This is a genomic window from Aeromonas sp. 19NY04SH05-1, assembly GCF_040581895.1.
Lineage (GTDB): Bacteria > Pseudomonadota > Gammaproteobacteria > Enterobacterales > Aeromonadaceae > Aeromonas > Aeromonas enteropelogenes.
Map to the genome: position 1 here is coordinate 2928347 of NZ_CP095328.1, position 57540 is coordinate 2985886.

50 protein-coding genes (1 of these 50 running past the window's edge) are annotated in these 57540 nt (G+C 61.2%); 39 read left to right on the top strand and 11 right to left on the bottom strand.

The genetic code is table 11. From position 1 onward, the window contains the following. Positions 1-271 precede the first annotated feature (271 nt). The gene (locus MRK42_RS13380; RefSeq protein ID WP_124240153.1) at positions 272-448 is read left to right on the top strand and encodes a hypothetical protein; all 177 of its coding nucleotides are present in this window, start codon (positions 272-274) and stop codon (positions 446-448) included. A 397-nt stretch (positions 449-845) separates the two neighbouring features. Continuing rightward, positions 846-2300, top strand: a complete 1455-nt coding sequence (locus MRK42_RS13385; protein WP_354688285.1) for a SulP family inorganic anion transporter — start codon at positions 846-848, stop codon at positions 2298-2300. Positions 2301-2377: 77 nt separating this feature from the next. Here the strand turns inward: MRK42_RS13385 and icd are convergent, their stop codons facing one another. Then, the gene (gene icd / locus MRK42_RS13390) at positions 2378-3631 is read right to left on the bottom strand and encodes an NADP-dependent isocitrate dehydrogenase (RefSeq protein ID WP_354688286.1); all 1254 of its coding nucleotides are present in this window, start codon (positions 3629-3631) and stop codon (positions 2378-2380) included. A gap of 166 nt (positions 3632-3797) precedes the next feature. Next, positions 3798-4673 (bottom strand): AraC family transcriptional regulator, encoded by an 876-nt coding sequence (locus tag MRK42_RS13395; RefSeq protein ID WP_042028557.1) that lies wholly within the window; start codon positions 4671-4673, stop codon positions 3798-3800. A 129-nt stretch (positions 4674-4802) separates the two neighbouring features. On the opposite strand from MRK42_RS13395, the gene manA reads away from it, so the two are divergent. The 3 genes from manA to MRK42_RS13410 all read left to right on the top strand — a co-directional run bounded on the left by manA (position 4803) and on the right by MRK42_RS13410 (position 10277). Next, positions 4803-6014 (top strand): mannose-6-phosphate isomerase, class I, encoded by a 1212-nt coding sequence (gene manA / locus MRK42_RS13400; RefSeq protein WP_342010796.1) that lies wholly within the window; start codon positions 4803-4805, stop codon positions 6012-6014. Between the two features lie 808 nt (positions 6015-6822). Beyond that, positions 6823-9501, top strand: coding sequence for a GH92 family glycosyl hydrolase (locus tag MRK42_RS13405; protein ID WP_354688287.1), 2679 nt, complete (start codon positions 6823-6825; stop codon positions 9499-9501). 269 nt (positions 9502-9770) lie between these two features. Next, positions 9771-10277, top strand: coding sequence for a hypothetical protein (locus MRK42_RS13410; protein ID WP_354688288.1), 507 nt, complete (start codon positions 9771-9773; stop codon positions 10275-10277). A 93-nt stretch (positions 10278-10370) separates the two neighbouring features. On the opposite strand, the gene MRK42_RS13415 is transcribed toward MRK42_RS13410, so the two are convergent. After that, on the bottom strand, positions 10371-10520 hold the full coding sequence (locus MRK42_RS13415; RefSeq protein ID WP_167335316.1) for a hypothetical protein: 150 nt from the start codon (positions 10518-10520) through the stop codon (positions 10371-10373). Positions 10521-11040: 520 nt separating this feature from the next. Here MRK42_RS13415 and MRK42_RS13420 point away from each other — a divergent pair. The 7 genes from MRK42_RS13420 (at position 11041) to tauD (ending at position 19100) form a co-directional block, all read left to right on the top strand. Beyond that, positions 11041-12933 (top strand): PTS fructose transporter subunit EIIC, encoded by a 1893-nt coding sequence (locus MRK42_RS13420; protein ID WP_354688289.1) that lies wholly within the window; start codon positions 11041-11043, stop codon positions 12931-12933. Positions 12934-13173: 240 nt separating this feature from the next. Beyond that, positions 13174-13926, top strand: coding sequence for a DNA/RNA non-specific endonuclease (locus MRK42_RS13425; RefSeq protein ID WP_354688290.1), 753 nt, complete (start codon positions 13174-13176; stop codon positions 13924-13926). Positions 13927-14179: 253 nt separating this feature from the next. Then, positions 14180-15283 carry an ElyC/SanA/YdcF family protein gene (locus tag MRK42_RS13430; RefSeq protein ID WP_354688291.1) on the top strand — a complete coding sequence of 368 codons (1104 nt, stop codon included), beginning with the start codon at positions 14180-14182 and terminating at the stop codon, positions 15281-15283. Positions 15284-15650: 367 nt separating this feature from the next. Continuing rightward, positions 15651-16625 carry a taurine ABC transporter substrate-binding protein gene (gene tauA, locus MRK42_RS13435; RefSeq protein ID WP_354688292.1) on the top strand — a complete coding sequence of 325 codons (975 nt, stop codon included), beginning with the start codon at positions 15651-15653 and terminating at the stop codon, positions 16623-16625. Positions 16626-16648: 23 nt separating this feature from the next. Further along, complete coding sequence (gene tauB / locus MRK42_RS13440) at positions 16649-17416, top strand: taurine ABC transporter ATP-binding subunit (protein ID WP_354688293.1); 768 nt, start codon at positions 16649-16651, stop codon at positions 17414-17416. Continuing rightward, positions 17413-18252 (top strand): taurine ABC transporter permease TauC, encoded by an 840-nt coding sequence (gene tauC / locus MRK42_RS13445; RefSeq protein WP_354688294.1) that lies wholly within the window; start codon positions 17413-17415, stop codon positions 18250-18252. Before tauB ends, tauC begins: the two co-directional genes overlap by 4 nt. Beyond that, positions 18249-19100 carry a taurine dioxygenase gene (gene tauD, locus MRK42_RS13450; protein ID WP_354688295.1) on the top strand — a complete coding sequence of 284 codons (852 nt, stop codon included), beginning with the start codon at positions 18249-18251 and terminating at the stop codon, positions 19098-19100. The genes tauC and tauD overlap by 4 nt, the downstream gene beginning before the upstream one ends. Positions 19101-19162: 62 nt before the next feature. Here tauD and MRK42_RS13455 read toward each other — a convergent pair whose 3' ends face one another. Further along, entirely contained in the window at positions 19163-19531 is a 369-nt protein-coding gene (locus tag MRK42_RS13455) for a DUF805 domain-containing protein (protein WP_354688296.1), read from the bottom strand. A gap of 153 nt (positions 19532-19684) precedes the next feature. Next, positions 19685-20020, bottom strand: a complete 336-nt coding sequence (locus MRK42_RS13460; RefSeq protein WP_223378293.1) for a DUF3634 family protein — start codon at positions 20018-20020, stop codon at positions 19685-19687. 170 nt (positions 20021-20190) lie between these two features. On the opposite strand from MRK42_RS13460, the gene fliB reads away from it, so the two are divergent. Next, on the top strand, positions 20191-21381 hold the full coding sequence (fliB, locus tag MRK42_RS13465) for a flagellin lysine-N-methylase (protein WP_354688297.1): 1191 nt from the start codon (positions 20191-20193) through the stop codon (positions 21379-21381). A gap of 38 nt (positions 21382-21419) precedes the next feature. Here fliB and MRK42_RS13470 read toward each other — a convergent pair whose 3' ends face one another. Both MRK42_RS13470 and MRK42_RS13475 read right to left on the bottom strand, forming a co-directional pair. Next, positions 21420-22394, bottom strand: a complete 975-nt coding sequence (locus MRK42_RS13470) for a nucleoside hydrolase (RefSeq protein WP_354689053.1) — start codon at positions 22392-22394, stop codon at positions 21420-21422. A gap of 218 nt (positions 22395-22612) precedes the next feature. Beyond that, entirely contained in the window at positions 22613-22906 is a 294-nt protein-coding gene (locus MRK42_RS13475) for a hypothetical protein (RefSeq protein WP_026457877.1), read from the bottom strand. A 212-nt stretch (positions 22907-23118) separates the two neighbouring features. Here MRK42_RS13475 and MRK42_RS13480 point away from each other — a divergent pair, with 212 nt between their 5' ends. The 16 genes from MRK42_RS13480 to MRK42_RS13555 all read left to right on the top strand — a co-directional run bounded on the left by MRK42_RS13480 (position 23119) and on the right by MRK42_RS13555 (position 38935). Continuing rightward, positions 23119-24561, top strand: a complete 1443-nt coding sequence (locus tag MRK42_RS13480; RefSeq protein WP_354688298.1) for a coniferyl aldehyde dehydrogenase — start codon at positions 23119-23121, stop codon at positions 24559-24561. A gap of 14 nt (positions 24562-24575) precedes the next feature. Then, positions 24576-25166 (top strand): TetR/AcrR family transcriptional regulator, encoded by a 591-nt coding sequence (locus MRK42_RS13485; RefSeq protein WP_354688299.1) that lies wholly within the window; start codon positions 24576-24578, stop codon positions 25164-25166. Continuing rightward, positions 25147-25665 (top strand): hypothetical protein, encoded by a 519-nt coding sequence (locus MRK42_RS13490; protein ID WP_354688300.1) that lies wholly within the window; start codon positions 25147-25149, stop codon positions 25663-25665. The genes MRK42_RS13485 and MRK42_RS13490 overlap by 20 nt, the downstream gene beginning before the upstream one ends. A gap of 17 nt (positions 25666-25682) precedes the next feature. Beyond that, complete coding sequence (locus MRK42_RS13495) at positions 25683-26867, top strand: iron-containing alcohol dehydrogenase (protein WP_354688301.1); 1185 nt, start codon at positions 25683-25685, stop codon at positions 26865-26867. 144 nt (positions 26868-27011) lie between these two features. Continuing rightward, a complete protein-coding gene (locus MRK42_RS13500; RefSeq protein ID WP_026457815.1) occupies positions 27012-27272 on the top strand; it encodes a GNAT family N-acetyltransferase in 261 nt (86 codons plus the stop codon). After that, positions 27259-27849, top strand: a complete 591-nt coding sequence (locus MRK42_RS13505; RefSeq protein WP_354688302.1) for a nucleotidyltransferase family protein — start codon at positions 27259-27261, stop codon at positions 27847-27849. The genes MRK42_RS13500 and MRK42_RS13505 overlap by 14 nt, the downstream gene beginning before the upstream one ends. A gap of 70 nt (positions 27850-27919) precedes the next feature. Further along, complete coding sequence (locus MRK42_RS13510) at positions 27920-29743, top strand: SulP family inorganic anion transporter (RefSeq protein ID WP_354688303.1); 1824 nt, start codon at positions 27920-27922, stop codon at positions 29741-29743. Between the two features lie 122 nt (positions 29744-29865). Continuing rightward, positions 29866-31212 (top strand): MATE family efflux transporter, encoded by a 1347-nt coding sequence (locus tag MRK42_RS13515; RefSeq protein ID WP_354688304.1) that lies wholly within the window; start codon positions 29866-29868, stop codon positions 31210-31212. Between the two features lie 11 nt (positions 31213-31223). Then, positions 31224-31835, top strand: a complete 612-nt coding sequence (locus MRK42_RS13520; RefSeq protein WP_201981318.1) for a hypothetical protein — start codon at positions 31224-31226, stop codon at positions 31833-31835. Between the two features lie 266 nt (positions 31836-32101). Continuing rightward, the gene (locus MRK42_RS13525; RefSeq protein ID WP_026457390.1) at positions 32102-32320 is read left to right on the top strand and encodes a DUF465 domain-containing protein; all 219 of its coding nucleotides are present in this window, start codon (positions 32102-32104) and stop codon (positions 32318-32320) included. A gap of 162 nt (positions 32321-32482) precedes the next feature. Beyond that, positions 32483-33676 (top strand): extracellular solute-binding protein, encoded by a 1194-nt coding sequence (locus MRK42_RS13530; protein ID WP_354688305.1) that lies wholly within the window; start codon positions 32483-32485, stop codon positions 33674-33676. After that, positions 33673-35811, top strand: coding sequence for a diguanylate cyclase (locus MRK42_RS13535; RefSeq protein WP_223378311.1), 2139 nt, complete (start codon positions 33673-33675; stop codon positions 35809-35811). Before MRK42_RS13530 ends, MRK42_RS13535 begins: the two co-directional genes overlap by 4 nt. A gap of 127 nt (positions 35812-35938) precedes the next feature. After that, complete coding sequence (locus MRK42_RS13540; protein ID WP_354688306.1) at positions 35939-36598, top strand: YceH family protein; 660 nt, start codon at positions 35939-35941, stop codon at positions 36596-36598. A gap of 81 nt (positions 36599-36679) precedes the next feature. Then, positions 36680-37243, top strand: coding sequence for a HutD family protein (locus tag MRK42_RS13545; RefSeq protein ID WP_354688307.1), 564 nt, complete (start codon positions 36680-36682; stop codon positions 37241-37243). Between the two features lie 100 nt (positions 37244-37343). After that, positions 37344-37799, top strand: a complete 456-nt coding sequence (locus MRK42_RS13550; protein ID WP_342010775.1) for a PD-(D/E)XK nuclease superfamily protein — start codon at positions 37344-37346, stop codon at positions 37797-37799. A 188-nt stretch (positions 37800-37987) separates the two neighbouring features. Beyond that, positions 37988-38935 carry an IS30-like element ISAs2 family transposase gene (locus MRK42_RS13555; RefSeq protein ID WP_019706001.1) on the top strand — a complete coding sequence of 316 codons (948 nt, stop codon included), beginning with the start codon at positions 37988-37990 and terminating at the stop codon, positions 38933-38935. A 104-nt stretch (positions 38936-39039) separates the two neighbouring features. Here MRK42_RS13555 and azu read toward each other — a convergent pair whose 3' ends face one another. Continuing rightward, positions 39040-39480: an azurin gene (gene azu, locus MRK42_RS13560; RefSeq protein ID WP_026457528.1), complete on the bottom strand. Its 441-nt coding sequence runs from the start codon at positions 39478-39480 to the stop codon at positions 39040-39042. Between the two features lie 292 nt (positions 39481-39772). Here azu and MRK42_RS13565 point away from each other — a divergent pair, with 292 nt between their 5' ends. The 10 genes from MRK42_RS13565 (at position 39773) to MRK42_RS13610 (ending at position 55239) form a co-directional block, all read left to right on the top strand. Continuing rightward, on the top strand, positions 39773-40819 hold the full coding sequence (locus MRK42_RS13565) for an FAD:protein FMN transferase (protein ID WP_354688308.1): 1047 nt from the start codon (positions 39773-39775) through the stop codon (positions 40817-40819). Between the two features lie 154 nt (positions 40820-40973). After that, entirely contained in the window at positions 40974-42620 is a 1647-nt protein-coding gene (locus MRK42_RS13570; RefSeq protein ID WP_342010773.1) for a tetratricopeptide repeat protein, read from the top strand. 49 nt (positions 42621-42669) lie between these two features. Continuing rightward, positions 42670-43632 (top strand): ion channel, encoded by a 963-nt coding sequence (locus MRK42_RS13575; RefSeq protein WP_061475751.1) that lies wholly within the window; start codon positions 42670-42672, stop codon positions 43630-43632. A 111-nt stretch (positions 43633-43743) separates the two neighbouring features. After that, positions 43744-44550: an exodeoxyribonuclease III gene (gene xthA / locus MRK42_RS13580; protein ID WP_342010772.1), complete on the top strand. Its 807-nt coding sequence runs from the start codon at positions 43744-43746 to the stop codon at positions 44548-44550. A gap of 315 nt (positions 44551-44865) precedes the next feature. After that, complete coding sequence (locus MRK42_RS13585) at positions 44866-46065, top strand: efflux RND transporter periplasmic adaptor subunit (protein WP_042028515.1); 1200 nt, start codon at positions 44866-44868, stop codon at positions 46063-46065. 9 nt (positions 46066-46074) lie between these two features. After that, positions 46075-49185 (top strand): multidrug efflux RND transporter permease subunit, encoded by a 3111-nt coding sequence (locus tag MRK42_RS13590; RefSeq protein ID WP_354688309.1) that lies wholly within the window; start codon positions 46075-46077, stop codon positions 49183-49185. Positions 49186-49329: 144 nt separating this feature from the next. Next, positions 49330-49839: a hypothetical protein gene (locus tag MRK42_RS13595; protein ID WP_354688310.1), complete on the top strand. Its 510-nt coding sequence runs from the start codon at positions 49330-49332 to the stop codon at positions 49837-49839. A 265-nt stretch (positions 49840-50104) separates the two neighbouring features. Continuing rightward, complete coding sequence (locus tag MRK42_RS13600) at positions 50105-51619, top strand: efflux RND transporter periplasmic adaptor subunit (protein WP_354688311.1); 1515 nt, start codon at positions 50105-50107, stop codon at positions 51617-51619. Positions 51620-51692: 73 nt separating this feature from the next. Then, positions 51693-54842, top strand: coding sequence for an efflux RND transporter permease subunit (locus MRK42_RS13605; RefSeq protein ID WP_354688312.1), 3150 nt, complete (start codon positions 51693-51695; stop codon positions 54840-54842). Between the two features lie 34 nt (positions 54843-54876). Then, positions 54877-55239: a copper-binding protein gene (locus MRK42_RS13610; RefSeq protein WP_354688313.1), complete on the top strand. Its 363-nt coding sequence runs from the start codon at positions 54877-54879 to the stop codon at positions 55237-55239. Positions 55240-55313: 74 nt separating this feature from the next. Here the strand turns inward: MRK42_RS13610 and MRK42_RS13615 are convergent, their stop codons facing one another. The 3 genes in view from MRK42_RS13615 to MRK42_RS13625 are tightly spaced (at most 59 nt apart) and all read right to left on the bottom strand, a layout consistent with a single transcriptional unit that may run on beyond the window. Then, on the bottom strand, positions 55314-56231 hold the full coding sequence (locus MRK42_RS13615; protein WP_124240803.1) for an iron-siderophore ABC transporter substrate-binding protein: 918 nt from the start codon (positions 56229-56231) through the stop codon (positions 55314-55316). 59 nt (positions 56232-56290) lie between these two features. Next, a complete protein-coding gene (locus MRK42_RS13620) occupies positions 56291-57094 on the bottom strand; it encodes an ABC transporter ATP-binding protein (protein WP_354688314.1) in 804 nt (267 codons plus the stop codon). Further along, positions 57094-57540, bottom strand: partial view of an iron ABC transporter permease gene (locus MRK42_RS13625; RefSeq protein ID WP_342016818.1) — the 3' portion only. 591 nt of this gene lie beyond the right edge of the window; the window shows 447 of its 1038 coding nt (coding positions 592-1038); its start codon lies beyond the right edge, outside the window; the stop codon is at positions 57094-57096. Before MRK42_RS13625 ends, MRK42_RS13620 begins: the two co-directional genes overlap by 1 nt.

Here is a 57540-nt window from a genome sequence, read left to right on the forward strand (position 1 = left end):
CCTTTCATCTTCCCGTGAAGAGTCATGGACCATTGCTTATAACCCAATTGAACCCAAAACCTGCGTTTCTGCTCATTTTGTGATAAAGTGGTGACCCTTTTTCAGGCATAGCCCTGTTGCGCCGGGTTTCTCTTCGTATGAAAACAATGCCCCAGACAGGCAAACGCAACAGCTGTGGTGTGGCAGGAGCAGCCACGCAGCGTCAGCGCGGGACGAGCGACTGGCCACACAACACGGGTTTCAATCGTCAATTTGATAAGGAGATCGTGCAATGAAGCAATATCAAAGCTGGTTGGGACAATACCTGATGAGCCGTCGTGACGGTGACCATGCCATGGCTTCCGAGCTGGCCAGCTCCATCTGCGAGTTCTGGCAGCAGCAAGGAGATGAGGCCGAGCTGGACAAGTGGCAGCAGATCTACCAGCACCATCTGGAAAGAACCACTTAATCATCCGATTCCTTGCCTTGCAGCACCCGAGCTGCAAGGCTTTCTTTTGTTTACCCTTTCCAGCTCCCCTCTTTATCTCCGTTTTGTTGCCAATCGCGGCAACCTGATGTCGATGTCACCCCTGTGCCATCAGTTCGCACCAGACGAAAGAAGCCTCAGCTCTAGCCCTTGCACAGCGCACGCATACAGCCATGAAACTCTCTTTCGCCTCTCCTGCGGCATGTCGCCTCAACGGTTCAACTACCCAAGCACGATAGAAATGAGCGGTACGCCGCCACATCACCCCACTTCCGCCTTGCCCCTCCCCCTCCCCTTTGTTAGAGTCGCGCGCCGCGCGGCGACCGCGCCCACAAGAACAATGAGCGCCCAGGGCGCCAGCAACGAGCGAGAACAATCCATGCGTGAGCGCATCAGACAAGAGTGGTTTGGCAACGTCAGGGGGGATCTGCTGTCGGGCACGGTCGTGGCCCTGGCCCTGATCCCGGAGGCCATCGCCTTCTCCATCATCGCCGGCGTCGATCCCAAGGTGGGGCTCTACGCCTCCTTCTGCATCGCCGTCATCATCGCCTTCACCGGCGGTCGCCCGGCCATGATCTCCGCCGCCACCGGCGCCATGGCCCTGCTGATGGTGACCCTGGTGCGCGAGCACGGCCTGCAATACCTGATGGCCGCCACCCTGCTCACCGGCCTGCTGCAGATCCTGGCCGGCTACCTGCGCCTCGGCGCCCTGATGCGCTTCGTCTCGCGCTCGGTGGTGACCGGCTTTGTCAACGCCCTGGCCATCCTCATCTTCATGGCCCAGTTGCCGGAGCTGACCAACGTCAGCTGGCAGGTCTACGCCATGACCGCGGCCGGGCTTGGCATCATCTACCTGTTCCCACGCCTGCCGCGCATCGGCAGCCTGTTCCCCTCGCCGCTGCTGTGCATCGTGCTGCTCACCGCAGTGAGTGTCGGCCTCGGCCTCGAGGTGCGCACGGTCGGCGACATGGGCGCCCTGCCGGACACCCTGCCGGTCTTCATGTGGCCCGACGTGCCCCTCAATCTCGAGACCCTGGCCATCATCTTCCCCTACTCCGCAGCTCTGGCCGTGGTGGGACTGCTCGAATCCCTGATGACCGCCGCCATCGTCGACGACATGACCGGCACCCGCAGCGATCGCCATCGCGAGTGCAAGGGCCAGGGGCTGGCCAACATCGCCGCCGGCCTGATGGGCGGCATGGCGGGCTGCGCCATGATTGGCCAGTCGGTCATCAACGTGAAATCCGGTGGCCGCGGCCGCCTCTCCACCCTGGTGGCGGGGGCTCTGCTCATCGTCATGGTGGTATTCCTGGATGAGTGGATCCGCCAGGTCCCCATGGCGGCCCTGGTGGCGGTAATGATCATGGTATCCATCGGCACCTTCTCCTGGGGATCCTTGCTGCGCATGCACAAGACGCCGCTGGCCACCAACCTGGTGATGCTGAGCACGGTGGCCGTGGTGGTGGTGACCCACAACCTGGCCCTCGGGGTACTGACCGGCGTACTGCTGGCCTGCCTCTTCTTCGCTCACAAGGTGGCGCGTACCCTGCTGGTACACAGCGACAGCGAGCGTTACGGCGCCACCCGCACCTACCGGGTGCACGGCCAGGTCTTCTTCGCCAGCACCGAGCAGTTCTGCGCCGGTTTTGACACCGGCGAATCCCTCGAGCGGGTGGTGATCGATTTAAGTGACGCCCATTTCTGGGATCTCAGCGCCGCCGAAGCCCTGGCCAAAGTACACCGCCGCTTCGAGGCGGCCGGTACAGAGGTGCAGCTGACGGGAGTGAGCGACGCCAGCGCTGCCCTGCTCGGTCGCTTCGCCCCGGCGACCTGACCGCGCGCCTCTTCAGGCGCCACACGCCCATAAAAAAGGCCAGCCCCATGGGGCTGGCCTTTTGCATCTGTACAGACTTACATCTGGTCGATCATGTCCTGAGCAAACTGGGAGCAGGAGCGCAGGGTAGCGCCTTCCATCAGACGCTCGAAGTCATAGGTGACGGTCTTGTTGGCGATGGCCGCTTCCATCCCCTTGACGATGAGGTCAGCTGCCTCGGTCCAGCCCAAGTGGCGCAGCATCATCTCGGCAGAGAGGATCAGCGAGCCCGGGTTGACCTTGTCCTGACCGGCGTACTTGGGCGCGGTGCCGTGGGTTGCTTCGAACAGGGCCACACCGTCGCCGATGTTGGCGCCCGGGGCAATACCGATACCGCCGACCTGGGCCGCCAGGGCGTCGGAGATGTAGTCACCGTTGAGGTTCATACAGGCGATGACGTCATACTCGGCCGGACGCAGCAGGATCTGCTGCAGGAAGGCATCGGCGATGACGTCCTTGACGACGATGGTCTTGCCGGTCTTGGGGTTCTTGAAGGAGCACCAGGGGCCGCCGTCGATGAGCTGGGCGTCGTACTCTTTCTGGGCCAGGGCGTAGCCCCAATCCTTGAAGGCGCCTTCGGTGAACTTCATGATGTTGCCCTTGTGCACCAGGGTCACGGAGTCACGGTCGTTGTCGATGGCGTACTCGATGGCGGCACGAACCAGACGCTCGGTACCGGCCTTGGACATGGGCTTGATGCCGATGCCGCAGGACTCGGGGAAGCGAATCTTCTTCACGCCCATCTCGTTTTGCAGGAAGGCGATCACCTTCTTGGCTTCGTCGCTGTCGGCCTTCCACTCGATGCCGGCGTAGATGTCTTCGGCGTTCTCGCGGAAGATCACCATGTCGGTCAGATCCGGGCGTTTGACCGGGCTCGGAGTGCCTTCGTAGTAGCGTACCGGACGCAGGCAGACGTAGAGATCCAGCTCCTGGCGCAGGGCCACGTTGAGGGAGCGAATACCGCCGCCGACCGGGGTGGTCAGCGGGCCCTTGATGGCCACGCAGTATTCACGAATGAAATCCAGGGTTTCGGCCGGCAGCCAGGCACCTTCGCCATAGACGTGAGTCGATTTCTCGCCGGTATAGATCTCCATCCAGGCGATCTTGCGCTCGCCTTTGTAGGCTTTCTCGACCGCGGCATTCACCACATTCAACATGGCCGGGGTCACGTCCACACCGATACCATCCCCTTCGATAAACGGAATGATGGGATTGTGGGGAACCTGCAGCTTGCCGTTGGCATCGACTGTGATTTTCTGGCCCTGGGTCGGGATAACTACTTTGCTTTCCATCGGCATCTCCTAACTTCCGTTTGTTATCAATCTGATCGTTGCGCGCGGCCATCTTAGCCCATTCATTTTCATAATAAAATGGCGATCACCCATGTCAGACCAAAGAGGTAGCCCCCGGGCGATCCGGGTCACAATCCCGCCCCGGCCGCGGCTCTGGCGCCAGTCGCTATCCTTCGGCCTCGCAGGCCAATGTCTGGGGCTGGCTCAGAGCGCGGTATTGGGACGGCGTCAATCCCGTCTTCTGCTTGAACACCCGGCAGAAGTAATTTACATCGGTGTAACCACAACGGCTGGCCACCTCCTCCAAGCGGAAGCGGTACTTTTTCAGCATGAATTTTGCTCGGTCGATGCGCACCCAGCTGATGTAATCGGCCAGGCGCATATGGCCCTGCTCACGAAACAGGTGGGAAAGATGGCTGGCGGAGACATTGAAGCGGTGAGCGATGGAGTCGCGGGTAATGGGGCGGTGAAAATTTTCCTGGATATAAATGCAGATGCCGTGGAACAGATCCGCCCCCCGCGGCCTGTCAACGGCGGACTCCGCCAGCAACTGACGCGTACTGGTGAGCAGCGCCTGCAGCAGCAGATCGTCAGTGGGCGCACGACCGGGATCCTCGGCCAGCACATTGAGCGCTCCCAGAATATGCTCCGTCACATGACCCGCCCGGGCCATGATGCTGTGTTTTTGCACGTCAAAGAAATCGGGCTCTTCCCGGCGTTTGCTCACCAGGCTGAACCCTATCTGGCGCTTGCCAAACAGCAGGCTCAATACGGAGCAGTCGGTGGTCCAGAGCGGCTTGTTCCAGCCGTTGGGAGGGATATAGAGCGCCTGCCCGGGCTGCACACCAATCTCCTTGCTGCCAGCCTCCCTGTCCCACACCTGGTTAAGGTACTCGCCGCTGAACACCAGCTCGAGGCGGGGAAAGTTGACCTGATAGCTGAAGCTTGGGGGCAGACCCTGTTCACTGGCGAACCAGATTTGGTCGAACGGAACCTGTTCACCGAGGGCACCATCAAGCAACTGGCTGAAAATGAGTGACATGCTGATCCTGATCAAGAGAGAGGCAAGCGGTTGCGGCGCACGCAATGGCCCATGTTATAGTCCGGCTCGGACTATCAATGCCACCCTTTTCTTCACCCGCTCCTCTTCATCTTAAAATGAGGCATTCTTATGAGCAGTAGCGTCTTGCCCTCCTTTCTGTTGATGCAAAACCCGATTCAAGGCTACGACTGGGGCAGTCATGACTCCCTCACCACCCTGTTCGGGATCCCCAATCCGGAGGGCAAACCCCAGGCCGAGCTGTGGATGGGGGCACACCCCAACGGCTGCTCCGAGATCACCTGCGGCGATCAGGTACAAAAGCTCTCCACCCTGATCGATAGCGCCCCGGCCGCCGTGCTGGGTGAGGCAACCCTCGCTCGCTTTGGCAGCCTGCCATTCCTGTTCAAGGTGCTGTGCGCCGAGAAGGCTCTCTCCATCCAGGTGCACCCGAGCAAGGCGCAGGCTGAAGCCGGTTTTGCCAGGGAAGAGGCCGCCGGTATCTCGCCCAAGGCAGCCAATCGCAACTACAAGGATCCCAACCACAAGCCGGAACTGGTGTTCGCGCTCACCCCGTATCAGGCGATGAACGGCTTTCGCTCCATTCCCGCCATCCTGGCGCTGTTCGAGCGAGTCAAGCTGGCGGCTATCGCCGATCTGACCGGGGCCCTTGCCGCCGCTCACGCAGCCAATCAGGGCGAAGCCGGGTTGCAACACTTCTTCCAGCAGTTGTTGATGCTGGAAGGGGTACGCAAAGAGGCGGCGCTGATCGATCTGCTGGCTTACGCCAATGAGCATCAGGACGAGGAGACCTTTGCCCTGATCACCTCCCTCGCCGCCCAGTATCCGGGGGATGTGGGGCTCTTCTCGCCGCTGCTGCTCAACGTGGTGACCCTCCAGCCCGGTCAGGCGATGTTCCTCGATGCCTGCACCCCCCACGCCTATGTGCGCGGTACCGGCCTTGAGATCATGGCCAACTCCGACAACGTGCTGCGCGCCGGCCTCACCCCCAAATACATCGATGTCGCCGAGCTCCTGGATTGCACCCGCTGCCTGCCCAAGCCGGATGACCAGATCCTGCTGGCCCCCCGCCGCGAGGGTGCGGTACAGCACTTCGAGGTGCCGGTACCGGACTTTACCTTCAGCGTCTATCCGGCGGGTGAGCATGCGCTCACCACCGCCAGCGCCGAGATCCTGTTTGCCATCGACGGCCCCGTCATCCTCAAGCGCGGTGATGACACCCTGCGTCTCGAGAAGGGGCAATCCGCCTTTATCCCCGCCGCCACCGGCAGTTATCAACTGCTGGCCGAGGGCCGGGTCGCCCGAGCAGGCAACCGCTATTAAGGCGCGAACCGGCGAGTTCAAGAGCCGATACACGCACAAGGGCCATCATGGATGGCCCTTGCTGTTGTTCTCTGCGTTACTGTTCACCTGACTTAACTGATACGCCCTCGCCCCATCAACCACACAGGAAGGGTTATCTTTCAACCCATGTTTAGATACTGGCGGGACTATTTTCTGGATCAACCAGCAGCCATTAACTGTCAGCGTCTTGAACCGGGATATCGCCGTTTCTGCCAAGCGACATCTAATGATGATCCTATCCATGGCTGCGACGTAAAATAATACGTTAGTTAATAACAGACAGTTCCCGTTAATCCATATTTTTCCAGCTGCGTCTTTATAAGATTTGGCTCACGTTTTCGACTTCAACGTATCGACAGCATGCGACATTTAATTATTTCCAATCAGAATAAAACCCCATCCAATATAACGCTCAGAAAAAACTCATGAATTAATGAACCTATCTATTAAAAATCAAGATAGAACAATGCGTTATATTGAAAAAAATGATAAAAACACCAATGTGGAGATTTCACACGAAAGGAGGGGATGTATAGTTTTCACAATGCAATTTTATGAAAAAACCTCTCTATCCATTTGTCGCATTAAAACCAATATTTGTAGTTATTATCATAATAATGACTGGAGGCGATAATCAAAGACATAGATTACACCTTTATTTGTTTTAAATAGAGTGTGATCCTACTCGCAACCAAATACTATCTGACTCCTATACCCTGCATCTGAAAAAAGTTTTCAGCCCCTCTATTTTCCATCACACACCAATCACAATATAACGGAGTTTATTATGAAACAGGCTCCTCTCCTGCTCGCTTGTACGACCCTCGCCGGGCTGATGGTCATTGCCGGATGCGAGGAGGACACGCAAGATCCTGTCAGCCCTCCCGACGCGGGTGTCACCCGCTACGTCAATCCATTAATCGGTACGGGTAATCTCGGCAATACCTATCCTGGCGCAACCACCCCTCACGGCATGATCCAGCTCTCCCCGAATAATGGGGCTGTTGGCTGGGAATATACGTCCGGCTATTACTATCACGACAGACGCATCGCCGGTTTCTCTCATACCCATCTCTCTGGGGCGGGCGCCACCGACTTGAACGATATTCTGGTGATGCCCATCAACTCGCGCTCCGATTACAAGATAGAGAAGGGGGGCAATCTCGAAGCATCCCGTTATCGCCACAAGGATCAACAGGCGACGGCGGGCTACTACAAGATGGATCTGCTCGATTACGGCATCAAGGCCGAATTGACTGCAGGCGATCGCGTCGGTGTCCATCGTTATACCTTCCCTCGCGATGAAAGATCCGAAATTGTGATTAACCTGGGTGTCAGTTTTATCGACGGCACGTCAGAAACAGAGATGAAGTGGGACAAGGAGAATAACCGCATCGAAGGCTATCGCTTCTCTTATGGCTGGGCCCCCAGCCAGAAAGAGTTCTTCGTGATGGAGTTCAATCAGCCAATCAAAAACATCCGCTTTGCCTACTACGACAAAGAACGGGATCGCTATATCGACGCGAGGCAAAGCACCACGGAAATGGCCAACGAGGCGATCGACAATTATCAGCCTGCCCGCGCCTATGTGGAATTTGATACCTCGACGACGGGCTTGACCGTTGAGGCCAAGGTGGCCCTCTCCAGCGTCGAAATAGGCAAGGAGGGCAAATCAGGCGCCTCGCTCAACATGACCAAAGTGGCAGGCATGACATTTGATGATGTCCGGCAAGCCGCCACCCGGAAATGGGAAAACGAGCTGGGAAAAATCCGGGTTAGCGGTGATGAAGAGTACAAACAGACCTTCTACACGGCGCTCTATCATGCCTACCTAGGCCAGACTATCTACTCCGATTTGGATGGTCGCTACCGCCAGGTGCATCAGGGAAGCGGCGCAAATCCCGATGGCAACACCCAAGACGGAAAGCTGACCGAGACGCTGAAAGAGTCAGTTCGTACCGCCGATGCCAACAGAGACGGTAAAGCCGACTTTACCCGCTATGACACCTTCTCCCTCTGGGACACCTATCGCGCCGTGCAACCTCTCTCCTCCATCCTGGAACCGGATCGTCTCGCGGATGTCGTCCTCTCCATGCTCTCCTATGCAGAAGAGGAGTGGATCGACGATGAGGGCAACATGCGTAAAGGGCGCTTGCCAGAATGGACTCTCAAAGGCAATGAGACCGGCATGATGATGGGCATGCATTCGACCCCTGTCATCCATGACGTTTTATCCAAGGGCTCCCTTGATAAACGCATGATTGACCTTGGTTTTAATGATGCAGAGCGCCAGCAGATCAAGGAACGCCTCGTGAATGCCATGGTGACCGATGCGCGCGCCTCGACCAGCCAGGGAGTAGCGTGGATCAAGGAGTACGAAGAGCAGGGTTATGTACCGGCCCAGCTTCACGATCAACCCCCCTCTGACCCCTGGGCGGCCCATTCTCCCTTCAAAGACTCCTGGACTGCATCCTATTCGCTGGAGTACTCCATGAACGACTGGGCCATCGCCCAATCCGTCAAGACCGTATTTGGTGAAGACGATCCTCGCTATCAAGAGTTCGCGGATCGCTCGAACAACTGGCAAGCGCAATTTGACTTTGGTGGCCAATACAAAGGCTGGTTCAAGGCCCGCGATTATGCTGGCAACTTTATTGACACCAACTGGGTAGATCCGAAAACGGGACGGGAAGCCGGCAAAAACTGGCGTCCGGAGATGTTCAACTGGGCATTTACCGAGTCCAACGGCTGGCAATATTCGTTCAGCGTCCAGCACGATATTTCAGGCCTGATCGACCTGATGACCCGCTTCGACCAGAAGCAGGACCCTTCGGCGAAACGTGGCGACTTGTTTGTCAGGCGGCTGGACGAATACTGGACCACCTACCCGGATCGCAACGCCGCGGACAACCAGTTCCCCATCTTCAATACGGGCAATGTGGGTCAGCATGTACAGGGCAACGAGCCGGATATCCACGTGCCCTATCTCTACAACTACGTTGGTCAACCCTGGAAAACCCAGGCCGTCATCGTCGACACAACCAACGTTTGTTACAAAAACACCCCTGACGGTATTTGTGGCAACGATGATTTCGGCACGCTGTCAGCCTGGTTCGTGTTTCGTGCGCTGGGTTTCTTCCCGGTCAATGCATCGTCCGGCATCTACGAAATAGGGACGCCCATGTTCGAAACGGCGTCCATTGATGTAGGCAATGGCAAGAGATTCACAGTCAAGGCGCAAAATGTCAGCCGCGACAATATCTTTATTCAGTCGGCACGACTCAATGGCAGCGAATTCACGCGCACCTACCTGACCCATGACGACATCATGAATGGCGGTGAGCTTGAATTTGTGATGGGAGATACCCCCAACAAGGAGTGGGGAGCCCAACCCGAAGATCTGCCACCGGCACAAGGCATCGGCACCTTCTTGCACGAAAGCGATATGCCCGAGGGATCCCGTTAATACGGTTTTAAGGGGGGAAGAATCCCCCCTTCTGGCGATAAATCGCTTCCATATCATATTTGGGGAGGGCCAATCTGCTGGTCCTTCCCATGTCGCACGCGCACAAAACAGTTATCGTCGGTTCATTTCTTGATACACCGCAACTCTTTATGATTTCGCGCTTTAACCCATTGTGTCATTGGGTATGATTCCCGTCTGGCTATCACGCATTTTTGCCATATCCATGGGCCTCGCTCGTCCGTTACCTGCGCACGTTCAGGAAGAACATCATGAAACGCTATTCCGGGTTATCACTTTTACTCTTGGCACTATCGAGTGGCCCAGGTTACGCCGCCTGTGACAATGCAGCCGCGGTCAAGCTGGCCAAGGCTTTTTGGAGTGAACACAGGGATTTCTATTACGCAGAACCGGCAAAGGTGAAAGCGCTGCTGACCCCAGCATTTTTTGCCGTGCTGAGCGAGGAAGCCAAGTGTAATGGCGAAGGGGAAGTGTGCGCTATCGATGCCGATCCCTGGATCAGTGCGCAAGATGGCGAGGTCACCGGACCCATCACCTTCCGCCTGGCTGGCCAGCAGGATGGCATCGTCTCGGTCAGCATGGATTACCGCTTTATGTTCTCGGAGACCCGGCAAGAGCCACGAGCCGTCACTTTTCAATTTAAAACTGCCGGCGATCGCCGCTGTTTTCTGCTGGATGACTTTATCAGCCCGGGCGAGGGTTCACTGAAACAACGCCTGCAGCAGTGGCAGGCACAAAACGGTGCCGGGCCGCAATAATTAACCCCCACGGCCCGCTGGGCGGTGGGGGTTGGGTTATTCTGGCGATCCTTTCGCTATGTCAGAAAAACGGACTGCGACCATCAGAGCGGGCTAATACTCGGCCTCTTCAGAGTGAGGCTCAGAGGAGCGGATGCGCTCCAGTTCATCGACCCGGGCTTGCCACTTGTCGTGGGCCTGTTTCAGACCCTGCAGCTCCAGCTCCTGACGCATGGTGTCGATCTCTTGGTCTAGTTTTTCCATCAGAATGTCTCCTTCATTCATAGAGTTACACACTGGCTGACGGCACTTGGCCAACCTGCTCTCCCCTATTCTGACATCCGGAATCGCGCAACTGCCCAACGAAATAAACGATTGATTGTGGCAAAACCAATCTAAAATTTTGTTTTATTTTCCACATGAGCCCACTTAGCCCATTCACGGCTGCCGCCGATTTCTGTCTATCCGCTCACATTTTGCTCGCGCCTTGGCCATCACACAATTCTCCATCCCGTGTCTTTATCCCAATTGAATCATTGCTCAGCAGTTGCTTCCCCATCTATAGGATCCGTCTTCAACTATCTGTTTTTAAATGCAATTAATTAAAATAAATGAACATCAATCGGCGCAATAAAAGTGCGAGCAGGGTCACAGGGTGGGGCATGGCGCACAAAAATCCAGTGAACGGCACATTTGTCCGATTTCGGCAGGGCGGCAAGGGGAGAACAATATTCGGGACAACTGACCCCACCTCATGACGCTCGGGAAGAGCAAGGAGAGTGAAATGTTACCCACCATGACTAATGACGGACTCATCTGCCTGGCATTGCGGGCTACCAGCAAGGAGGCCCTGTTTGACGAGATGGCCGAGCTGCTGGTGCGCGATGGCGCCGTGTCGGATCGGCAGCAATTTATCAGCGATCTCTGGGCCCGGGAGCAGCTGGATTGCACCGGCTTCGAGCAGGGTGTGGCCCTGCCCCATGCCAAGAGCGGCGCGGTGCGCCGTCCGGCCATTGCCATCGGGATCAGCCAGCAGGGGATCGAATACGGCTCCGAAGATGGCCAGCCCGCCCAGCTGTTTTTCATGATCGCCTCCCCAGAGGGCGGGGCCAACCACCATATCGAGGTGTTGGCCGAGCTCTCCACCCGCCTGCTGGCGCCGGGTTTTATCGAGCAGATGAAGGCAGCCACCAAAGTCGATGAGGTGCTGTCGCTGCTCTCGGCAGGATCCTGCGCGGCGCAACCCGCCAAGGCGGCCCTCCCCACCGAAGAAGAAGAACCTGCCAGGGAGCGCGGCTTCAAAGAGCGGCTCGCGACCCTGAAACAGCACCTGCTGTTTGGTACCTCCCACATGATCCCCTTTATCGTGGCGGGGGGCGTGCTGCTGTCCCTCTCCGTGATGATGAGCGGTAAAGGGGCCGTGCCAGAGACAGGTTTTCTCAAGGACATGGCGACCATGGGGATCGCCGGACTCACTCTCTTTACTGCCGTGCTCGGTGGCTATATCGCCTATTCGCTGGCCGACAAACCGGGCCTGGCCCCCGGCATGATCGGCTCCTGGGTGGCGGTACAGCACTATCAGACCGGTTTTCTTGGGGCCATTCTGGTGGGCTTTATCGCCGGCTTCGTGGTCAACCAGCTCAAGCGGATCAAGCTGCCTGACTCCATGAGTTCCCTCGGCTCCATCTTTATCTATCCGCTGATCGGCACCTTCCTGGTATGCGGCATCGTCATGTGGGTAATTGGTGCACCGATTGCCGCCATGATGGAGTCGATGAACCAGTGGCTCTCCGGCATGGCGGGCTCCGGCAAGGTGATGCTGGGCACCATTTTGGGGGGCATGACCGCCTTTGACATGGGCGGCCCGGTCAACAAAGTAGCGACCCTGTTCGCCCAGACCCAGGTCGATACCCAGCCCTGGCTGATGGGCGGCGTCGGCATCGCCATCTGCGTGCCGCCACTCGGCATGGCGCTGGCCACCCTGATGTCCCCAAAAAGATACAAGAAAGAGGAGCGTGAATCGGGCAAGGCAGCCGCCATCATGGGAATGATCGGCATCAGCGAGGGGGCCATTCCGTTCGCCGCCGCCGATCCGGTGCGTGTCATTCCGGCCATCGTCGCGGGGGGCATAGTCGGCAACGTCACCGGCTTCATGATGAGCAGCATCAACCATGCCCCCTGGGGTGGCTGGATCGTACTGCCGGTGGTCGAGGGCAAGATAGGCTATATCGTCGGAACCCTGCTCGGTGCCCTGACCACCGCCATCATAGTCAACCTGCTGAAAAAGCCGGTGACCGAGGAGGAAGAGGAAACGAGCACAGCAGATGACTACCAGGCCATCGAGGCGGAAGGTGAAGCGGACGTACTCGCCATCACCGCCTGCCCCTCCGGTGTGGCCCACACCTTCCTCGCCGCCAAGAGCCTGCAGAAGGCAGCCGCCAGGGCGGGGATCAAGCTCAAGGTGGAGACCCAGGGCGCCAACGGCATCATCAACCGCATCACCGCCAAAGATGTGGCCAACGCCCGCTGCGTCATCCTGGCCCACGACGTGGCCATCAAGTACCGCGAGCGCTTCAAGGATATCGAGGTGATCGACACCAAGATCCGGGAGGCGATCCACGACCCGGACGGGCTGCTGGCCCGCACCCGGGCAAGCACGGGGCAAGATGCGGCCTAATCCGCCGTGACATGCTTTGCCACCAGCAGCAGGGGCCCATTACGGGCCCCTGCTCTGTTAGCAGCGACCAACTTTTCATCATCTCATATGGCAAACCACTGATTTAAAACACATTAACTACCCTTCCCCCAAATCCCGGCGCGCCGTCACAAATCCGCTTCGTGTAAAAAAACAGCAATTGAATCGCTGGTCAGATCTCATGTCAAATGGCTCCGCCTACTAAACTGGAGCATCACAAAAATGATAAAAATCAATAAATTGGTTCTGGCTATCACCCTCACCCTCGGTGCCGCACCCGGCTTTGCCGCCGGCTTTGTCTGCGGCGATCACGTGCGCTTCGGCACCCCGGCCGGCTCGGATCAGGAGTTGTGCCGTCAGGGATACGCAGCGGGCTACAACTACGACTACAAGGTAGCGAACTGGGTCTCCTACCGGATGACGGTCGAGAGCGCTCAGGGCAAGGTCAAACGCAAGGATGCCTTTGCCGAAGACAAGGAGGTGCCGGTCGCCTTTCGCGCCACCCTGGCTGACTACAAGCGTTCCGGCTATGACCGTGGCCACCAGGCTCCGGCAGCCGACATGGCCGCCACCGAGGTGACCATGAAGCAGAGCTTCCTGTTGACCAACATGACGCCGCAACTGCCGGCCCTGAACCAGAAGGCGTGGCGCATTCTGGAAGAGAAGGTGCGTCACTGGGCCATCGCGCGCGAGGATGTGCAGGTGATCACCGGCCCCGTCTTCACCCACTCGGAAGAGTACATCGGCAACGGGGTGATGATCCCGAGCGCCTACTACAAGATAGTGATGGACCCGGCCAGGCTGCAGGCCATCGCCTTCATCATGCCGCAAGAGGATATCCCCACCAGCCAGATCGCCAACTACCGTGTCTCGGTGCGTGAGGTGGAAGAGCAGACCCAGCTCGACTTCTTCAGCGACATGCCCTACGAGCAGCAGGAGACGCTGGAGGCCAGGGTCTCCCCCATGTGGAACTGATTGCTGCCGATGCGCTCACGCAGGCCATGCCATCTGGCTGGCCTGCACTCCCGCCCTTCCCGGGGGCGGTTTCAATCCCCGGCCTTGCCGGCCTGTCTCACAGTTTGCTCTCCCCTTTCCTGTTATATTTCTCACTTTGCTTTTAATGCCAAGGTTTATTGATAACCCGATGAATTATCACGCATTTATAAGCAGCACACGGCATCTGATAGCAAATATGGCGCCTGATGGCGCCCACACAGAGGAATCACAGATGAAACAGACCCTGATTGCCCTGACGTTAGGCGGCTTGCTGGCCCTCTCCCCCCTCCCCCTGCTTGCGGCCGACAGTACGATGCAGATGGAGAGCGATCTCAATACCCTGGTCAGCAAACGCCAGGCGGTGGACATGCTGCTCGGCGAGGCGCTGCAGATCTACAAGTCCCCGGCCAAGATCTCCCACGCCGGCTTTACCGCCAAGATGCCGAGCAACATGGAGCTGGTGACCGAGCGGCTGCTGGCCGCCTACCAGCTGGAGCCCTATCGCACCGATCTGCTGATCTCGGCGGCCAATGCCCAGATTTACAACGGCAACCTGACCCGGGCCATCGCCCTGTTCGAACAGGCCCAAGCGGTGGCGCCCGATGATCTCGACATCAACTCCTATCTCGCCATCTGGCAACTGGTGAAGGGCAACAAGGAGGCATCGCGCACCTATCTGGCCAAGGTGGCCGATCGCAACGGCGGACGCGCCGCCGATCTGGAGGAAATCATCGCCCGGGTACAGCGGGTGACCACCACGCCGCTGCAGACCAAACTGACGGACGATCAGATCAAGGCGGCCAAAGAGGGCAAACGGGCCATCGTCACCCTGGGCTATGCCCTGAATCCGGACGGCAGCATGGACAAGATCCTGCTGGGCCGCTTGCAGACCACCCTGGAGCTGGCCAAGGCGGATCCGGATGCCCTCATCATCCTGACCGGCGGGGTGCCGCAGAATCGTCAGACCGAGGGCAAGCTGATGGCCGACTGGCTGGTGAAGCACGGCATCGACCGCAGCCGCCTCATTGAGGAGAACTACGCCACCAGCACGGTGGACAACGCCCTCTACAGCGCCTATGCCCTGGCCCGTCACCAGATTGACCAAGCCGTGCTGGTCAGCTCGGCGAGCCATGTGCGCCGTGGCCAGACCCTGCTCGAGATCGCCTGCGATCAGATTGGCCCGGCCGGGATCAAGGTGGTGAGTGTCAGCTACCCGGACAAGCCCCTCAAGGAGCTGGCCACCCCGAGCGAAAACGAGCTGCTTGGCATCTACCGCGACGCCCTGCGTACCTACGGCATGTGGAGCTACCGCTCCGCCCCCCTGCTGGAGCGCTGATCCCCCGGCTTCAAGCCGACCCCTCCATGATAGACAATAAAACCCGCCCCTTTGGCGGGTTTTATTATTGCCAAAAAGGGCTCTCTTTTTGCCGCTATCGCTCATTGAACCATCTCTTGTCTGATAAAGCGAAGTGGCCACTCCTCAATTTATCGGACGTTTTATCTCACGCAGGGAAATATATTCAGACGCTGTTTTCCGCTTGATAAATATCGACTTCGATGATTGAGATATATAAATAAACACATTGAATTACCGTTCTTTTTCTAAGAACCATTGCTCACCATAACAATATTTTCGTTCTTTCATTGTCAGTCAGATAAATGGGAAAACAGCTGTTCCACTCTCCTGATAACGGAATAGCATCATGACAAGGAAAGGATATTCTCTCTGGCTGGCGGCCCTCGCCATCATCAGCCTGCAGGCCAACGCCATCGAGGTAACAGTGGCCTACCAAACTTCCGCTGAACCGGCCAAGGTGGCCCAGGCCGACGGCACCTTTGCCCGCGCCAGCGGCGCCACGGTGAAATGGCTCAAGTTCGACAGCGGCGCCAGTGTGGTACGGGCGCTCGCCTCCGGCGACGTGCAGATCGGCAATATCGGCTCCAGCCCGCTGGCGGTGGCGGCAAGCCAAAACGTGCCCATCGAGGTGTTTCTGCTCGCCTCCCAGCTCGGCAGCTCGGAGGCGCTGGTGGTCAAACAGGATCTTCCCTCCCCCGCCGCCCTGGCCGGCAAGCGCATCGCCGTCCCCTTTACCTCCACCACCCACTACAGTCTGCTGGCGGCGCTCAGGCATTGGGGAGTGGATCCGGCCAGCCTGCAGATCATCAACCTGCAGCCGCCGGCCATCATCGCCGCTTGGCAGCGGGGCGACATCGATGGTGCCTATGCCTGGGCACCGGCCCTCAACGAGCTGAGCAAGGAGGGCAAGGTGCTGACCGACTCGGCTCAGGTGGGCAGGTGGGGGGCCCCCACCCTGGATGTGTGGGTGGTGCGAAAAGAGTTTGCCAAGGCCCATCCCGAGCTGGTGCAGGCCTTCGTCGACAGCACCCTGGCGGCCCAGCGCGACTACCTGGCCAACCCCGACGACTGGCTGGCAAAGCCGGACAACCTCGCCAAGCTGTCAACCTTGAGCGGCGTGCCCGAGGCAGACGTGCCCGGCCTGGTTCGCGGCAACACCTACCTGAGCGCCAGCCAGCAGAGTGCAGAGCTGGGCAAGCTGGTAAACCAGACCATCATCGACACCGCCCGCTTTCTCAAGGAGCAGGGCAAGGTGCGAAGCGCCGGCAGCGACTATCGCGATTACGTGACCGACCGCTTCGTCAAGGCACAACCCCACTGACCCTGCATCACAAGGAGGTAGCCATGCTGCAGCTCACTCACCTGTGCGCCGACTACGACGGGCGCAGAGTCCTCGACAACATCAACCTGACCCTGGATGCGGGGGAGCTGATGGTGGTGCTTGGCCCCTCCGGCTGCGGCAAGACCACCCTGCTCAATCTCATCGCCGGATTTCAGCCCCATCAGCAGGGGAAAATAACCCTGCACGGTAAACCGGTGACCGGCCCCGGCGCCGAGCGGGGGGTGGTCTTTCAGCACGAGGGGCTGCTGCCCTGGCGCAACGTGCTGGACAACGTGGCTTTCGGGCTGCAACTGGCCGGCGTGCCGCGCCGCGAGCGCGAAGCCAGGGCGCTGGCCATGCTGCGCAAGGTGGGGCTGGAAGAAGCCAGTCACGCATTCATCTGGCAGCTCTCCGGCGGCCAGCGCCAGCGGGTCGGCATCGCCCAGGCGCTGGCCAACCAACCACAACTGCTGCTGCTCGACGAGCCCTTCGGCGCCCTCGACGCCTTTACCCGCGAGCAGATGCAGACCCTGTTGCTGCGCCTGTGGCACGAGCAGCGCCGCCAGGTGCTGCTCATCACCCACGACATCGAGGAGGCGGTGTTCATGGCCACCGAACTGGTGCTGCTCTCCCCCTCACCGGGGCGGGTGATGGAGCGGCTGACCCTGGATTTTGGCCGCCGCTTCGCCGCCGGCGAGCCCTGCCGCAGCATCAAGTCGGATCCCGCCTTTATCGAGCGGCGCGAGTACGTGCTCGGCCGGGTCTTCGCCGAGCGGGAGGTGTTTGCATGAGCCTTGCCCTCTCCCGTTCCCTGAACCCGGCCCGCCATGCCCTGCGCCGCAGACTTCGCTGGCCGCTGCCGCGCCGGCTTGGGGTGAGCCTGCTTACCCTCGGCGCCCTGCTGACCCTCTGGTGGCTGGTAGCGCGCCTTGGCTGGATCAGCCCGCTGTTTCTGCCGCCCCCGGGCCAGGTGCTGCAGCAGCTGCTCACCATCGCAGGGCCGCAGGGCTTCATGGATGCCACCCTCTGGCAACACCTCGCCGCCAGTCTGCAGCGCATCCTCATCGCCCTCGTGGCCGCCACCCTGTGCGGCGTGATGGTGGGCATGGCCATGGGGCTCAACCCCACCCTGCGCGCCATGCTCGACCCGCTGATCGAGCTCTACCGACCGGTGCCACCGCTCGCCTACCTGCCGCTCATGGTGATCTGGTTTGGCATCGGCGAAACCGCCAAGGTGCTGCTTATCTATCTGGCCATCTTCGCGCCGATCGCCATGGCGACCCTGGCGGGAGTACAGGGCGCCAAACAGGTGCGAGCGCGGGCCGCCCGGGCGCTCGGCGCCAACCGCTGGCAGGTACTGTTGCACGTCACAGTGCCCGGTGCCCTGCCGGAGATCCTCACCGGGCTGCGCATCGGGCTCGGGGTCGGCTGGTCCACTCTGGTGGCGGCCGAGCTCATCGCCGCCACCCGCGGCGTGGGCTTCATGGTGCAATCCGCCGGCGAGTTTCTCGCCACCGACGTGGTGCTGGCGGGCATTCTGGTGATCGCCCTGATCGCCTTCATTCTGGAACTTGGTTTACGTGCGCTGCAGCGTCGCCTGACGCCGTGGCATGGAGAAGGACTATGAGCAATTCCCTGCGCATCACCCCCCTCGGCCCCCATATCGGTGCCGAGATAAGCGGTCTCACCCTGGCCGAGCCCCTGAGCGGGCAGCTGTTCGAACTGATCCAGCAAGCCCTGCTGACCCATCAGGTGCTGTTCTTTCGAGAGCAGCCCATTACCCCGCTATCACAGCGGGCGCTGGCCCACCGCTTCGGCGATCTGCATATTCACCCCGTGTACCCCCACGCGCCGGAGGCCGAGGAGATCATCGTGCTCGACACCCACCACGACAATCCGCCGGACAACGACAACTGGCACACCGACGTCACCTTCATCGAGACGCCGCCAGCACTGGCCATTCTGGCCGCCAAGCAGCTGCCGCCGGTGGGGGGCGATACCCTGTGGGCCAGCGGCATCGCCGCCTTCGAGGGGCTCTCCCCCCAGTTGCAACAACTGTTGGCAGGGCTGGAGGCCGAGCACGACTTCACCAAATCGTTTCCGGCCCATCGCCATAACGCCAGCCCGGCAGAATACCGGCGCTGGCAGGAGGCGGCGGCCCGTCACCCACCGCTGCGCCACCCTGTGGTCCGCACCCACCCCTTGAGCGGCCGGCAGGCGCTGTTCGTCAACGAGGGCTTCACCACCCGCCTGCCAAACTTGCCGACGCAAGAGAGCGAGGCGCTGCTCGCCTTCCTGTTTCGCCATATCGCCAGGCCTGAGTATCAGGTGCGCTGGCGCTGGCGGGAGAACGACATCGCTATCTGGGACAACCGGGTCACCCAGCATTACGCCAACGCCGACTATCTGCCGGCCCGGCGCATCATGCACAGGGCGACCGTGCTCGGTGACAAGCCTTTCTGGCGCGCCTCTTGACGCCCAACAACGCAAGAGGGAGGCATCGGCCTCCCTCATCTCATGACTAATGGCTACATTCCCTAGCTGATAAACCTCTGGGGCGCAGGCGCCTTGGGATCGTCCCCGAAGCGGTTGGGGCCGCTATTCCCCTGACAGACCAGGAAGTAGATCAGCACCAGGGTGCCCACCACGGGAATGAGGCCGATAAGCAACCACCAGCCGGTACGGTCAGTGTCGTGCAGGCGGCGGGCCGCCACCGCCAGGGCCGGCAGCAATACGGCCAGGGAGTAGATGCCGCTGAGCAGTTCGTTGCTGCCCAGCACCTTGTCCAGCGTCTTCATCAGCAGCACGGCCAGCAGGTTGAACAGCACGAACATCCAGTATTCGGTGCGGTGGGCCCGCCCGCTGAATACGGCATATTTTTTGAGTACGGCAAGATACCAGTTCATTGCGCCTCCAGGCTCAAGTGAAAACAGAATGCATAGGGCCAGAGCTTAACGAGTTCACAGGCGGGGTGCGAGCAAAAAGACCCGCCGCAACGCCTGCCTGCCTGCCTGCCTATCAGACCAGGCAGAGCGCTCTGGCAATCCTCTTTGGGGCCGCTATTTCTTGCGCGCCTGGGGGCCGGGCCGTCGCGCCACGGGCTGATGGTAATCGCCATAGGGGAAGACATTGCGAAAACGCTGGGCGACCGGCTCGGGAATGGATCGGGAAAACACCAGCCTCACTCTGTCGCCATCAAGCTGGCCGAGGATCCGTCCACGCACCGTCTCGTGACGCAGTATCTGCTTGATCTGCTCAAGAAACGCGGGAGGCACCTTGCCCTCCTTGACCACCACCTTGCCAGGTTGCAGCCGGATCTCGAACAGGGCGCCACGCCCCAGCTTCATCAACCACCAGATAAGGGCAAGTGCCACTCCCAAGGATAACCAGGCCATGTCGTTCCCTCCCAACGTCTTGATATCTGGCAGTATAACTACCAAGAGAGTGCCTTTTATGGGGCCGGGCTCACACCCCGGGGGTTGACGTTTTCCAATTGGCAAACAGGCACCCATCTTGCTTGCGGGTAGACCTTTTAATAAAACGACCAATCTTTGACGGAGACCTCATGACTGCGCACCAGTTCACCCCCAGGTTTTATGCTCAATTTCAATGTATTGGCGATCAGTGTGAAGACAATTGCTGCCATGGCTGGCACATCAACATCGACAAGAAGACTTACCGCCACTACCTCGCACACCCGGATCCGCTGATCCAGCACATCGCCGCAGATTCCCTGACCCAGATCAGACGCTCGAACGAGGAGTGGGCCAGCATCGACCTTGACGACACCGGGCACTGCCCCTTCCTGAGCGAGGGGCTGTGCCAGATCCACAAGCGGGCCGGGGCGCAGGATCTGAGCCTCACCTGCCAAAGCTACCCCAGGGTCTCGAACCGGCTGGGCAGCCATCACAAGCTGAGTCTGGCCCTCTCCTGCCCCGAGGCGTGCCGCCAGGTACTGCTCGACCCCGCCGCCATGGTGATGGAGGTCACCCCCTTCAATGGCTATTACAAGGAGCAGATCCTGCCGCCCCGGATCGAGCAGTTGCACAGCCATATTCTCGACGTGCTGCTGGCTAGCGGGATGAGAGTGGAGGAGAAACTCTGGGTCATTGGCCTGCTGATCCACCGGGATCCCACCCCCCTCCCCCATGACGCCTTTCTGGCCCAGATTGGGCAGCTGGTGGAGGCGGGGCAGCTCTCAGCCGCCTTTGCCCAGCTTCCCTTCATCAGCCAGGTACAGTGGTCAGCCCTGCATCACCTGACCTGCCTGCAGGTGGTGAATGCCGGGGCGAGAGCCGGACGGGGACTGGCCACCATGCAGCGATGTCTGGAGCAGATCCAGCGGCTGCTGAGCGGGGACTTCAATACCGGGCAGCTGGCTCAGCTACACGAAGTCTGGCACCATCAGGTCGCCCCGTTTCTGACGGCGCGCCCCCATATCCTGCACAACTATCTGGTCTATTACGTCTATCACCACAATTTTCCCTACCACCCGGAGCGCACCCCGCAGCAGTGCTATCAGCTGCTGATCGCCGACTACTTTCTGCTGCGCAGCTACCTCTGCCTGCTGGCCATGGAGAACAAGCTGAGCGAGCAGGATATCGTGGATCTCTTCTACAGCTACCACAGCCTGCGCCAGCACAATGGCGACTATGAAGCAGCCATCGCCAGGGTGCTGAGCGAGGGGGGCGAGCACAACGATGTCGCCCTCTACGCACTGCTGCAGACCTCGGTGGCGCCGGATAGCGCCATGTGAAGAGAGTGTGGCGGGTGAGTGGCCCGCCACACCAGGGGTTATGCGCCGCGCCCGGCGCCCCAGGCCACCAGGGTTTCGCGATAGAGGGCGAGCAGCGCCTCGTCCCGCACCGCCACCCCAACCCGCTGGGCAGGGCAAGTTGCCCACTCGTCATGGGGATGGGATTTGCCATCGAACTTTTGCAGGGTATGGCCGATGGCGGGGCCATGGGTGATGACCCGCACCGGCCCCTCGCGCAGGGTGAACAGAGTCGGGTCTATCACATAGGCGATGGCGGAGGGGTCGTGCACATGGCAACCATCCAGGCCGATGCGATCGGAGTAAAACCTGAGATAAAAGCGGCTCACCTCCCACAGGAAGCGGCCCGGCTCCCCCGCCTCGTCGCGCAGGGCATCGAGATAGGCGCTGCTGAAAAAGCTCTGCTGGGTCACGTCCAGCCCGATGATCACCAGGGGCCAGTTCGCGGTAAAGACCTGGTCGGCGGCATCGGGGTCATCGTGGATGTTGGCCTCGGCATAGGGGGTCACATTGCCGCGATGACCGTTGACGCCAAAGGCGCCCCCCATCACCACTACCTGCTTCACCAGTTTGGTGATCTCGGGGGCATGCTGCAGCGCCAGCGCCAGATTGGTGAGCGGCCCTATGGTCACGACCGTGATCTCGCCGGGCGCAGCCTTCACCGCCTCGACGATATATTGCCAGGCCGGACGGGGATCCGGGGCTATGGTGACCGCCCCCGCTTCCAAATCGCCAAAGCCGCTTGGGCCGTGCACCACGGTCGTGGGGCCGACCGGTTCGCGCAGCAGCGGCCCCGCCGCGCCCCTGGCCACATCCGCCTTCATGCCATATTTTTGCTTGAGCCAGAGGGCGTTGCGGGTGCCGTTGTCGATGGTGGCGTTGCCAAAGACGGTGGTGATGGCGAGCAGGTCGATGGCGGGGTGCGCCTCGGCAAACAGGATGGCCATGGCATCGTCGATGCCCGGATCGGTATCGAGAATAATCTTGTGAGTCAGGGTGTTGTCAGTCATGGGGCCTCCCTACAGCGACAAAGGGGAGAGTCTACCCGGCCTGCCGTAACCAATCCCGGCAGGGGATCACAGAACCCGTCACAACCGGGTCTGGCGATGAAGATGCAAGGGGCGCGGCTCCTTGCCGGCGCCGCGCCCCTTTTCTTTGCATTATCCGCATCTGCCACTCGTCGGGACAAGCCGCAAGCACAGACCCCTATGGCCTAGTGCTTGCGATGCCAGCGCGGAGAGGTGGCTTTCTCCCCCCAGGGGGTGACGCAGGGCAGCAGGGCTCCCTCTATCACCACATCACTGACCGCCAGCGCCTCGGCAATCTTCTGGTGCAGCACCCGCAGCACCTTGCCCTCGTGTTCGGCCAGGGAGTGGCCGGCGGCAAAATATTCCGGCTGATATTGCAGCGCCAGCTTCTGGGCAAATTCATAGGTGTTGAAACAGTCCGGCATCCGCTCGACCACATCTTCAAGCCGGGCCAACAAGCTGTTCAGTTCCCTGGTCATAATGCTCTCTCCGTGTAGATGAATAGTTGAAAACTACCCCTTATTGGATAAGCCACCAATCAACAAACCGCAAAAGTGTGGGGTGTAACACAGTTCTCTCTTGCCTCCAGCCCACAGTGACGAGGCCTCAGCATGCCAGCTTTACATCTGCGCAACAAATCGCTAGATTTAGACCGACCAATCAGTCGGTTGTTTTTCATACGGAGAAGATCATGGGCGCGGCACTGTTTCACCATCCTGAGGATACCCAGGCCATCAAACTCTCCCTGCCGGATCAGCTGGCCCGGCTTAAACAGGCCTATATGGCCCATCCCATGCCTACCCTGGCCGAGCGCAAGGCGCAATTGGACAAGCTGAAACAGGCCTTGCTGGCGCACAAACAGCCCCTGTGCAAGGCGCTGGCAGAGGATTACGGCCAGCGCAGTCACTACGACAGCCTGATCGCCGACGTACTGCCCTGCATCATGCAGATCAACTACACCCAAAAGCGCCTCAAACGCTGGATGCAACCCCACCGCCGCCACGCGGGCCTGCTGCTGGCTCCCGCCAGGGTGGAGGTGCACTTCCAGCCCCTCGGGGTGGTTGGCATCATAGTGCCATGGAATTTCCCGGTGATGCTGAGCCTCGGCCCTCTCATCACCGCCATCGCCGCCGGCAACCGTGCCATGCTCAAGCTCTCCGAGTTCACCCCCCACACCAATGCCGTACTGCGCACCCTGCTCACCAGCGTGTTTGACGACAATGAGCTGGTGATCATCGAAGGGGATGCCCAGATGGCGGCCGCCTTCAGCTCTCTGCCCTTCGATCACCTGCTGTTTACCGGCTCCACCCAGGTGGGCAAGCTGGTGATGGCCGCCGCCGCGCCCCAGCTCACCCCTCTCACCCTGGAGCTGGGCGGCAAGAGCCCCTGCCTGATCGCCCCCGACATGCCGGTGGCCACCGCGGTGGAGCGGATGATCTTCGGCAAGAGCCTCAATGCCGGGCAGATCTGCGTCGCCCCCGACTATGTGCTGCTGCCCCGCGCCGAGGTGGAGAACTTCATCGCCGCCTATCGCGCCCGCTTCGCCAGGCTCTATCCCAAGGGGTTGGCCAGCCCGGATTACGGCGCCATTATCAATGATCGCCAGTACCAGCGCCTGGTTGGCTGGCTGGAGGAAGCCGAACAGGCGGGCGCCCAGCTGCACCCCTGCGCCTCGCCCGCACGGGATGACAGCCGACGCTTGCTGGCCCCCCACCTGCTGACCGAGGTGCCGGAGCGCTGTCAGGTGATGCAGCAGGAGATCTTCGGCCCCCTGCTGCCGCTCATCCCCTACGACACCCTGGAGGAAGCCCTCGCCTACGTGGCCGAGCGGCCCCGCCCGCTGGCGCTCTACCTGATGAGCTTCGATCCCGAGCTGCAGGCCAAAGTGACCCGGGAGAGCCACTCCGGCGGCATGGCCATCAACGAGAGCCTGTTCCAGGTGGCGGCCGACGATGTGCCGTTTGGTGGCATCGGCGCCTCCGGCATGGGCCACTACCACGGTCACGAGGGATTCCTCACTTTCTCCAAGGCGAAAACCGTGCTGACCCGCGGCAAGTTCACCACCGGCTCCCTGATCCACCCGCCCTACAAGGGCTGGATCCAGAAGCTGATGCTGGCTTTCTTCCTGCGCTGATCGAGGAGTTCGCCATGACCGACAAGCGTCGCCAAATCCTGGACGCCGCCCTGGCCCTGTGCGCCGAGGATGGCCTGCAAGGGGCCGCCACCGCCCGCATCGCCAAGGCAGCCGGGGTGGCCAACGGCACCCTGTTCCACCATTTTCCGAGCAAGGAGGCGTTGATCCTGCAGCTCTATCAGGACGTCAAGCAGCGCATGGGGGCCGCCATCTGCGAGGCCGATCCCGCCCTCTCCCTGCGCGAGCAGACCCGCCACTACTGGCAGCTGGCCATGGCGTGGATGCTGGTGCACCCCAATGAACTCAAGTTCGTACTGGGCTTCTTTCACTCCCCCATGCTGGCCAGAGAGACCCGCAGCAAGGTGCTGAACGATGCCCTGCGTTTTCTGCCAGCCCTGCTGGCCCAGGGTCAGGCGAGCGGCGAGCTGATGCAGGCCCCCGCCCCCCTGATGCTGGAGGTGTGCCAGGGGCAGTTTCTGGCCTGCGCCTCCCTGTTCGTCGATCAACCCGAGCTCGGGCAGGATGCCCACTGGCAAGCCAGTGCCTTCTCCCTGTTCTGGTCCGCCATCTCAGGAGCCAACCTCGATGACACATCCAACCCTTGAATCCCTGGCCAACCGGGGCCGCCACCTCTGGATCACCCTCCTCTTGTGGGTGGTGGGGCGCACCCTCTGCCGCGCCGCCCGCGTCGATGAGGCGGTGCGCCGCGAACTCGCCCCCCTGCCGGACGGGCTGGCCATTCGCCTCGAGGTGGGTGGCCTCCCCTATGCCATGCAGCTCCACAAACAGGGCGGTCGCTGGCTGGCTGGACCGCCGGCGGCCCCTCACGCCAGCATCCACCCGCTGCGGGTGCGCTTCAAGCACCCCAATATCGCGTTTCGCGCCTTGAGTTTCCGGCTCGGGGTCAATCAGGCGTTCAGTGAAAACCGGCTGCTGGTGGAGGGGGACCTCACCTGTGCCATGCACCTGGTGCGGGGGCTTGAGCAGTTGCAGTCCCTGATCCTGCCCGCCTTCATCGCGCGGCCATTGCTGCGCCACTATCCGGCCCCGGCCAACAAGCTCGGCCGGGCCTGCAACATCTATCTGGGTCTGGTGACCGGCTGAGAACAAGGAGCCACTCAATGAGCCGCTATTACGATTTCTTCTGCCCGGTCAAGCTGATGGCCGGCGAACAGGCGCTGGAGCAGCTGGCCAGCGAACTGGCCAGCCTGGGGGCGCGCCGCCCTTTGCTGCTGACCGACAAGGGGGTCAATGGCACCGGCCTTGCCACCCTGCTGGCCAATGTACTGGCCGAGGGGGAGCTGCCGATCGCCGCCATCTGGGACGAGATCCCGGCCGACTCCTCCACCGCCGTGGTGAAACGGATCGCCAAACGCTACGCAGAGCTTGGCTGTGACAGCCTGGTGGCGCTGGGGGGCGGCTCGGTCATCGACACCGCCAAGGCGGTCAACATCCTCGCAAGCCTTGGGGGAGAACATCTGCTCGACTACGCGGGGGCAGGCTGCCTCACCCGCCCCCTCAAACCGCTGGCGGTGGTGCCCACCACGGCGGGGACCGGCTCCGAAGTGACACTGGTGGCGGTGATCAAGGATGAGGCGAGCGGGCGCAAGGTCCCCTTCACCTCCCCCTTCCTGTTGCCGCAGCTGGCGGTGCTCGATCCGCGCCTCACCCAGGGGCTGCCCCTCAACATCACCGCCGCCACCGCCATGGATGCCATGACCCACGCCATCGAGGCCTTTATCGGCACCGCCAAGAATCCGGTCAGCGATGCCCTGGCCCTGATGGCGGTGGAAAAGATTGCCGGTGCCCTGCCCCTCATCGTCAAGGATCCGCAAAACCGCCAACTGCGGCTGCAGCTGGCGGAAGGGTCGACCCTGGCGGGCATGGCATTTTCCAACTCCATGGTGGGGCTGGTCCATGCCCTCGGCCACAGCCTGGGGGCACGCTGCCATCTGCCCCATGGCCTGTGCATGAACCTCTTTCTGCCCACAGTGCTCGACTACAACCGCCCCGAGGTGGATGGCGAGCTGGCCCGTTTGCTGCTGCCGCTGGTGGGGGCAGAGCGCTTTGCCGCCACCCCCGCCCACCAGCGGGCCGAGGCAACCATCGCGGCCATTCGCGCCCTGCGCGATACCCTGTGGCAGGAGGTCAAGCTGCCTCGCACCCTGAATGAGGCAGGAGTGAGCGATCGCTCGCTGCTGACCGAGATCCGCGACCTGGCCATCAACGACGGTGCCATGCTGTTCAATCGCAAGGATGCCGATCGTGAGCAATTGCTCACCCTGCTGGAGCGGGCCTGGGCGTAACGAAAGCGCACATCGGGGAGCGCGGGTGCCGCGCTCCCCGGCAGGTGTTCTGCAGGATATTGGCCACGGGCCACGATGATCTGTTCTATACCTTGGCTAACCCTTATCCTGTCCAGGCAGCCCTTTAGCATCAGAGGTGACACCATGAACGAGATCATTCATCAGGCCAACCAGCAGCAGTTCATCTGTGTGGTAGACGGCAAGGAGTCACGGCTGCGCTACCGCCGCCTCGATGCCAAGACCATCGATGCCTACAGCACGTTCGTTCCGCCGGAGCTGCGGGTGCAGGGGATCGCCGATCAGCTGGCCCAGGCTTTCTATGACTGGACCCAGGCACAGGGGCTCACTATAGTGCCCACCTGCAGTTACATCGATGTCTGGTTACGCCGCCATGCCAACAGTTGAGCTTTCACCGTCTGTCAACGAACTCCATCTGCAAACCCGTACCGAAGCCCTGCTGCGGGCTGATCCCCTTCGCATGGCCTGCCTGGCGGCCGCCGCCGAGCTGGCACTGCCCGACTGGGCCATCGGCGCCGGCTTTATCCGCAACCTTATCTGGGATCACCTGCACCACAAGTCGACACCGACCCCGCTGAACGACATCGATCTCATCTATCTGGACAGGCGCGATCCGGCGGGGCTGGCCGAGCCGGATCACGAGGCCTGGCTGAGAGCAAGGGTGCCGGGCCTTCGCTGGGAAGCGCGCAACCAGACCCGCATGCACACACGCCAACGGGTCGAGCCCTTCACCAGCAGCCTGGAGGCCCTCGGCCACTGGGTCGAGGTGCCCACCTGCATCGGTGTGCGCCTGAACGGGAATGGTCAGTTCGAGTGGCTGGCCCCCTACGGCTTTGCCCACAACTGGTCGCTGCAAGTGAGCGCCAACCCCCACTGCCGCCAGGAGAGCCAGGTCTTCACCCAGCGCATTCAGGAAAAACGCTGGCAAACCATCTGGCCTGACCTTGTGATCAACTGGCCATAACCGGATTGCAATCTTTCGATAACCTTGGGCAGACTATGAAAAAGCTCCAAGTTACTCAATGGGTTAAATAATGCGCGATTTTTTCTCACTCGAACGCTGGCTACCGGGCCTCGCCGCACTGCTGCAATACCAGCGCGCCTGGCTGATGCCGGACCTTCGCGCCGGATTCTCGGTGGCCGCCGTGGCCCTGCCCGTGGCCATCGCCTATGCCGAACTCACCGGGGTCGGTGCCATCGTCGGCCTTTATTCCTGCATCCTGCCCATGATGGTCTATGCCCTGTTCGGTACCTCCCGCCAGCTGATTGTCGGCCCGGATGCCGCCACCTGCGCCGTCATCGCCGCCGTGGTGACACCGCTGGCGGCGGGGGATCCTACCCGCCACTGGCAGCTGGTGATGACCATGACCGCCATGACCGGCTTCTGGTGCCTCATCGCCAGCCGCTTCAAGCTGGGGGTGCTGGCGGACTTTCTCTCCCGCCCAATACTGATGGGGCTGCTCAACGGGGTGGCCATCACCATCATAGTGGGCCAGCTCTCCAAAATTTTCGGTTTCACCTTCGACGAACGCTACCTCATCGAGCGGATCGCCAGCGGCGCCAACTACATCACCCAGACCCATCTGCCGACCCTGGCCATGAGCCTGATCGCCTTGCTTACCCTGCTGCTGGCCAAGCGCTACAAACCTGCCTGGCCCTCCTCCATGGTGGCCATGGTGGTGACGGCGGCCCTGGTGTGGGCGCTGGATCTTGGCCAGTTCCATATCGCCACTCTGGGGAGCGTCGGCTCCGGCCTGCCCGCGTTCCAGATCCCGGAGTTTCCCCCCGGCCTGATGCGCGAACTGGTGCTGCCGGCGCTTAACCTCGCCATGGTGAGCTTCGTCTCCATGATGCTCACCGCCCGCAGCTTCGCCGCCAAGAACGGTTACGAAATCGACGCAGACAAGGAGTTCCGGGCGCTGGGCATGGCCAACCTGGCGGCCGCCGCCTCCCAGGGCTTTGCCATCAGCGGGGCCGATTCGCGCACTGCGGTCAACGACGCCAATGGCGGCAAGAGCCAGCTGGTCTCCATCATCGCCGCGGCCGTCATCGCCATCATCACCTTTTATCTGACCGGCCCGCTGCAATACATTCCCACCGCGGCGCTCGGGGTGGTGCTGGTGATGGCCTCCCTGTCGCTGACCGATTTTCGCGGCTTGTGGGCCCTGCGCCACTCCGATCGCTCGGCGTTTTGGCTGGCGCTGATCACCTTTATCAGCGTGCTGACCATGGGGGTTATTCCGGGGATCACCCTCGCGGTCTTGCTCGGGCTGTTCCAGTTCCTGCGCAACGTGATGCGCCCCACCGATCAGCTGCTCGGCATGGACGATGAAGGGGTGGTGCGCACCCTGGGGGACAACGAACAGGCCAAGGCCATTCCCGGCATCCTGGTCTATCGCTTCAACTCGCCCCTCACCTACTTCAATGCCCCCTACTTCAAACGGCGGGTGCTGGCACTGCTGGTGCAGGATCCCCAGAGTCCCCAGTGCCTGGTGATCGATGCGGTGGCCTGCTTCACCCATCAGGACATCAGCGTCATGAGCATGGTGGGGGAGCTGCACAAGGAGCTGAAACGGCGCGGTATCCACATGGTGATGGCGGGCCGCCACGGCCAGATGACCCACTGGCTCAAACAGGCCGGAGTACGAGTGGGGGATGAGGGGATCATCCTCTGCCCCGACATGTATCAGGCCCTGCGCATGACCCGCTGCTACCGCGAGCCGGTGTTCAAGGATGACGAGGTCACCGAGAGCACCACGGATGCCCTTCTCTCCCGCTGGCCCCAGGACGACGCGCTACCCGACTCGGCGCGCCTCACCCTGCCAAGCGAACAGGAAGCCGGCGCTACCCCGGCCTGAGCCACGGCCCCACGCAACCGACCGGGGCAGAGCCCCGGCCGGTGATTGCACCCGCCAGCCTCTTGGTGTTAAATGCCCGACCAGATGGCACCGTTCGCGTGCCACCAGCCGTTGGACACACCATGCAAACTCAATCCCACGCAGGTCCGGGTACGCTGTTCGCGCTCACCTGGCCGCTCTTTATCGATCTCGCCCTGCACTTTCTCACCGGCGCCCTCAATACCTTCATGGTGGGCCATGTCTCCTATCAAGGGGTGGCGGCGCTGGCGGTCGGCAACCAGGTATTCGATCTCGCCATCACCCTGTTCAGTTTCGTCAGCATCGGCACCAGCGTGGTGATCACCCAGTATCTGGGGGCTGGCGACAAGGAGAAGAGCCGGGTGGTGATCCACACCGCCATCGGTTTCAACCTGCTGATCGGTCTCATCGCCGCCATCGGGGTCATGGCCGGGGCCGGCACCATGCTGACGCTGATGAACCTGCCCGCTCATCTGATGAGTGACGCCACCCTCTACCTGCAGATCATCGGTCTGTGCCTGCTGCCGGAGGCAGCGGCGCTCTGTCTGGCCGCGACCCTGCGCGCTCACGGTCACACCCGTCAGGCGATGTACGTGACGCTTATCGTCAACCTCATCACCTTTGTCGGCAACCTGCTGCTGCTCTACGGCTGGTTCGGCCTGCCCCAACTCGGGGTGGCCGGGGTCGCCATCAGCACGGTGGCAGGACGTCTGGTAGGGGTGGTGCTGCTGGTGTGGCTGGTGGCCAAAAAGACCGGCATCCACCTCAAGGCGCGCGATATCGTGCACCCCAGCCGCGAGATGCTGGGCAAGGTGTTGCACATCGGCCTGCCCGCCGCCGGGGAGAACCTCTCCTGGATGCTGCAGTTCATGGTGGTGACCGCGTTTGTCGGCCTGCTCGGTGACAAGGCGCTGGCCACCCAGTCCTACTTCTTCCAGATCTGTCTGTTCATCCTGCTGTTCGGCCTCTCCATCGGCCTTGGCAACGAGATCATCATCGGCCACCTGGCGGGGGCCAGGCAGTTCGATCGCGCCTACCAGCAACTGATGAAAAGCCTCAAACTCGGCCTCATCGTCACCTGCATCATTGCGCTGGCCGCCGCCATCAACGGTCGCTCCATCATCTCGCTCTTCACCGATGATGCCGACATCATCACTCAGGTGGCGCAGCTGTTTTTGATCAGCCTCATCCTCGAACCCGGCCGCACCTTCAACCTGGTGGTGATCAACGCCCTGCGTGCTACCGGGGATGCCCGTTTCCCGCTCTACATGGCGCTCATCTCCATGTGGGGAATTGCCGTACCCCTTTCCTATTTCCTTGGTATCATGCTGGGCTATGGACTGGTCGGCATCTGGTTGGCCCTTGCCTGCGACGAGTGGGTACGCGGTCTGGCCATGTTCTGGCGCTGGCGCAGTCGCCGCTGGCAAAACAAAATTCTGGTTGAAACATAAGTGGAATCACAATGAAGAAGATAGGACTCTTGCTCGCTGCCCTGTTGCTCAGCCCGCTGACACTGGCGCAAACCGCCCCCGCCACCCCCAAGGCGGTGGCGCCCCAGACCTGGTATGTGGCCCCCATCGCCATCGATGAGACCAGCGAAGCCCAGAAGTCGCTGACCAAGGACTTCATGGCCCAGATGATCAAGACCATCAAGATCAACGAGTACCAGACCGGCAAGGCGGTGGGTAATACCAAGGATCCCAAGTGGCTGATCCGCACCAAGCTGATCCCGGCCAGCGACGCCCCGCTGGTGGGCAAGAAGCATCCGCAGGGCCTCACCTACGGCAAGGGTACCCCGACCCAGGAGATCGTCGGCGAACTCCTCATGAACGGTACTCTGGTGGCCCATATCGGCCAGGGCTGGCGCGAGCCCATCGTCCCCGGTACCCCGGTGGCGGAGAAGCTCTCCATCGCCAACTACCGTTATGCCATCGGCGATCAGGCCAAGGCACCGGATCTCGAGGAGCTGGCGGCCCAGATTGGTTTCGAGGCCGGCAAGGTGATCGCCCGTGGTGGCAAGCCGCTGCCCGAGAAGAGCAAGAAGAAAGAGCCAGCGGACAAGGCCAGGGAGTAAGCCTGCCAGCCGTCATTGAGGGGACCTTGGGGTCCCTTTTTGTTTGCCGCTGCGTTGGCCGACTTCTGTGAAGATGCGCACAAATTCGTCGCACCGCCATCATTGATGGTTTTATTATATTGTTTAAATTCAACTAGTTAAAAATGTTCCTCTGGCAGAACCCAACGAATGGCATCAAATTCGATCGGGATCACATTCCTCACCACGGCGAAGGGGTAGCTTGGATTCACAGGCACAATCAAACGAAACCAAGGAGGCTCCATTACATGTTCCCAGAGTACAGAGAACTCATCTCGAAACTGAAGAGCAGTGATGTCCATTTCCAGAAGATGTTTGACTTGCACAACGACCTGGATGAGGAGATAAGGAAGCTGGAAAAACACCATGCCAGCGATTACAGCTCCGAGGTGAAGGATCTGAAAAAACAGAAACTGAAACTGAAAGAGGAGATATACGAGATCCTCAAGCAACATCCACAGCAATAGATGCCTCAACGAATATCCGGATAAGCAATTTATCCCTCAGCCCGGCTTCCGCGCCGGGCTTTTTGCTATTTATGTCAATTAGCGGGACAATAGCGCTACCTGCCAAGGCGGTTATTTGTTAAATTTTTCCCTTGTGATTCAATGGCTAACGCCGACAATAATATGAATATGACATTCCCCTTCCATGTGCTGTTGCTGCTTGCTCTGTTCTGCTTCACCTCTCCCCTGCAGGCCCGCGGCCCCGCGCTGGAGCTATGGCACTCCCAACAGGCCGGCTACGTCATTGACGAGGTGATCGCCCGCTTCAACCGGGAACAGGATCAGCGGGTGAGCGTACTGCAGATAGAGCCCAGCAAGATCAAGGGGGATATCCTGCTGGCGGCCCAGTCCAGGGGGCTGCCGGATCTGATGCTGATCCCCTCCGATTTTCTCGGGCTTTACCGTCAGATGAAGCTCGCTCCCCTGCCGGCCGACTGGTTCTCCAACGAGCTGATGGCCGAGACGCTCTCCTATGTCACCCTCGATCGGCAGCGCTGGGGCATGCCCATGATGCAGGGCAACCACCTGATGCTGTTCTACAACAAAGAGCTGGTCTCCACCCCGGTGACCGAGTGGCAACAGTTTGCGCAGATCGCCCCCGACCTGACGGCCAGGGGCATAATGCCCATCAGCTGGCCCTATGAGGATATGTATTATCTTGCCGCCTTCCTGCGCACCTTCGGGGGCTCCCCGGTGACCGACGGACGCATCACCCTCGATACCCCTGCCATGGTGCTGGCGCTGGAGGCCTACCGTACCGTGGCCCGTCAGGGCTGGGTCGATCCCGATGGCGACTATGATGCGGCTCTCTCCCGCTTCAGCACGGGCAGAAGCGCCTATCTCATCAACGGGGACTGGGCCTTCAGCGATCTGACGAAAAACATGGGCGAGAGGCTGGGGGTGGCCCTGCTGCCCGCCTGGCAGACACGCCCCATGAGCTCCATGAGCGGCGCCTATGTGATTGGCGTTGCGGCATCCGCCATGGAGGATGAGGATCGCCGTCCCGTCATCCAGGCCCTGATGGCCTTTATCCAGCGCAGCGATACCCAGGATTTCATCTACCGCCGCGGCGCCCTGCTGCCGGTCAACCGAGATGCCTTTGCCGCCATCGGCCAGACCCCGGACCCCCGTGCCCGCGTGCTGCTTGAACAGTTCACCCGCAGCGCCCCCATGCCTTCCGGAAGCGCCATGGCGGTCGCCTGGCAGGCGATGGCCACCGGTTTTGAACGGGCCCGGGAAGGAGGCAGTGCGGCCGACACTGCCCGTTACATGCAACAGCTGGCGGATCGCCAGCATCTTCAGGTCAATGCACCATGAGTACCCGCACCTTTCGCCTGGGGCCGACCCTGGTGGTCATCCTGTTCGCCGTCGCCCTGCTGCCCACCCTGCTGGCCAGCGGGGTGCTGCTGACCCGACAGCACGAGATCATCGCCCAGAGCGAGCAGGATCAGCTCGAACGTGCCCTTGCCAGCATGGCCCGGGATGTGCGCTTTCGCAGCGAACTCATCGGTACCCAGCTCAACCAGCTCAGCCACGACAGAGTGCTCCACCAGGCTATAGACAATTTCCTCTTCTCGAGCCACGCTCGCCTGATCCTCGCCAGCTTCGTCAAGGGCAATGATCTGATCCACGCCGCCTACCTGCTCGACAAGTCCGGTCAGGTGGTCGAGTACGTCAACGGCCGTGCCACCATGCTGGAATCGAGCGATCTCATCGCACCCTTGCTGACCTGGAGCAAGACCCGGGAAGCCCGCCAGGGCAAACACCTGCTGCTTCCCGTCAGCGATCCCGCCTTGAGTGCCATGCCGGGCGGACAAGGGAGCGGTGGCATCGCCCTGGTGGCCCCCGTCTATCGCAACTACCAGCGGGCCGGCGTGTTGCAGACGCCTTCCGGCTTCGTGCTGGCGATCCTCCCCTGGAAGAACATCGCCCGGGTGCTGGAGCCCTACCTCAAGGGGCGGGAATCACTGAGCATCACCCATGAGCAGACGCTGCTCTATCAGAGCCCGGTCCCCACCGATCTCGCCCTCGATCCCGACATGTCGCTGGAGATGGAACACCCCATGTCCATCGACTGGCCCCTGCTGAGCGATGGATTGCAGGCGACCATCACCCTCTCCAGCTACAACAACGACCGGGTGCAGGAACTGAACAACTCCCAGCGGATCTTCACCTGGTCCATCGTCGTCATGCTGGTGCTGGTGGTGCTGGTGTGCATCTGGCTCACCCGCTGGCTCAGCAGACCCCTGGTTGCCCTGGCGGCCATGGTGCGTGGCTACGGCCGGGGGGATTACCAGCAACAACTCGCCCCGCTGCGCTTCGTGGAATACGACGAGGTGCGCCGCCTGCTGCAGGAGATGGCTCGCACCATCTCGGCGCAGGTGATGGCGCTGCACCAGCAAAACGAGCAGTTGCAGCTGGCCAACCGGGAGAAGGAGGCCTTCAACCAGCAACTGCGCGACTTCAACGACAAGCTGGAGCTGGAAGTGGCCACCCAGACCACGGCGCTGCGTTCGGCCCTGAGCCGGGTAGAGCGCAGCCGTCACATACTGCAATCCTGGCTGCAATTCGCCCTGCACCAGCAGTTGGACGTGAACATCTCCCAGCTGGCCACTTCCGCCTTGCATCAGCTCTCCCAGCTCTACCATGGCCATCGCTGGGGGCTGGTGATCCGGCGCGAGGGGCAGGAGCCCTATGTGCTGACCCAGGAGCTGGCGGCCCCCGAGCGTGCGCGTCTGACCGCCAAGCTGACCCGACTGGTGGCGGAAGATGTCCCCCCAAGCCCATACCCGTGGCACGATGAGATCTGGCGGGTGCTACCCCTGCCCGGCAGCCAGGGTGGCGTGCTGTTTGGCTACCTGATGGTAAGCGCCGAAGGGCTGGAGCCTGACGATGACGCCATCCTCCACCTGTTTGCCAAACAGCTGGCGACCGGGATCGAGGGGCGCCTCTTCACCGATGAGCTGGCCCGGGTGGCCCGCACCGACAACCTGACCGGCCTGCCCAATCGTCAGGCCTTCGAGGAGGCATTTGCCCACTATCAGGCGGTGCATGCCCGCCATCCCGAGCGTCCTCTCTCCCTCTTCATGCTGGATCTCAATGGCCTCAAACACACCAATGATCACTATGGCCACGAGGCCGGTGATGCCCTGCTCAATGGCATGGCCCAGCTGCTGCTCACCCACTGCCGCCAGGACGAGCAGATCTTCCGCATCGGCGGGGATGAGTTCGTACTGCTGGCCGAGGCGGATGAGGCGGGCTGCCAACGGCTCGCGGCCCGGCTCAAGGAGAGCCAGCAAAGCGCCATGGCGCACCATGGGGAGCAGCACTTCCCCCTGCGCTTTGCCATCGGCTGGAGCTGCAGCGAACAGACCCCGCTGGCCAACCTCAGCCGGGTGGCGGACGACGCCATGTATGCCGACAAGGCCCGTTTCTATCGCGAGCGCCCCTGAGCCCGATTGGCGAGCCTTTCGCCAAGGCCGCGGCGGCTTCGCAAAAATGGGGCGCCACGCTGGACGCCATCCGGGCCATGACTAAGATAGGGGCACTTGCTTATATCGATTCAGAAGGGAGTAGGAAATGGAGTTAGTACTTGGCCCACTGGAAGCCCGCGTCATCGGCTGCCTGATTGAAAAAGAGATCTGCACCCCGGATCAATATCCCCTCTCCCTCAACGCCCTGGTCAACGCCTGCAACCAGAAGAGCAACCGCGAGCCGGTGCTGGAGCTCTCCGAGCTCGATATCCGCGCCGTGGTGGACGAGTTGATCAGAAAGCGCCTGGTGGTCAACACCGCCGGTTTCAACGCCCGGGTACCCCGCTACCAGCACAGATTCTGCAACACCGAGTTCGGCGAGCTGAAGTTCGATGCCCGCGAGCTTGGCATCATCTGCGAGCTGCTGCTGCGCGGCCCGCAGACCCCGGGGGAGCTGCGCTCGCGTACCAACCGTCTATGCAGCTTCGACGACGTCACCCAGGTGGATGCGGTGCTCAATACCCTGATCGAACGCGGCCCCTACGTGGTCAAGCTGCCCCGCGAGCCGGGCAAGCGCGAATCCCGCTACGCCCACCTGTTCAGCGGCGAGGTGGATATCCAGGCCCTGATGGAGTCGGCCCCGGCGGCCGCCTATGCCTCCCCTGCCGCGGATCGCCTGAGCGAGCTGGAGCTTGAGTTGAGCGAGCTTAAAAACCGGTTGGCCGCCATGGAGGCCCGCCTGGCAGCGCTGGATGGTCAGGGCTGACGCCATCATCCCCATGCCCTATCAGGGAGCCGGGGCGGCAACCCCGGCTCCCTGTCTATTGACCGATTATGAGGAAATGCCGTGATCACCCTGATCAAAGAGTCTGACCACCAGAAGATGCCCTGGAAGAACAAGCAGGGCACCACAGCCCAGATCCTCATCTCCCCCAAGGGCGCAACCCTAGATGGGCTCGACTTTGACTACCGGCTGAGTTCGGCCCCCATCAAGGGGGCGGGCACCTTTTCCCGCTTCCCCGGCTATCAGCGCATCCTGTTGCCCGTGAGCGGCGCCGGCTTCGTGCTTAACGGCCACCCCTACGCCACCTTCGAGGCGGCCCACTTCAGCGGCGACGACGAAACCCACTGCGAGTTGCTGAAAAAAGAGGTGACGGATCTCGGGCTTATCTACCATCCGGATCGCATCAGCGCCAACGTGCGGGTGCTGACCCTCCCCTTCCCGCTCGCTCTCACCCTGGAGGCAGACAAGCACTACCTCTGCCACCTGCTGGAGGGCCAGCTCACCGTGCAGGGGCAAAGCGTCGCGCCCAACGAGACTCTGGTGATCAACGGCGAACAGAGCATCCACTTCGAGTGCGGGAAAAAGACCACCATCGCCTTCTTTACCCTGCAATCAATTATGCAATAGCAGACTCCCGCCAACTCTTATTGACTACATAATCCACAGGTTGATATTTAATCGGTAGGGGGTAGTATGGATCTCTCTGCTTTATGTGATGAGAGATCCTATGCAATACACATTTGACGGGTTTGAAGCACCACCTGAGCTCAGTACGGAAGAAGAAAAAAGTAATCAACAGCTACAGAAGAAAATTAGGGATATTTTAGAAGAATTTAAATATGTAGAAGGAAGTGACCTTTCTATTCCAAGAACCTTCAAAGCCAGAGTCCCTTATGAAGATCTGTATGGACTAAAAGCCTTTAGTGCTTTTGTTATCAACCATCCTGTTGATGGCTTAACGAGGGTAGAACCTCACCAACAACAGGTCTCAGGCTCTGTGGACCGTAAATTCCCTTTCTTTTTACAAAGTGCACATAAAGCACCAGAACCAAACGTCATTATTTTGATTGAAGGCCAAGGACATAAAAAAGCAGCCTTTGAGTGGTTGAAGTCTGAAGCAGCAAAATGCGCCGATAAAAATGTCAAATGTTATGACTTGGCGGAGTTCACTCTCTGGCTATAAGTATCCTCTATCCTATCGCGCCCTGAAAATTGCACGATAGTGCGTAATACATCGTTATTTGCTCTCATTTATGATGGATGTTTCGGGAATTCAGATAATAAGTGCGACACTCATGGATGAATGGCGAGAGGTGGCCAACTGCTGATTGGTGGTACCCTTCTGCTCGCCAAAGTAAAAGCAGTATCACCATGAGCTATCAGCAGTTGACCGAGGGGCAACGATACCAGTTATCGGTGCTTCGCGCACAGGGGATGTCCATCCTTGCCACCGCACGCGCCATTGGCGTTCATCGCTCCACCCTCTACCGGGAGCTGCGTCGTAACGCCGGGCCGCAGGGCTACCAGCCAGACAATGCGCATCAGCACGCCACCCACCGACGGGCCAGTGCGGCCAAATCTCGGCTATCTGCCGATGTCATCCAGTTTGTCGAGCTGACACTCGCCTGGTGGTGGAGCCCGGAGCAGATAAGCGCGGTGGGCAAGCAGATAGGCCTCATGGTGAGTCACGAGTGGATATACCGCCATGTGGCCGCCGACAAAGCCCGGGGTGGCCAGTTGTACCGCCATCTGCGCCAGGGCCACAAGCGCTACCGCAAGGGGGCGAGCAGCCTGCGTTCTCCCATCAAGGAAGCCCGCTCTATTGATGAACGGCCGGCTATCGTCGATAGCCGGGAGCGGCTCGGTGATTGGGAGGCGGACACGGTGCTGGGCAAGCAAGGCACAGGTGCACTGGTCACCCTGGTGGAGCGCAAGAGCCGGCTCTATCTGGTCAAGCGGGTCGCGAGCAAACAGGCTGGGGTGGTGCGGGATGCGATAATCGAGATGTTAACGCCCTACATCGAGCAGGTGCATACCATCACCTTTGACAACGGCGGCGAGTTTGCCGAACACAAGGCGATAGAGGAAGCGCTGGGTGCCGAGACTTACTTTGCGCACCCTTACTCTTCGTGGGAGCGCGGTCTGAACGAGAACAGCAATGGGCTGTTGAGGCAGTTTATCCCAAAGGGAACAGACCTGAGAGAGGTCACGGACGAGGATGTCAGGAGAGCGGAGCAGTGGCTCAACCTACGACCTCGGAAATGTCTCGGATTCAGGCAGCCTGTCAAGGTATTCGAAGAGTACCGTCAGGCGGCATAGGCGAGTGTCGCACTTCGAAGTTGAATTCGCGTTTCATCCGCAATATATTGCGCCAGCAAAAAGCCGGGATCATCCCGGCTTTTTGCTGGTTGCTACCAGGGCGATTAACCGACCTTGAAGGTGCCTTTCATCATGGCGAAGTGGCCCGGGAAGGAGCAGAAGAAGGTGAGGTCTTTACCGGCCAGCCCCTCGGTCTTGAAGGTCACGCTGCTGCTCTCACCGCCGCCAATCAGCTTGGTGTGGGCCAGCACGCGCGGATCGTCCTTGGGCAGATAGTCATTCTCGGCACCGGCGCTCATGCCTGCGGTAGCCACGGCCTGGTAATCGGCGGTGGGAGACAATACCCAGTTGTGACCCATGCCGGTCACCGGCAGCTTGCCGGTATGGTTCAGGGTCACCGTCACCTCCTTGCAGGTAGCGGGTACCGTCATCTCCTTGAGATTGAACTGCATGGCATCATTGCCTTCGATAACCAGTGCGCACTCGTCAGCCAGCACCGGAGCGGCCAGGGTAGTCAGAAACAGCAGGGTAATCGCCTTTTTCATCATCTTCTCCTTGGATGAGCAATGGATGACAACAGGTTCGCTTGGCACAACAGGAAGAGGCCAGCAAAGATGTCGTCAAAATCGACCTTCATCTTACCCGATTGTCTTCAATCGGCGATGACTTTAGCGCAAAGGTGCGGGCCAGCTCACCCGACAGGCAATATTTCCCTTCCCTTTCACCGGCAAGCAAGCCGGCTGTTTAATTTTTCCGGTCATTTTCCGGTGCTTGCCGCCCTCCCCTTGGCTAAGCTAGCTCCCCCGATGATGCAACCTCTGTGCGAGACGCCTTCCCATGATGCCGATTTCCCCTCTGCCGGCCCTGCGTGGCCTGCTGTTTGTCCTGTTGCTGGCCCTGACCGGCTGCCAGCCCACGCCACCCGCCCAGACCCGTATTCAGGGCAAGACCATGGGCACCTACTATGTGGTGACCCTGAGCGATCCCTTCCCGGGGGGTGGGCCCGCGCTGAAAAAAGAGGTGGAGCGCCTGCTGGCCCGGATGAACAAGGAGATCTCCACCTACGATCCCGCCTCCCTTATTTCCCGCTTCAATCAGGGCCCTGCCAATGCCCCCATGGCCATTCCAACCGCCATGGCCAGGATAGTGCAGCAGGGGATCGACGCCGGTCACCTCACCGGTGGCAAGCTGGATGTGACCGTGGGCCCGCTGGTGAATCTGTGGGGCTTTGGCCCGGACAAGCGACCGGTCAAACGACCGGATGCACAGGCCATCAATGATGCCCGCCAGAGGGTCGGGATCGACAAGCTGACCCTGCTTCCCCAGGGGGATCACTTCCTGCTTGGCAAGTCCATTCCGGACCTCTATCTCGATCTCTCCACCCTGGGGGAAGGGGCCGCGTCGGACGAGATTGCCGGCCTGCTCGAGGGCAAGGGGGTCAACAACTACCTGATCGAGGTGGCGGGGGCGGTGCGCAGCAAGGGCAACAACAGCAAGGGCAAGCCGTGGAAAGTGGCCATCGTCGAGCCTTCCGACCAGCCGGGCGCCTTCTCGGACGTGGTGAGCCCGAACGGCATGGCCCTCAGCACCGCCGGCAGCTATCGCAACTATTACGAGCTTGATGGCAAGCGCTACTCCCACATCATCGACCCCGCCACCGGTCAGCCGATCACCCACAAGCTGGTCTCCGCCAGCGTGATCACCCCGACCGCGCTCGAGGCCGATGCCCTCGACACCGCCCTCATGGTGATGGGACCCGAACAGGCGATGGCCTTCGCCAAGGCGCACCAGCTGGCGGTCTATCTCATCGTCAAGAGTGGTGAAGGCTTCAAGGCGCAGTACACCCCCCAGTTTGCCCCCTATCTGGCCCGGGAGAAATCCTGACCGCCAGAAACAACAAGAGCCTGACAAGGCTCATTTGACCAAGGCTAAATGCCCCCCCTTGTCCGCCCCATCCAATCGCTGCGGGCCAATTGCCTCTGCGGGCCCTTTGGTGGCACACTGCCCCCATCAGCCCGCAGCGCCTCGACCCTGACAGATGCAGACACCGGAAAAAGAGCCTGAAAAGAAAACCGCGCCCAAGCCCCAGCGCATTCTGATGGTCAACGAGCAACGCACATTCCAGGTGATGATGAAGGCGATGCTGATCAACATCGGCATCAGCGACATCACCTTCTGCAACAACGCCGAGGAGGCGCGCCGCCGCTGCCAGAAGGGCAGCTACGACATCTACCTCATCGATTACGATCTCGGGGTCGGCGAGAATGGCCGTCAGTTGCTCGAGAGCCTGCGGGATCAGAACCTGATCCCCCCTAAAAGCGTGGTGATCATGGTGAGCGGCGACAGCTCCCGCGCCATGGTGCTGAGCGCCCTCGAGGCCGAGCCCGACGAATACCTGATGAAGCCCTTTTCCCAGGAGCAATTCTCGTTTCGCCTAAAGCGCGCACTGGCCCGCCGTCAGGCCCTCTCCAGCATCTTCTCTGCCCTGGCCGACAACAATCTGCCCGCCCTGCTCATTGCCTGTGCCGAACGGGCCGAGGCCGTGCCCCGCTTTGCCAACTATTGCCGCTGCCTGCAGGCCGACACCCAGCTCAAGCTGGGCCAGGCCCAGGAGGCCCGAACCCTGATGCGCCAGCTGCTGGCCGGGCAGGACAACAGCTGGGCCCGGCTGACCCTGGGCAAGGCGTGCAATACCCTGGGGCTTCATGAAGAAGCGGTCAGCCACCTGCAGGCGACCCTCAAGAATACCCCCCTGATGGTGGAGGCCCATCGCTGGCTGGCGGAATCCCTGCTGGCGCTGGGCAAGGATGAACAGGCCCAGCAGGAGCTCAGGCGGGCAGTGGATATTTCCCCCCAGTCGGTGCCGCTCTCGCGCCGGCTCGCGGAGGTGTGCCTGCAGCGCCACGACTATGCCCAGGCCAAAGACGTGCTGCTCTCGCTCATCGATCTCTCGCGCAATTCGATTCACCGCACCCCCCACTACCTGGGGGCCTATATCCAGACCCTGACCCTCTACGCCCTCAACAGCAACGACAGCTACCACATCGCCAACCTGCAAAAACAGGTGAACAGCGCCCTGTCGCGCATTCGCGACTCCCTGATGATGTCGGAGTTCAACTACCCGGTATTCGAGCAGATCTGCCAGGCCAGGGTGCAGATCGCCCTGGGGGAGCTGCTCAAGGGCAAGAAGATGCTCTATCGCGCCAACCAGAACTGGCTCGACGAGCCGGCCACCATGCCGCCGGCCCTGCTCGGGGAGACCATCCTCGCCCTCTACCAGCTTGGCGAGTTCGAATATGCCGAGAGCCTGCAGAGCCTGCTGGCGGAAGATGGCGATCGGCTGCTCACCACCTGTATCCAGGCCACCCGGGATGACAAGACGGTGCTGGAGCGCCGCCAGCGCTACCAGCAGCTCAACGAGCTCGGCATCAAGGCCTATCAGTCCGGCGAGCTGGAGCAGGCGCTGGGCCATTTTCGCGAGGCCCTGCGCCGCGCCCCCGCCAATACCGGCGCCGCCCTCAACAAGATCCAGGTACTGCTGCAGTTGATGCAAAAAAATCGCAAGAGCCCGGAGTTTGGCGCCGAGTGCAAGGACACCCTGGATATCCTCGACGGCATCCCTCTCAACCCGGCCCAGCAGGATCGCTTTCGCAAGCTGCGCCAGGAGTACAACCAGTTCAGCTGACCCGTCTCGCCTATGCTGATATTGACTCGGCAAGGGGAGGAAACCGGCGATGGCCATGTGTCGATATCTGGTGGCGGATGGCCGCCACTGCAGTGAAGAAGCGGGAGAGCATGATCTGTGCCGCTGGCACGATCCCCATGGTCACCATCAGGATCCCCACACCGCTCGCGAACTGGAGCACTACATCCACCAGGGCGGACTGTGCCACGGCCTGCAACTGGCCCGCGCCAACCTGGCCGGCCTCAATCTGGTGAAGAAGGGCTCGCCGGAGGGCTTTTTGCTGGAGCAGTGCAACCTCTATCGGGCCAACCTGCAGGGCGCCCATCTCTACGGTATTCGCATCAAGGGTGGCAGTCTGATGAAGGCCGATCTCAGCGATGCCAACCTGCACTGCGCCTCCCTCGACGACGTCAATCTGCTCGGCATTCGCTGGCACAACACCCGCCTCGACAACCTGGATACCGGCAAATGCCTGATGCAGGAGCGGCGCGGGCGCAAGGAGCGGGATCCGGTGCAGGCCCGGATCTGGCTCAAAGAGGCTGAAGAGACCTACCGGGATCTGCGCAAGGCCTCGGAGGCCCAGGGCATCTTCACCATGTCCGGCCGCTACATCCAGCAGGAGCTCACCATGCGCCGGCTGCAGCTGCCGTTCTGGTCGAGCCACCGCTTCACCTCCTGGGTGGTCGATCTCTTCTGCGGTTACGGCGAGGCCCCGATGCGAGTGGTGCTCTTCTCCCTGTTGCTGATTTTCATCTGCAGCATCTTCTACTTCTTCTTTGGCCTGAGCTTCAACGGCAACCCCCTCATCTACCGCCCCGACGCCCCCCTGGAGCAAAATGCCATCTTCCTGCTGGAGTGCCTTTACTACAGCGTGGTGACCTTCACCACCCTGGGCTACGGCGACTTTACTCCCATCGGCTTCTCCCGGATCTGCGCCGCCTTCGAGGCCTTCACCGGCAGCTTCACGCTGGCGCTGTTTGTGGTGGTATTTGTCAAAAAGATGACCCGTTGAGCCTCCCGGGCGAGTGGGCCCGCCCTGATGGCGGGCCGGCACCTTCACTTGCATCCACCGCCGATTCCTAGTCCAATAGCCACTTATAAAAATGACATGAGCATCCCGGACATGAAGATCATCTCTTTCAATATCAACGGCCTGCGCGCCCGTCTGCATCAGTTGCAAGCCATCATCGACAAGCACCAGCCCGATGTGATCGGCCTGCAGGAGATCAAGGTTCACGACGAGGCCTTCCCCCTCGCCGACGTGGAAGCCATGGGCTATCACGTCGAGTTCCACGGCCAGAAGGCCCACTACGGGGTGGCCATCATGAGCAAGCAGAAGCCGGTCAAGGTGGAAAAGGGTTTCCCCACCGACGATGAAGAGGCCCAGCGCCGGATGATCATGGCCACCTTCGAGCGGGAAGATGGCTCCCTTATCAAGGTGATGAACGGCTACTTCCCGCAGGGGGAGAATCAGGATCACGAGACCAAGTTCCCGGCCAAGCAGAAGTTCTATGAAGATTTGCAGCACTACCTCGAGACCAATCACACCCCGAGCGATAAGCTTGTGCTGATCGGGGATATGAACATCTCCCCCACCGATCTCGACATCGGCATCGGCGAGGCGAACCGCAAGCGCTGGCTGCGAGATGGCAAGTGCTCCTTCCTGCCCATCGAGCGCGAATGGATGGCCCGTCTGGAAGGATTCGGCCTGACCGACACCTTCCGTGCCGCCAACCCCACCGAGTGCGAGCGCTTCTCCTGGTTTGACTACCGCTCCAAGGGGTTTGACGAGAACCGCGGCCTGCGCATCGATCTCATCATGGCCTCCGATGCCCTCAAGGACAAGGTGACCGAAACCGGCATCGACTACGAACTGCGCGGCATCGAGAAGCCCTCCGACCACGCCCCCATCTGGGCCTGCTTCGCCTGAACAAACGTCAAATGTTAATAAAAAAGCCAGTGTAGAGGCCCCTCTTCACTGGCTTTTTACATTGGCCATCGACAACGTCAGCGGCCCGCCAACATTTTCATTCAAATCCCAAAAAGGGCTTGAGCCGGGCGGATGGCCCTTGCCACAATTCGTTGCCCATCAAAAAGGTGAAAACTTTCACTTTGAGAAGGTTAGGTTCAAGATAGTGATCCTATTATCCCGATTTCCGATTTTCCGTTTGTAATGACGTTAATCATGACTTGTGCACAGAGTGCGGATCGCCACGACGGCGATCCATCCAACAGGAGTGTAAAGATGAAGGTGCCGACTAGCCCAATAGCGAGATTCAAACAGAGCGTGTTGACGCTGGCACTGATCGGCGGACTGACGGCCTGTGGTGGTGAAACCGACCCGGCAGCCAACGCCATGCCTGCCGTCCCTGTGGTGGTTAACGAGGTCACCCCGGTCGATGTGCCGCTCACCACCGAGATGGTGGGTGAAACCGCCGGTTTTCGCGAGATTGAAGTACGCTCCCGGGTGAGCGGCATCCTGCTCAAACGCACCTATGTGGAAGGCCAGCCGGTCACCGCAGGCCAGGAGCTGTTTCTGGTCGATCCGGCCCCCTACAAGGTGGCGCTGGAGCAGGCCAAGGGCACCCTGGCTCAGGAGCAGGCCCGCCTCAACAAGGCCCGCGCCGACAAGGATCGCATCATCCCGCTGTTCAAGCGCCAGGTGGTGAGCCGCAAAGACTACGATGACACCATCGCCAACTACGAGGCGGCCGTGGCCAGCCTGCAGGCGGCCCAGGCCAAGGTGAAAGAGGCTGATCTCAACCTCAGCTACACCCAGGTCACCGCCCCCATCAGCGGCATGGCGAGCAAGAGCTCCCAGTCCGAGGGTAGCCTCATCTCCACCAGCGGTGACAGCAGCCTGCTGACCACCATCACCCAGTTCGATCCCCTCTATGTGAATTTCTCCTACTCGGAGCAGGACCGTCTCAACTTCGAGAAGTCGGTCAAGAAGGGGCTTATCGAGGCCAAGAGTGCCACCGACTGGCGTACCCATATCCAGCTGGCCGACGGCAGCACCTATCCTGAACCCGGTCGTCTGAACTTCTCCGACACCCGTGTCGATCCCCAGACCGGCACCATCCGTGCCCGTGCCATCTTCGACAACAAGGACGGCGCCCTGCTGCCCGGCCAGTTCGTGCGCCTGACCATCGATCTGGGTACCCGCAAGAACGCCATCGTGGTGCCGCCGCGCGCCATCGTCCAATCCCAGGCTGACCGCCTGGTGATGGTGGTGGATGCCGACAACAAGGTGAGTCCGCGTCCGGTCAAGCTGGGCCCGACCGTCAGTAGCGGCATCATCATCGACAGCGGCCTGCAGGCCGGCGATCGCTACATCGTCGAAGGGTTGATGAAGGCGCGTCCGGGTGCCGTGGTCAAACCGGTTTCCGCCGAGGAGATGAAGGCGATCAACGCCAAGATCACCCAGGGTGCCGCTGGCAAATAAGGAGCCCCCATGTTTTCCAAGTTCTTTATCGAACGCCCCATCTTCGCCAGCGTGATTTCGATCATTATCGTGCTGGGCGGGTTGGCGGCGATGCGCGCGCTCCCGGTGGAGCAGTATCCCCAGATCACCCCCGCCGTGGTCTCGGTGACCGCCTTCTACCCGGGTGCTACCCCTGAGGTGATCTCCCAGACCGTGGCTGCCCCCATTGAACAGCAGGTCAACGGGGTCGAGAACATGATCTACATGCAGTCTGGCTCCGCCTCCAACGGCCAGATGAACCTCAACGTCTACTTCGACATCGGGGTCGACCCCGATCAGGCGACCATCGACGTCAACAACCGGGTCTCGGCCGCCATGGCCCAGCTGCCGGAAGAGGTGAAAAAGCAGGGTGTGACGGTGCGCAAGAAGTCCACCTCCATCCTGCAGGTGATCACCCTGCAGTCGCCGAACGGTTCTTTTGATACCACCTATCTGTCGAACTACGCCCTGCTCAACATCATCGACGAGCTCAAGCGTATTCCCGGCGTGGGTGATACCTCCCTGTTTGGGGGCACCGACTATGCCATGCGGATCTGGCTGCGCCCGGACCGGCTAGCCCAGCTGCAACTCACCCCGAGCGACGTGATCGGCGCCATCCGCGAGCAGAATACCCAGTTCGCGGCAGGCAAGATCGGCTCCCAGCCCACCAGTACCCCCACCGACTTCACCTACACGGTGCAGACCAAGGGACGACTGGATGACGTGAAGGAGTTCGAGAACATCATCATCCGCGCCATGCCGGATGGCTCCAAGATCCGCGTTCGTGACGTGGCCCGGGTCGAGCTCGGTGGCAAGGACTACGACGTACTGGCCCGTGCCAACGGCAAGCCAGCCATCGGTATCGCCACCTACCTGCAACCGGGTGCCAACGCGGTCGCCGTGGCCGATCAGGTGCGCGCCACCATGGAGCGCCTGCAGGGTCGTTTCCCCCAAGACGTGGAATACCAGATCCCCTACGACACCACAGAGTTCGTGAAGATCTCCATCGAGGAGGTGGTTCACACCCTGCTCGAGGCGATCGTGCTGGTATTCGTGGTGGTCTACCTGTTCCTGCAGAACTTCCGCGCCACCCTGATCCCCTGTATCGCGGTGCCAGTGTCCTTGATCGGTACCTTCGCCGGTATGCTGATGCTGGGCTTCTCCATCAACCTGCTGACTCTGTTCGGCATGGTGCTCGCCATCGGTATCGTGGTGGATGACGCCATCGTGGTGCTGGAGAACGTCGAGCGGATCATGAGCGAGAAGAAGTGCTCCGCCAAAGAGGCCGCCATCCTCGCCATGCAGGAAGTGTCTGGCCCCGTGGTCGCCATCGTGCTGGTGCTCTCCGCCGTGTTCCTGCCGGTTGCCTTCATGGGCGGCATGACGGGGGTGATGTACAAGCAGTTCGCCATCACTATCGCCGTGTCGGTGGCCATCTCCGGCCTGGTGGCACTCACCCTGTCGCCGGCCCTGTGCGCCATCTTGCTCAAAGAAGGTCACCACAAACCGGCCCGCTTCTTCGTCTGGTTCAACAACGCGTTTGATCAGCTGACCCGCCGCTATGTGCGCGGGGTAGCCTTCCTCAACCGCCGCGTCGGCGTGGCCTTTGGCATCATCGCCATCATCCTGAGCTGCAGCTATGTGCTGTTTCACAAGGTGCCGGGCGCCCTGGTGCCTGACGAAGACCAGGGCTACCTCATCGGCTCCGTGATGCTGCCCGATGCCGCCGCCCTGACCCGTACCCAGGCGGTCGCGAGCGACTTCGACAAGATCGCCATGGCCAACCCCAATGTGAAGGACGTGGTCACCTTCTCGGGTTTTGACATCCTGTCCGGCTCCATCATCAGCAACCGCGGTCTCACCTTCGTTACCCTCAAAGACTGGAAAGAGCGTCAAGGAGAAGGGCAAGACTCCTTCTCCCTGGCCAAGACCTTCCAGGGGCTGAGCCTGATGGGGCTGGCCGATGGCTTCACCGCCACCTTCAACCCGCCTCCCATCACCGGCATGTCCACCACCGGGGGCCTCGAAGGCTACCTGCAGAACCGGGGTACCGGCGACGTGCACGCCTTCGCGGGCGAGGTACAGCGCCTGCTCGACGCGGCCAAGGAGCGTCCTGAGTTTGCCAGCGTGACCACCACCTTCCGCGCCAACGTGCCCCAGGTCTTCCTGGATCTCGACCGCGAGAAGGCCAAGGCGCTGGGGCTGCCCATCAACGCCGTGTTTGACACCATGCAGGCCACCTTCGGCCAGGTCTATGTCAACGATTTCAACCAGTTCGGTCGTACCTACCGGGTGCAGTTGCAGTCCGAGGCGGACTACCGTGCCAAGAAGGATGACATTCGCAACGTCTATGTCCGCTCCAATACCGGCGAGATGATCCCCCTCACCAGTCTGGTGACGGTGCGCGATGCTACCGGCCCCGAGCTGGTCGAGCGTTTCAACATCTTCCCGGCCGCCAAGATCATGGCTCAGCCAGCGCCGGGCGTGAGCTCGGGCCAGGCGATCAAGGCCCTGGAAGAGGTCGCCGCCCAGACCCTCGGCAACGACGCCAAGCTGGAGTGGACCGGTGCCGCCTACCAGGAAAAAGCGGCAGCCGGCAGCGCCGCCATGGCGTTTGGCTTCGGTATCGTGATGATCTTCCTCATCCTAGCCGCCCAGTATGAACGCTGGAGCCTGCCGTTTGCGGTGATCACCGCCGTGCCGTTCGCCCTGTTCGGCGCCCTGCTCGCCACCTGGGCCGTGGGACTCACCAACAACGTCTACTTCCAGATAGGCCTGGTGACCCTGGTGGGGCTGGCGGCGAAGAACGCCATCCTGATCGTGGAGTTCGCGGTCATGAAGCATGAAGAAGGGATGACCCTCATCGAGTCGGCCCTGGAGGCGGCGCGTTTGCGTTTCCGTCCCATCGTCATGACCTCGCTCGCCTTCATCCTGGGTTGTGTGCCCCTGGTCACCTCCAGCGGCGCCGGTGCGGCGAGCCGCCACGCCCTCGGCTGGCCGGTGATCGGCGGCATGTTGGCGGCGACCTTCATCGCCATCTTCTTCATCCCGCTCTTCTTCCGCCTCATCATGAAGAGCTCGGAGAAACGGGCCAAGCAGTAATCCAGTCACCGACTGGCAGTCCAACACCCCCGCCCCTGCGGGGGTGTTTTTTTATCCTCACCGGCCATGCCAGGCGCCATGCCTTGACCTTCTCCTCAAGGTAAGGTTTACAGTCCAACCATCTGATCTCGAAGGATATCCGGATTGTCACTCACCCAGCTTGCTGCAAGATTGCCCTCTGTTGCCTTGGCCCGGCTGTTGCTGGCGCTGATGCTCATCTGCAATCTGACCCTCTGCATCAGCTGGCACGGCGCCTCTCTGGCCACCACGAGTGCCTCTCTCTCCCTCTTCACGCCGCAAACACTGCCTGACGCCATGATCCCGTCCCATGGGGATGACGCGGGCCCACGCACCATGGCGCTGGATCAGGAGAACGCTTCCGTGACCCTCTCCTGCCACGCCAGTGCCGGGAGTGAATCGACCGTGACGGGGGATGAGTGCCAGATGCAGACCGGGCTGTCTGGCGCCGCCAATGCCCTGCCCCTGCTCGGCATGCTGCTCTCGGCTCTACTGCTCCCCCTGTTGCTGCTGCCGCTGGGGACCCTGCCCCGCTTGCTGGATCTCTGGCTGCGTGACCCCTTCCTTAGAACCCGCGGTACTCACCCGCCCTCCTGGCCCCGCCGGCATCTGATGCTGTCGGTGCTGCGCCACTAGAAAGATCATCTCTTGCGTGCCTGATCAGGGGTCACCCTGTCCTGGCTGCGCTCCTTGCCTGAGCCTGCGCCACCCGCGCAGGAGAACGGGCGTCCCTGACGCCCCGTTGGCCGGGCAAACCGTGTGACTCTTATCCCTTATTCGTCACCGGCCCGGCGATCCGACAGAAGAGAAGATGGTCCATGTCATCAGTCCGATTTAGCGAATACGCAGCCACGCATCCGTGCGCCCTTGCCCCCCTTTCCCTGCGCCTGGGAGGTTTCCTATGAGCCAGAAATTGCTCGTCTCCGCCCTGCTGCTCGCCCTCGGGGCCGGCGGCGGTTACTGGGCGGCCAAACAGACAGTCACCGCGGTTGCCAAGGAGAAGACACCGCTCTACTGGGTCAACCCCATGGATCCCCGCGACAAGCGCGATGCCCCCGCCAAGGACAACATGGGGATGGACTTTATCCCCGTCTATGAAGAGAAGCAGGGTGGCTCCCCCGGCACCGTCACCATCAGCCCCGAGATCCAGCAGAATCTGGGGGTACGGCTGGCCAAGGTGGAGAAACTCCCCATCCACCAGCAGATCGAGACGGTCGGCTACGTGGGTTATGACGAGGAGCGGCTGGAAGCCATCAACTCCCGGATGGCGGGCTGGATCCGCAACCTCGCCATCAAGAACGAGGGGCAGCAGGTGGCCAAGGGCAGCTTTATCTACGATCTCTACGCCCCGGATCTGGTGAACGCCCAGCACGAATACCTGCTGGCGCTCAACACTACCAATCCCCTGCTGCTGCGCGCCGCCGAGGGCAAGCTCAAGTCGCTGCAGGTACCGGCGGATCAGATAGCGGCCCTCAAGCGCACTCGCAAGGTGCAGGAGACGGTGCGCATCTACGCCCCGAGCAGCGGCTATGTCTCCGAGCTCAAGGTACGTGAAGGCCAGTATGTGGAACCCGCCGCGCCCCTGTTCAACATCAGCACTCTCAAGCAGGTGTGGGTGAGCGCCGAGGTGTTCGAGCGCCAGGCCGCCCAGATCAAGGTCGGCGATCCGGTCACCATGACCCTGGACTATGCCCCGGGCCGCAGCTGGCAGGGACGGGTGGACTACCTCTACCCCACCCTGGATGCCAGTACCCGCACCCTGCGGGTACGCCTGCGCTTTGACAACCCGGACGAGTTTTTGAAACCCAACATGTTCGCCAAGGTGAGCATCAGCACCGGCAAGGGGGAACCCCGCCTGGTGGTGCCGAGCGAAGCGGTGATCCGCACCGGCAACCAGGATCGCCTGGTGTTGGCGCTGGGGGATGGCAACTTCAAATCGGTGGCCGTCACCCTGGGCCCCCAGTTTGGTGACAAGGTCGCCATCGATGAGGGGGTCGAAGCCGGTGACAGCATCGTCAGCTCGGCCCAGTTCCTGCTCGACTCCGAATCTGCCATCGATTCGGACTTCCAGCGCATGACGGCGGTGCGTCCCATGCAGGTCTGGACCCAGGGCCAGGTGCAGAACATCGATCTCGCCGGGCGTACCCTCGGCATCTCTCATCAACCCATCCCCGAGTGGCAGTGGCCCGCGATGGAGATGGACTTTACCGTGGCCGACGGTGTAGACATCAGCCAGCTGAAACCGAACCAGACCCTGCATCTGCAGGTAGAGCAGGAGGGGGACGAGTACCGCATCATCCAGATCCATGTGGAAGATAAACCGGCCGCGGGCGACGCAATGAAAGAGGCCAAGGGCGAGATGACAAGCATGGAGGGTATGGATCACAGCCAGCACCAGATGGGGGATAAATCATGATCCCCGCCATCATTCGCTTTGGCAGTCACCACACCCAGCGGCCGATCCCGCACCAAGAGGGAGGAGTCAAACTATGATCCCGGCCATTATTCGCTGGTCCGTCGGCAACCGCTTTTTGGTGTTGCTGCTGACTGTCATGCTCACCGCCTGGGGCCTCTGGTCGGTCAAGCAGACCCCGGTGGACGCCCTGCCGGATCTCTCCGACGTCCAGGTGATCATCAAGACCTCCTACCCGGGCCAAGCGCCCCAAGTGGTGGAAGATCAGGTCACCTACCCGCTCACCACCGCCATGCTGGCGGTGCCGGGCGCCACCACGGTGCGCGGCTACTCCTTCTTCGGCGACTCCTTCGTCTATGTGTTGTTTGACGACAGCACAGACCTCTACTGGGCGCGCGCCCGGGTGCTGGAGTACCTGAGTCAGGTTGCCCCCAACCTGCCTGCCGGTGCCCAGCCCCAGCTCGGGCCGGACGCCACCGGGGTGGGCTGGGTCTACCAGTACGCCCTGGTGGACAAAACCGGCAAGCACGACTTGAGCGAGCTCACGTCACTGCAGAACTGGTTCCTCAAATACGAGCTGCAGACGGTGAACGGCGTCTCCGAAGTCGCCACTGTGGGCGGCATGGTGCGCCAGTACCAGGTGCGGGTCGACCCGGACAAACTGCGTGCCTACGGCATCCCGCTGTCGCTCATCCAGACCGCCATCGAACAGGGCAACCAGGAGACCGGCGCCTCCGTCATCGAGATGGCGGAAGCGGAGTACATGGTTCGTTCGAATGGCTATTTGAAGAGCGTCGAGGACTTAAAACAGATTCCCCTCGGCACCAATGTACGGGGCGCTCCCCTGCTGCTGGGTGACGTGGCGGACGTAGTCACCGGCCCCCAGATGCGGCGCGGCATCGCCGAGCTCAACGGCGAAGGAGAAGTAGTGGGCGGCATCATCGTCATGCGCTATGGCGAGAATGCCCAGCACACCATAGACGGGGTCAAGGCACGGCTGGCCGAGCTGAAATCCAGCCTGCCGGAAGGGGTGGAGATCGTCACCGTCTACGATCGCTCCGACCTTATCCAGCGCGCCATCGACAACCTCTCCGGCAAGCTGGTGGAAGAATTCGCCGTGGTGGTGCTGGTCTGTCTCGCCTTCCTGTTCCACCTGCGCTCGTCGCTGGTGGTGGTCATCACCCTCCCTATCGCGATTTTGACCGCCTTTATCGTGATGCATCTGCAGGGGATCAACGCCAACATCATGTCGCTGGGGGGCATCGCCATCGCCATCGGCGCCATGGTGGACGGCGCCATCGTGATGATAGAGAACGTCCACAAACACATGGAGCGGGAGGAGCTTACCGACAAGAACCGCTGGCGCATCATCACCGAGGCGAGCATCGAGGTGGGCCCGGCGATTTTCTTCTCCCTGCTAATCATCACCATGAGCTTCTTGCCAGTGTTTGCCCTGGAGGCGCAAGAGGGGCGCATGTTCCACCCGCTGGCCTTCACCAAGACCTACGCCATGGCCGCCGCCGCCGCGCTCGCCATCACGCTGGTGCCGGTGATCATGGGCTATTTCATCCGCGGCAAGGTGCTGCCCGAGCAAGCCAACCCCCTCAACCGCTGGCTGAGTCAGGGTTATATCCCGCTGCTCAACGCCGTGCTGGCTCGCCCCAAGACCACCCTGGCGGTGGCGCTGGCGGTCACCGTGATCGGCTTCTGGCCGCTCAAGTATCTGGGCTCCGAGTTCATACCGCCGCTGGATGAGGGGGACATCATGTACATGCCCACCACCGCGGCCAACATCTCGGTGGGCAAGGCGCGAGAGATCCTGCAGCAGACCGACAAGCTCATCCGCACCGTGCCCGAGGTACAGAATGTGTTCGGCAAGGCGGGGCGCGCCGAGAGCGCCACCGACCCCGCCGATCTGGTGATGATGGAGACCAGCATCCAGCTCAAGCCCCGGGATCAGTGGCGCCCCGGCATGACCCCGGAGAAGCTGAAAGAAGAGTTGGATTCCCTTATCCGCTTCCCCGGTCTCACCAACGCCTGGGTACCCCCCATCAAGACCCGCATTGACATGCTGGCCACCGGCATCAAGACCCCGGTGGGGATCAAGATTGCCGGCCCCGACCTCAAGGTGGTCCAGCAGATAGGCCAAGAGCTTGAGCAGATCATCGGCAAGGTGGAGGGGGCCTCTTCCGTCTACGCCGAGCGGGTGGCGGGCGGACGCTATGTGAAGGTGGATATCGATCGGCTCAAGGCGGCCCGCTACGGCCTCAACATCGCCGACGTGCAGGCGGTACTCGCCACTGCGGTGGGCGGCATGGACGTGGGCCAGACCATAGAGGGGCGCGAACGTTACCCCATCAACCTGCGCTACCCCCAGAGCTATCGCGATTCGGTGGCGAGCATGGAGCTGCTGCCCCTGGTCACCCCCAAGGGTGAGCGGATCGCCCTGGCGGACGTGGCCCGGGTCTACATCAGTGACGAGGCGCCCATGCTGCGCAGTGAAAACGCGCGCCTGAACGGTTGGGTCTATGTGGATATCCGTGGCCGCGACATCGGCTCCTTTGTCGACGAGGCCAAGGCCGAGGTGGACAAGCAGCTGGTGTTGCCGGCCGGCTACGCCCTCAGCTGGTCCGGTCAATACGAATACATGGAGCGGGCCAAGGCACGCCTCGCCTACGTGGTGCCGCTCACCGTCGCCATTATCGTACTGCTGCTCTACTTGGCATTTCGCCGCTTCCAGGAGGTGCTGCTCATCCTCACTACCCTGCCACTGGCGGTGGTCGGGGGGATCTGGACCGTCTGGCTGCTCGACTTCAATCTCTCGGTGGCGGTGGGGGTTGGCTTTATCGCCCTCGCCGGGGTAGCCGTGGAGACCGGCGTGCTGATGCTGGTCTACCTCAACCACGCCTGGGACGATCTGGTGGCCAGTGGCAAACCGGACAAGGCCGGCCTGCACCAGGCGGTCATTCACGGCGCCGCCCTGCGTCTGCGTCCCAAGATGATGACGGTGGTCACCATCATCGCCGGCCTTCTGCCCATCATGTGGAGCCAGGGTACCGGCTCCGAGGTGATGCAACGCATCGCCGCCCCCATGGTTGGCGGCATGGTGACGGCGCTGGTACTGACCCTGCTGGTACTGCCGGCGGCCTACTACCTGTGGCGCGTCCGCACCCTGAAACGACTGGAACACGCTCCTGCACAGACAGATACTCAGGCTGCGCCCTGATCAATCAGACAACACTGACAAACAAGGAAACATCATGAACTACAAGACATTGACACTGACCCTGCTGCTTGGCCTTGCCACCCACACCGGCGCACAAGCCGAAGAGATGATGAACCACGAAGGGCACGACATGAGCCAGATGGGTGACATGCAGCAGATGGAGGGCATGAAGGAGATGGTGATGACCAAGGGGGTCATCACCCGCATCGACGAGACAAATGGCAAGGTGGGGATCAAGCACGAGGATATCGAGAACCTCAAGATGCCCGCCATGACCATGGTGTTCACCCTGGTCGAGCCGACCCAGCTCAAGGGGATGAAGGTGGGTGACGCTGTCAGCTTCCATGCCGAGATGCGCGATGGCAAGCTGCTGCTGACCAAGATCCAGCCGCAATAAACCGTCAACAACGATCATAAACAGAGGGAGGCGCAAGCCTCCCTCTTTCGTTTCATCGGGTCGGGATGGATTCGTCAGCCACGCTTTTGCAGCAGGGTCTCCACGTCCGTGATCACCTTGAGCGCCGCCTGGGGGCCGCCGGACGAGGTCCAGAGTGAGCCATCCACGGCGCCAAAACGCTTCTCCCTGATCACCGGCAACTGCTGGTAGGCCGGGGTCTGCTCGGCCTGGCGCATCGCTTCCACCGCATCGCCGCTGGCACTCAGGGTGCCGATCACCAGCCAGTCTGCATCCAGCAGATTGAGGGACTCCAGACTCAGGGCCGGGGAGTGGGGTGCCCCCTTGCCCTGCTGCTGGGCCGGGCGCACCAGCCCCATCGACTCCACCACGCTGCTGGCGAAGGTGCCCGGATACATGAAGCTCGGCCCCTTGGGATTCCAGCGCACTATGCTGATGCTCTCCCCCTGATGCCCGGCCAGGGTGGTGCGCGCCTGCTGCAGGCGCGCCTCGTATTGTTGCAAGAATGCCTCCCCCTCCTGTTCACGGTTGAGGGCGCTGGCGACACGGCGCAGCAACGGCTGCCAACCGTCGGTCCACTGGCCGGTCACCACGGTCGGGGCAATCTCCCGCAGCAGCGCCAGCTGCTCCGGGGTGGTGGGGCCGGTCAGGATCAGATCCGGCTCCAGGGTGATCAGGGTCTCCAGGTTGGGGCTGCCAAGATCCCCGACCACGGGGATCCCCTCTCCCACCTTGTCCAGCAGATAGCGCGGCAGGGTCGGCTGACCGCGACCATTGACGGCGCCAACCGGCTTAACCCCCAGAGTGAGGGCGCTGTCGAGATCGATCTCGCTCAAGGTCACCACCCGCTGGGGATTGGCCGGTACCTGGACGCTCTGGCCAAACGCATCGGTCACCTGACGCATCTCCTGCGCCTGAACCAAGGGCGCGGCCAGCATCAGGATAGTGGCGGCCAGGGAGGCAAAACGCTTCATTATCTCACTCCTTCTCTTGAGGTACTGCGTTGGTATAAACGGTATTCAGGGTCATGGCTTCAACTCGCCCGGCGCACGGCTTCATCAGCATAGTGACGACGCGGCACTATGATGGGGGCACCATCGCCGGGGGCGTGGAGGATATCGACACTGGTCTGGTAGAGGCGATCGATAAGGGGCTTGGTCACCACTTCGCGGGCCGGGCCCATGGCGGCGATCTCCCCGTCGCCGATGGCGATCAGTTCGTCGCAATAACGGGCCGCCATCGCCAGATCGTGGATCACCAGCAGCACCGTCTTACCCTCGGCGGTGATGCGGTGAATCGCCTCCATCACCTCGGTCTGGTGGCCGATATCGAGGGCGCTGGTGGGCTCGTCGAGCAGCACCATGTCGCTGTCCTGAGCCAGGATCATCGCCAGCCAGGCCCGCTGTGCCTGACCGCCGGAAAGCGACGAGGCGCTCTGGTGCCAGATCCCCTCCAGCTGCATCCGCTCGCAGGCCGATCGCACCATGCGCGCATCCTCCTCGCTCCACTGATTGAACCAGCCCTGATGGGGGTGGCGGCCGTACTGCACCAGTTGTTCCACCAGGATGCCGGCGGGCAGGGTCGGCCGCTGGGGCAGATAGGCAAGCTCACGCGCCAACCCCTTCATGGGGTAACTGGCCAGGGGCTTGCCCTTGAGCAGTATCCCCCCGCTCTGGGGGGCCATCTGCCCGGAAAGCAACTTGAGCAGGGTCGATTTGCCGCAGCCGTTGGGGCCGACGATCCCCACCAGCTTGCCCTTGGGCACGCTGAAAGAGATATCGCGCAAGATGGTGGTCTGCTGATAGGCGAAATGGAGTCGGTTTACGGTGAGCGTCATCAGTCGGCCCTCTGGCGATCGTGAACAAGGAGAAACAGCAGCAAGAGGCCGCCGAGAATGCGGGTCATGATGCCGGTCGCCACCTCGTGGGGACTGGCCAGCACTCGAACCAGGGTGTCGCTGGCGAGCAGCAGCAGGGCGCCACTCAGAGCCGCCAGCCAGAGCGGCACGACTCTGTCCTTCACCAGCCAGGAGGCGAGGATGGGCGCCGCCATGGCGATAAAGACCACGGGACCGCCGATGGCGGTGCCAAGGGCCGCCACCAGAATGGCCTGAGCCAGGATCCCCAACTGCACCTTGTCGCTATTGACCCCGAGGGAGCGCGCCATCTCGGGGCCAAAACGCAGCACCGCCAGGGAGCGGGAGAGGTAGATAATCCAGGGGCAGAGCAGCAGCAACAAGATGACGATGGGGGTGATGGTGTTGTAACTCACCGCGATGAAACT

What these genes read in the sequence shown, in the direction of transcription:
- MRK42_RS13380 (WP_124240153.1), top strand. Translation starts at nt 272, where the DNA reads ATGAAGCAATATCAAAGCTGGTTGGGACAATACCTGATGAGCCGTCGT.
- MRK42_RS13385 (WP_354688285.1), top strand. Translation starts at nt 846, where the DNA reads ATGCGTGAGCGCATCAGACAAGAGTGGTTTGGCAACGTCAGGGGGGAT.
- icd (WP_354688286.1), bottom strand. Translation starts at nt 3,631, where the DNA reads ATGGAAAGCAAAGTAGTTATCCCGACCCAGGGCCAGAAAATCACAGTC.
- MRK42_RS13395 (WP_042028557.1), bottom strand. Translation starts at nt 4,673, where the DNA reads ATGTCACTCATTTTCAGCCAGTTGCTTGATGGTGCCCTCGGTGAACAG.
- manA (WP_342010796.1), top strand. Translation starts at nt 4,803, where the DNA reads ATGAGCAGTAGCGTCTTGCCCTCCTTTCTGTTGATGCAAAACCCGATT.
- MRK42_RS13405 (WP_354688287.1), top strand. Translation starts at nt 6,823, where the DNA reads ATGAAACAGGCTCCTCTCCTGCTCGCTTGTACGACCCTCGCCGGGCTG.
- MRK42_RS13410 (WP_354688288.1), top strand. Translation starts at nt 9,771, where the DNA reads ATGAAACGCTATTCCGGGTTATCACTTTTACTCTTGGCACTATCGAGT.
- MRK42_RS13415 (WP_167335316.1), bottom strand. Translation starts at nt 10,520, where the DNA reads ATGGAAAAACTAGACCAAGAGATCGACACCATGCGTCAGGAGCTGGAG.
- MRK42_RS13420 (WP_354688289.1), top strand. Translation starts at nt 11,041, where the DNA reads ATGTTACCCACCATGACTAATGACGGACTCATCTGCCTGGCATTGCGG.
- MRK42_RS13425 (WP_354688290.1), top strand. Translation starts at nt 13,174, where the DNA reads ATGATAAAAATCAATAAATTGGTTCTGGCTATCACCCTCACCCTCGGT.
- MRK42_RS13430 (WP_354688291.1), top strand. Translation starts at nt 14,180, where the DNA reads ATGAAACAGACCCTGATTGCCCTGACGTTAGGCGGCTTGCTGGCCCTC.
- tauA (WP_354688292.1), top strand. Translation starts at nt 15,651, where the DNA reads ATGACAAGGAAAGGATATTCTCTCTGGCTGGCGGCCCTCGCCATCATC.
- tauB (WP_354688293.1), top strand. Translation starts at nt 16,649, where the DNA reads ATGCTGCAGCTCACTCACCTGTGCGCCGACTACGACGGGCGCAGAGTC.
- tauC (WP_354688294.1), top strand. Translation starts at nt 17,413, where the DNA reads ATGAGCCTTGCCCTCTCCCGTTCCCTGAACCCGGCCCGCCATGCCCTG.
- tauD (WP_354688295.1), top strand. Translation starts at nt 18,249, where the DNA reads ATGAGCAATTCCCTGCGCATCACCCCCCTCGGCCCCCATATCGGTGCC.
- MRK42_RS13455 (WP_354688296.1), bottom strand. Translation starts at nt 19,531, where the DNA reads ATGAACTGGTATCTTGCCGTACTCAAAAAATATGCCGTATTCAGCGGG.
- MRK42_RS13460 (WP_223378293.1), bottom strand. Translation starts at nt 20,020, where the DNA reads ATGGCCTGGTTATCCTTGGGAGTGGCACTTGCCCTTATCTGGTGGTTG.
- fliB (WP_354688297.1), top strand. Translation starts at nt 20,191, where the DNA reads ATGACTGCGCACCAGTTCACCCCCAGGTTTTATGCTCAATTTCAATGT.
- MRK42_RS13475 (WP_026457877.1), bottom strand. Translation starts at nt 22,906, where the DNA reads ATGACCAGGGAACTGAACAGCTTGTTGGCCCGGCTTGAAGATGTGGTC.
- MRK42_RS13480 (WP_354688298.1), top strand. Translation starts at nt 23,119, where the DNA reads ATGGGCGCGGCACTGTTTCACCATCCTGAGGATACCCAGGCCATCAAA.
- MRK42_RS13485 (WP_354688299.1), top strand. Translation starts at nt 24,576, where the DNA reads ATGACCGACAAGCGTCGCCAAATCCTGGACGCCGCCCTGGCCCTGTGC.
- MRK42_RS13490 (WP_354688300.1), top strand. Translation starts at nt 25,147, where the DNA reads ATGACACATCCAACCCTTGAATCCCTGGCCAACCGGGGCCGCCACCTC.
- MRK42_RS13495 (WP_354688301.1), top strand. Translation starts at nt 25,683, where the DNA reads ATGAGCCGCTATTACGATTTCTTCTGCCCGGTCAAGCTGATGGCCGGC.
- MRK42_RS13500 (WP_026457815.1), top strand. Translation starts at nt 27,012, where the DNA reads ATGAACGAGATCATTCATCAGGCCAACCAGCAGCAGTTCATCTGTGTG.
- MRK42_RS13505 (WP_354688302.1), top strand. Translation starts at nt 27,259, where the DNA reads ATGCCAACAGTTGAGCTTTCACCGTCTGTCAACGAACTCCATCTGCAA.
- MRK42_RS13510 (WP_354688303.1), top strand. Translation starts at nt 27,920, where the DNA reads ATGCGCGATTTTTTCTCACTCGAACGCTGGCTACCGGGCCTCGCCGCA.
- MRK42_RS13515 (WP_354688304.1), top strand. Translation starts at nt 29,866, where the DNA reads ATGCAAACTCAATCCCACGCAGGTCCGGGTACGCTGTTCGCGCTCACC.
- MRK42_RS13520 (WP_201981318.1), top strand. Translation starts at nt 31,224, where the DNA reads ATGAAGAAGATAGGACTCTTGCTCGCTGCCCTGTTGCTCAGCCCGCTG.
- MRK42_RS13525 (WP_026457390.1), top strand. Translation starts at nt 32,102, where the DNA reads ATGTTCCCAGAGTACAGAGAACTCATCTCGAAACTGAAGAGCAGTGAT.
- MRK42_RS13530 (WP_354688305.1), top strand. Translation starts at nt 32,483, where the DNA reads ATGAATATGACATTCCCCTTCCATGTGCTGTTGCTGCTTGCTCTGTTC.
- MRK42_RS13535 (WP_223378311.1), top strand. Translation starts at nt 33,673, where the DNA reads ATGAGTACCCGCACCTTTCGCCTGGGGCCGACCCTGGTGGTCATCCTG.
- MRK42_RS13540 (WP_354688306.1), top strand. Translation starts at nt 35,939, where the DNA reads ATGGAGTTAGTACTTGGCCCACTGGAAGCCCGCGTCATCGGCTGCCTG.
- MRK42_RS13550 (WP_342010775.1), top strand. Translation starts at nt 37,344, where the DNA reads ATGCAATACACATTTGACGGGTTTGAAGCACCACCTGAGCTCAGTACG.
- MRK42_RS13555 (WP_019706001.1), top strand. Translation starts at nt 37,988, where the DNA reads ATGAGCTATCAGCAGTTGACCGAGGGGCAACGATACCAGTTATCGGTG.
- azu (WP_026457528.1), bottom strand. Translation starts at nt 39,480, where the DNA reads ATGAAAAAGGCGATTACCCTGCTGTTTCTGACTACCCTGGCCGCTCCG.
- MRK42_RS13565 (WP_354688308.1), top strand. Translation starts at nt 39,773, where the DNA reads ATGATGCCGATTTCCCCTCTGCCGGCCCTGCGTGGCCTGCTGTTTGTC.
- MRK42_RS13570 (WP_342010773.1), top strand. Translation starts at nt 40,974, where the DNA reads ATGCAGACACCGGAAAAAGAGCCTGAAAAGAAAACCGCGCCCAAGCCC.
- MRK42_RS13575 (WP_061475751.1), top strand. Translation starts at nt 42,670, where the DNA reads ATGGCCATGTGTCGATATCTGGTGGCGGATGGCCGCCACTGCAGTGAA.
- xthA (WP_342010772.1), top strand. Translation starts at nt 43,744, where the DNA reads ATGAAGATCATCTCTTTCAATATCAACGGCCTGCGCGCCCGTCTGCAT.
- MRK42_RS13585 (WP_042028515.1), top strand. Translation starts at nt 44,866, where the DNA reads ATGAAGGTGCCGACTAGCCCAATAGCGAGATTCAAACAGAGCGTGTTG.
- MRK42_RS13590 (WP_354688309.1), top strand. Translation starts at nt 46,075, where the DNA reads ATGTTTTCCAAGTTCTTTATCGAACGCCCCATCTTCGCCAGCGTGATT.
- MRK42_RS13600 (WP_354688311.1), top strand. Translation starts at nt 50,105, where the DNA reads ATGAGCCAGAAATTGCTCGTCTCCGCCCTGCTGCTCGCCCTCGGGGCC.
- MRK42_RS13605 (WP_354688312.1), top strand. Translation starts at nt 51,693, where the DNA reads ATGATCCCGGCCATTATTCGCTGGTCCGTCGGCAACCGCTTTTTGGTG.
- MRK42_RS13610 (WP_354688313.1), top strand. Translation starts at nt 54,877, where the DNA reads ATGAACTACAAGACATTGACACTGACCCTGCTGCTTGGCCTTGCCACC.
- MRK42_RS13615 (WP_124240803.1), bottom strand. Translation starts at nt 56,231, where the DNA reads ATGAAGCGTTTTGCCTCCCTGGCCGCCACTATCCTGATGCTGGCCGCG.
- MRK42_RS13620 (WP_354688314.1), bottom strand. Translation starts at nt 57,094, where the DNA reads ATGACGCTCACCGTAAACCGACTCCATTTCGCCTATCAGCAGACCACC.